This is a genomic window from Clostridium grantii DSM 8605 (genome assembly GCF_900129965.1).
GTDB classification, from domain to species: domain Bacteria; phylum Bacillota; class Clostridia; order Clostridiales; family Clostridiaceae; genus Clostridium_AF; species Clostridium_AF grantii.
In genome coordinates this window covers 19555-77225 of sequence record NZ_FQXM01000013.1, presented here as the reverse complement: position 1 = coordinate 77225, position 57671 = coordinate 19555, and the positions used below count along the sequence as shown (strand labels likewise).

At 29.2% G+C, this 57671-nt stretch carries 51 protein-coding genes, 1 riboswitch and 1 other annotated feature (1 of these 53 running past the window's edge); of the genes, 38 read left to right on the top strand and 13 right to left on the bottom strand.

The window, feature by feature from the left end; genetic code table 11:
- Nucleotides 1-227: the beginning of a cation:proton antiporter gene (locus BUB83_RS12325; RefSeq protein WP_073338775.1), read on the bottom strand. The gene continues 1009 nt to the left of window position 1, outside the view; only the first 227 of its 1236 coding nucleotides appear in the window; the start codon lies at nt 225-227; the stop codon falls past the left edge of the window.
- A gap of 378 nt (nt 228-605) precedes the next feature.
- On the opposite strand from BUB83_RS12325, the gene BUB83_RS12320 reads away from it, so the two are divergent.
- From BUB83_RS12320 to BUB83_RS12275, 10 genes are all read left to right on the top strand, one after another.
- Nucleotides 606-956 (top strand): CGGC domain-containing protein, encoded by a 351-nt coding sequence (locus BUB83_RS12320; protein WP_073338774.1) that lies wholly within the window; start codon nt 606-608, stop codon nt 954-956.
- A gap of 57 nt (nt 957-1013) precedes the next feature.
- Entirely contained in the window at nt 1014-2021 is a 1008-nt protein-coding gene (locus tag BUB83_RS12315; protein WP_073338773.1) for a LacI family DNA-binding transcriptional regulator, read from the top strand.
- Nucleotides 2022-2328: 307 nt separating this feature from the next.
- A complete protein-coding gene (locus tag BUB83_RS12310) occupies nt 2329-3933 on the top strand; it encodes a sodium:solute symporter family transporter (protein ID WP_073338772.1) in 1605 nt (534 codons plus the stop codon).
- Nucleotides 3934-4056: 123 nt separating this feature from the next.
- Entirely contained in the window at nt 4057-5070 is a 1014-nt protein-coding gene (locus BUB83_RS12305) for a polyketide cyclase (protein WP_073338771.1), read from the top strand.
- A gap of 58 nt (nt 5071-5128) precedes the next feature.
- Nucleotides 5129-6226, top strand: a complete 1098-nt coding sequence (locus BUB83_RS12300; RefSeq protein ID WP_073338770.1) for an ester cyclase — start codon at nt 5129-5131, stop codon at nt 6224-6226.
- 53 nt (nt 6227-6279) lie between these two features.
- Complete coding sequence (locus BUB83_RS12295) at nt 6280-6714, top strand: DMT family transporter (protein WP_073338769.1); 435 nt, start codon at nt 6280-6282, stop codon at nt 6712-6714.
- 249 nt (nt 6715-6963) lie between these two features.
- Nucleotides 6964-7821, top strand: coding sequence for an MSCRAMM family protein (locus tag BUB83_RS12290; protein WP_073338768.1), 858 nt, complete (start codon nt 6964-6966; stop codon nt 7819-7821).
- Nucleotides 7822-7838: 17 nt separating this feature from the next.
- Nucleotides 7839-8711, top strand: coding sequence for an MSCRAMM family protein (locus BUB83_RS12285; RefSeq protein ID WP_073338767.1), 873 nt, complete (start codon nt 7839-7841; stop codon nt 8709-8711).
- Nucleotides 8712-8791: 80 nt separating this feature from the next.
- A complete protein-coding gene (locus BUB83_RS12280; RefSeq protein WP_073338766.1) occupies nt 8792-9628 on the top strand; it encodes a carboxypeptidase-like regulatory domain-containing protein in 837 nt (278 codons plus the stop codon).
- A 60-nt stretch (nt 9629-9688) separates the two neighbouring features.
- Entirely contained in the window at nt 9689-10765 is a 1077-nt protein-coding gene (locus BUB83_RS12275) for a DUF3810 domain-containing protein (RefSeq protein ID WP_073338765.1), read from the top strand.
- Between the two features lie 47 nt (nt 10766-10812).
- Here the strand turns inward: BUB83_RS12275 and BUB83_RS12270 are convergent, their stop codons facing one another.
- Nucleotides 10813-11346, bottom strand: coding sequence for a serine/threonine protein kinase (locus BUB83_RS12270; RefSeq protein WP_073338764.1), 534 nt, complete (start codon nt 11344-11346; stop codon nt 10813-10815).
- Nucleotides 11347-11533: 187 nt separating this feature from the next.
- Between BUB83_RS12270 and BUB83_RS12265 the strand changes: the two genes are divergently transcribed.
- The 4 genes from BUB83_RS12265 (at nt 11534) to BUB83_RS12250 (ending at nt 17285) form a co-directional block, all read left to right on the top strand.
- On the top strand, nt 11534-11737 hold the full coding sequence (locus BUB83_RS12265) for a DUF86 domain-containing protein (RefSeq protein ID WP_084133545.1): 204 nt from the start codon (nt 11534-11536) through the stop codon (nt 11735-11737).
- A 67-nt stretch (nt 11738-11804) separates the two neighbouring features.
- Nucleotides 11805-12014 (top strand) — a binding site (T-box leader).
- 55 nt (nt 12015-12069) lie between these two features.
- A complete protein-coding gene (locus BUB83_RS12260) occupies nt 12070-14709 on the top strand; it encodes a valine--tRNA ligase (protein WP_073338763.1) in 2640 nt (879 codons plus the stop codon).
- Between the two features lie 106 nt (nt 14710-14815).
- A complete protein-coding gene (locus tag BUB83_RS12255; protein ID WP_073338762.1) occupies nt 14816-16114 on the top strand; it encodes a bifunctional folylpolyglutamate synthase/dihydrofolate synthase in 1299 nt (432 codons plus the stop codon).
- A 133-nt stretch (nt 16115-16247) separates the two neighbouring features.
- Nucleotides 16248-17285 carry a M42 family metallopeptidase gene (locus BUB83_RS12250; RefSeq protein ID WP_073338761.1) on the top strand — a complete coding sequence of 346 codons (1038 nt, stop codon included), beginning with the start codon at nt 16248-16250 and terminating at the stop codon, nt 17283-17285.
- Between the two features lie 69 nt (nt 17286-17354).
- Here BUB83_RS12250 and BUB83_RS22740 read toward each other — a convergent pair whose 3' ends face one another.
- Nucleotides 17355-17480, bottom strand: coding sequence for a hypothetical protein (locus BUB83_RS22740; RefSeq protein WP_278336934.1), 126 nt, complete (start codon nt 17478-17480; stop codon nt 17355-17357).
- Nucleotides 17481-17588: 108 nt separating this feature from the next.
- Complete coding sequence (locus tag BUB83_RS12245; RefSeq protein ID WP_073338760.1) at nt 17589-17837, bottom strand: TIGR03905 family TSCPD domain-containing protein; 249 nt, start codon at nt 17835-17837, stop codon at nt 17589-17591.
- Between the two features lie 175 nt (nt 17838-18012).
- On the opposite strand from BUB83_RS12245, the gene BUB83_RS12240 reads away from it, so the two are divergent.
- The gene (locus BUB83_RS12240; protein WP_073338759.1) at nt 18013-18912 is read left to right on the top strand and encodes a YncE family protein; all 900 of its coding nucleotides are present in this window, start codon (nt 18013-18015) and stop codon (nt 18910-18912) included.
- Here BUB83_RS12240 and BUB83_RS12235 read toward each other — a convergent pair.
- Nucleotides 18893-19417 (bottom strand): DUF4364 family protein, encoded by a 525-nt coding sequence (locus BUB83_RS12235; protein WP_073338758.1) that lies wholly within the window; start codon nt 19415-19417, stop codon nt 18893-18895. The two genes, BUB83_RS12240 and BUB83_RS12235, sit on opposite strands and share 20 nt — an antisense overlap.
- Before the next feature lie 278 nt (nt 19418-19695).
- Between BUB83_RS12235 and pdaB the strand changes: the two genes are divergently transcribed.
- Together pdaB and BUB83_RS12225 are read left to right on the top strand one after the other, a co-directional pair.
- Nucleotides 19696-20454, top strand: a complete 759-nt coding sequence (gene pdaB / locus BUB83_RS12230) for a polysaccharide deacetylase family sporulation protein PdaB (protein ID WP_073338757.1) — start codon at nt 19696-19698, stop codon at nt 20452-20454.
- 254 nt (nt 20455-20708) lie between these two features.
- Nucleotides 20709-21437, top strand: a complete 729-nt coding sequence (locus BUB83_RS12225; RefSeq protein ID WP_073338756.1) for a single-stranded DNA-binding protein — start codon at nt 20709-20711, stop codon at nt 21435-21437.
- Between the two features lie 63 nt (nt 21438-21500).
- Here the strand turns inward: BUB83_RS12225 and dapD are convergent, their stop codons facing one another.
- Nucleotides 21501-22211, bottom strand: coding sequence for a 2,3,4,5-tetrahydropyridine-2,6-dicarboxylate N-acetyltransferase (gene dapD, locus BUB83_RS12220; RefSeq protein WP_073338755.1), 711 nt, complete (start codon nt 22209-22211; stop codon nt 21501-21503).
- Nucleotides 22212-22393: 182 nt separating this feature from the next.
- Here dapD and BUB83_RS12215 point away from each other — a divergent pair, with 182 nt between their 5' ends.
- Nucleotides 22394-23560, top strand: a complete 1167-nt coding sequence (locus BUB83_RS12215) for a pyridoxal phosphate-dependent aminotransferase (RefSeq protein ID WP_073338754.1) — start codon at nt 22394-22396, stop codon at nt 23558-23560.
- Between the two features lie 51 nt (nt 23561-23611).
- On the opposite strand, the gene BUB83_RS12210 is transcribed toward BUB83_RS12215, so the two are convergent.
- On the bottom strand, nt 23612-25129 hold the full coding sequence (locus BUB83_RS12210; RefSeq protein ID WP_073338753.1) for a sulfatase family protein: 1518 nt from the start codon (nt 25127-25129) through the stop codon (nt 23612-23614).
- A gap of 176 nt (nt 25130-25305) precedes the next feature.
- On the opposite strand from BUB83_RS12210, the gene BUB83_RS12205 reads away from it, so the two are divergent.
- The 11 genes from BUB83_RS12205 (at nt 25306) to BUB83_RS12155 (ending at nt 39288) form a co-directional block, all read left to right on the top strand.
- Nucleotides 25306-26208, top strand: a complete 903-nt coding sequence (locus tag BUB83_RS12205; protein WP_073338752.1) for an AraC family transcriptional regulator — start codon at nt 25306-25308, stop codon at nt 26206-26208.
- 95 nt (nt 26209-26303) lie between these two features.
- A complete protein-coding gene (locus BUB83_RS12200; RefSeq protein WP_073338751.1) occupies nt 26304-27923 on the top strand; it encodes a response regulator in 1620 nt (539 codons plus the stop codon).
- A 23-nt stretch (nt 27924-27946) separates the two neighbouring features.
- Complete coding sequence (locus BUB83_RS12195) at nt 27947-29707, top strand: sensor histidine kinase (protein ID WP_242950674.1); 1761 nt, start codon at nt 27947-27949, stop codon at nt 29705-29707.
- On the top strand, nt 29704-30672 hold the full coding sequence (locus BUB83_RS12190) for a substrate-binding domain-containing protein (protein ID WP_073338750.1): 969 nt from the start codon (nt 29704-29706) through the stop codon (nt 30670-30672). The genes BUB83_RS12195 and BUB83_RS12190 overlap by 4 nt, the downstream gene beginning before the upstream one ends.
- Nucleotides 30673-30913: 241 nt before the next feature.
- On the top strand, nt 30914-31972 hold the full coding sequence (locus BUB83_RS12185) for a galactose ABC transporter substrate-binding protein (RefSeq protein ID WP_073338749.1): 1059 nt from the start codon (nt 30914-30916) through the stop codon (nt 31970-31972).
- Nucleotides 31973-32068: 96 nt separating this feature from the next.
- On the top strand, nt 32069-33586 hold the full coding sequence (locus BUB83_RS12180; RefSeq protein WP_073338748.1) for a sugar ABC transporter ATP-binding protein: 1518 nt from the start codon (nt 32069-32071) through the stop codon (nt 33584-33586).
- Between the two features lie 80 nt (nt 33587-33666).
- Nucleotides 33667-34677: a galactose/methyl galactoside ABC transporter permease MglC gene (gene mglC, locus BUB83_RS12175; protein ID WP_073338747.1), complete on the top strand. Its 1011-nt coding sequence runs from the start codon at nt 33667-33669 to the stop codon at nt 34675-34677.
- 476 nt (nt 34678-35153) lie between these two features.
- A complete protein-coding gene (locus tag BUB83_RS12170) occupies nt 35154-35603 on the top strand; it encodes an Lrp/AsnC family transcriptional regulator (RefSeq protein WP_073338746.1) in 450 nt (149 codons plus the stop codon).
- A gap of 196 nt (nt 35604-35799) precedes the next feature.
- Entirely contained in the window at nt 35800-37227 is a 1428-nt protein-coding gene (locus BUB83_RS12165; protein ID WP_073338745.1) for an aspartate ammonia-lyase, read from the top strand.
- 191 nt (nt 37228-37418) lie between these two features.
- The gene (locus BUB83_RS12160) at nt 37419-38672 is read left to right on the top strand and encodes an aldo/keto reductase (RefSeq protein WP_073338744.1); all 1254 of its coding nucleotides are present in this window, start codon (nt 37419-37421) and stop codon (nt 38670-38672) included.
- Nucleotides 38673-38685: 13 nt separating this feature from the next.
- Nucleotides 38686-39288: a TetR/AcrR family transcriptional regulator gene (locus BUB83_RS12155; protein ID WP_073338743.1), complete on the top strand. Its 603-nt coding sequence runs from the start codon at nt 38686-38688 to the stop codon at nt 39286-39288.
- 96 nt (nt 39289-39384) lie between these two features.
- On the opposite strand, the gene BUB83_RS12150 is transcribed toward BUB83_RS12155, so the two are convergent.
- Both BUB83_RS12150 and BUB83_RS12145 read right to left on the bottom strand, forming a co-directional pair.
- A complete protein-coding gene (locus BUB83_RS12150) occupies nt 39385-40293 on the bottom strand; it encodes an HD-GYP domain-containing protein (protein WP_073338742.1) in 909 nt (302 codons plus the stop codon).
- A 277-nt stretch (nt 40294-40570) separates the two neighbouring features.
- Nucleotides 40571-40990, bottom strand: a complete 420-nt coding sequence (locus BUB83_RS12145; protein ID WP_073338741.1) for a hypothetical protein — start codon at nt 40988-40990, stop codon at nt 40571-40573.
- 477 nt (nt 40991-41467) lie between these two features.
- Nucleotides 41468-41556, bottom strand: a riboswitch (cyclic di-GMP riboswitch).
- 297 nt (nt 41557-41853) lie between these two features.
- Between BUB83_RS12145 and BUB83_RS12140 the strand changes: the two genes are divergently transcribed.
- From BUB83_RS12140 to BUB83_RS12100, 9 genes are all read left to right on the top strand, one after another.
- The gene (locus tag BUB83_RS12140; RefSeq protein WP_073338740.1) at nt 41854-42378 is read left to right on the top strand and encodes a hypothetical protein; all 525 of its coding nucleotides are present in this window, start codon (nt 41854-41856) and stop codon (nt 42376-42378) included.
- 276 nt (nt 42379-42654) lie between these two features.
- On the top strand, nt 42655-43278 hold the full coding sequence (locus tag BUB83_RS12135) for a DUF4867 family protein (protein ID WP_073338739.1): 624 nt from the start codon (nt 42655-42657) through the stop codon (nt 43276-43278).
- Between the two features lie 45 nt (nt 43279-43323).
- Nucleotides 43324-44805: an L-fucose/L-arabinose isomerase family protein gene (locus BUB83_RS12130; protein WP_073338738.1), complete on the top strand. Its 1482-nt coding sequence runs from the start codon at nt 43324-43326 to the stop codon at nt 44803-44805.
- 232 nt (nt 44806-45037) lie between these two features.
- Entirely contained in the window at nt 45038-46933 is a 1896-nt protein-coding gene (locus BUB83_RS12125; RefSeq protein WP_073338737.1) for a PAS domain S-box protein, read from the top strand.
- A 202-nt stretch (nt 46934-47135) separates the two neighbouring features.
- The gene (locus BUB83_RS12120) at nt 47136-48926 is read left to right on the top strand and encodes a DAK2 domain-containing protein (RefSeq protein WP_073338736.1); all 1791 of its coding nucleotides are present in this window, start codon (nt 47136-47138) and stop codon (nt 48924-48926) included.
- 54 nt (nt 48927-48980) lie between these two features.
- Nucleotides 48981-49757, top strand: a complete 777-nt coding sequence (locus BUB83_RS12115; RefSeq protein ID WP_073338735.1) for a DUF1295 domain-containing protein — start codon at nt 48981-48983, stop codon at nt 49755-49757.
- 3 nt (nt 49758-49760) lie between these two features.
- Nucleotides 49761-50156, top strand: a complete 396-nt coding sequence (locus BUB83_RS12110; RefSeq protein ID WP_073338734.1) for a DUF2177 family protein — start codon at nt 49761-49763, stop codon at nt 50154-50156.
- A gap of 103 nt (nt 50157-50259) precedes the next feature.
- Nucleotides 50260-50964 (top strand): ABC transporter ATP-binding protein, encoded by a 705-nt coding sequence (locus tag BUB83_RS12105; RefSeq protein WP_073338733.1) that lies wholly within the window; start codon nt 50260-50262, stop codon nt 50962-50964.
- Between the two features lie 2 nt (nt 50965-50966).
- On the top strand, nt 50967-54140 hold the full coding sequence (locus tag BUB83_RS12100; protein ID WP_073338732.1) for an ABC transporter permease: 3174 nt from the start codon (nt 50967-50969) through the stop codon (nt 54138-54140).
- A 93-nt stretch (nt 54141-54233) separates the two neighbouring features.
- Here the strand turns inward: BUB83_RS12100 and BUB83_RS12095 are convergent, their stop codons facing one another.
- The 4 genes from BUB83_RS12095 to BUB83_RS22735 form a co-directional block, all read right to left on the bottom strand.
- The gene (locus BUB83_RS12095) at nt 54234-54593 is read right to left on the bottom strand and encodes a response regulator (RefSeq protein ID WP_073338731.1); all 360 of its coding nucleotides are present in this window, start codon (nt 54591-54593) and stop codon (nt 54234-54236) included.
- Between the two features lie 20 nt (nt 54594-54613).
- Nucleotides 54614-55525, bottom strand: coding sequence for a chemotaxis protein CheX (locus tag BUB83_RS12090; protein ID WP_073338730.1), 912 nt, complete (start codon nt 55523-55525; stop codon nt 54614-54616).
- A gap of 368 nt (nt 55526-55893) precedes the next feature.
- Nucleotides 55894-56982, bottom strand: coding sequence for a tetratricopeptide repeat-containing glycosyltransferase family 2 protein (locus BUB83_RS12085; RefSeq protein ID WP_073338729.1), 1089 nt, complete (start codon nt 56980-56982; stop codon nt 55894-55896).
- A 49-nt stretch (nt 56983-57031) separates the two neighbouring features.
- Nucleotides 57032-57671 (bottom strand): collagen-like triple helix repeat-containing protein (locus BUB83_RS22735; RefSeq protein WP_143160538.1); only part of this gene is annotated, 640 nt, incomplete at its 5' end.

Here is a 57671-nt window from a genome sequence, read left to right as displayed (position 1 = left end):
ATATATGCAGCTCCAAAAGTAAGGATAAGTTGATTCCCAGTTGGATATGTGTCGATATTCACCAAATTAAGAAGATTTGGCCCTATTATTATTCCTGCAATAATATATAAAACTACGTCAGGTAGTTTTATTAATTTACTTATTTTTGAAAAAATCACCCCAGCTAATAGAATTATTGCAAGAAATTCTAGAATGTTATTTGCGTCTTGTGCTGTAGTAGATACCATTTTATTCACTCCTGTTCATTTTTCATTTTGTAATAGTGTTTAAATTATTATTTTGTTTTAGAAATTGTTTATTTTAAATTCATTAAAAAGATAACCTAAATTTTAATAGTTTGTACAATAAAAAATTATCAAAATAACAGGATGTCTTTATGAGTATTAAAATATATATAAACATTACAATATTTATATATTGCAATATTTATATATTATAGCACCAATTTTATGTTATGAATATAGATTCAATATTAAGTTTATGTTATTTATTTTTATAATTACTTAAATTAAAATTGGAATAATTGTAGTATAAGTGACTATTGTGATTTCTTTTTAATTGAAATACAATAAAGATAAGTACTACAATTAAAAAGGAGTTACATTATGAAGATTGCAATAATTGTTAGAAAAGAAACTATGGATAAATGTTCAGGTAAAGGTTGCTTAAATGCTTTTTTTAAGAAAATAGATGCTTTTGAGAATTATGATGAGAATACAGAATTAGTAGCCTTTACTCATAATGGGGGAGATTTAGAACATAAAATTCAAAAATTGAAAGATAATAATGTACAAGTTATTCATTTATCTTCTTGTATTAGAGGTAAGTGTGAGGATTATGAAGAGCTTATTGAAAAATTATCAAAGGATTTTAAAGTTGTGGGATATACGCATGGAGCGGCGAAGAAGATCAGTAATAAGAATTCATTTTTGTTGCCTATTTATGATAATAAATAAAAAAAGTATAAAAGTATAAAAATGATATAAATGATATAAATGAAATGAGGCTTTTTAATGAAAAATGATAGCACCAAATTTGCTACAATCAGTGATGTAGCTAAGATTGCTAAAGTTTCACCGGTAACAGTTTCTAGAGTATATAATCCTAAATGGAAAGGTAAAATAAAGCAATCCACTATTGATAAAGTTTTAGAGGCGGCAAATCAATTATGCTATACTCCTAATGGGGTAGCAAGAAGTCTTACCTCTCATAAAACTAATATTATAGCTGTAGTAGTAGGTCCTGATTCTGGATATTTTTATGATAGTGTACTTAAAAAATTAATGGATAAAATCCAATTAAGCGGAAGACAACCACTTATATTTGTTACAGCTCCAACTATTAGTATAAAAGAAATAGTGGCTCAAGTTCAAATGTATAGAGTAGATGCTATAATTGTTACTTCTCCTGCAACAAAAGATAATATCGCGGATTATTTTACAGGTATAAAAATACCTTTAATTCTATTTAATCGTACTGTAACCAATTCAAATGCAAGTGCCGTTTGGGGTGATAATGTAAAAGCAGCTGAGGATGTGGCGGATTTATTAGTTAAAAATAAGCATAAAAAAATAGCATATATATCAGCAGCCACAAAAGGAGAAAGAAATGAAGCTTTTGTTAATAGATTAAGTGAATATCATATGAAACCTATTTTAATAGAAGAGGGAGATTATACCTATGAAACAGGCTATGAAATAGCAATGAAAATGCTTAAGTCTACTACTCCTCCAGATGCAATCTTTTGCTCAGGAGATAATATGGCTATGGGAGCATTAGATGCGGCTAGATTATCCATGGGATTAAAAGTACCAAAAGATTTATCCATTGTGGGCTTTGATAATAATCCGGTTGCACAAATGAAAGCTTATGAGTTAACTACAGTAAGCTATCCACTGGATAGTATGATTCAGGCTATTATTGACATTGTAGAAAAATTATTAATAAATCCAGATTCCCAAATATTAAAGGAATTTAAGTTGGAATTGATTATTGGAAAAACAGTTAAAATATATGATTAAGGGGATTCACTATCTTTGTGTATCCCTGAGATAGTAAGTTTAAAAAATAGTAAATAAAACTATAGAACATTTCTTAAAAAACAATAAAATAGGAATTTTGTTGATAAATTAATAAAAAAAATTGAAAAAGATAATAAAAGGTGTTATTATAGTATATAACAGTAACAAAATGATTTTGGGGCCATTATGAAAGAAATCGATGAAAATTTTTTATTAAAAAATGACACCGGTGTCATTGTCTTTATTTAAGCTATCATAAGTTTTTACAAGGTTTATGCATTTATTAAATAAAAAGGGGAGAGCAAAAATGATTTCAACAATTGATGGTATTATAATTTTAGTGTACATTTTAGGAATGTTAGCAGTTGGTTATTTTATGGGGAAAGATAATGAAACTCAAGAAGACTATTTTTTAGCAGGTAGATCAATGCCTTGGTTGCCTATAGCCTTGTCAGTAGCAGCAACTATGATAAGTGCTAATGCATTTATTGGAGGACCGGGGTGGGCTTATGGATCTGGACTAGCACCTTTTATGGTAAATATTACAGTACCTTTAGCAATATTCTTTGCATTCTTTGCTAGTACACCTGTAATTTATCAATTAAAAGTTACTTCTGTATATCAATATATGGAGTATCGTTTAGGACCTATAACTAGAATATTAACAGTATTACAATTCTTTATTAATTCATTAATACAAGTAAGTTCAATGGTATTTATTCCTTCACTTATTTTACAAACAATTACAGGATGGTCATTAACAGTTATTGTACCTTTAATTGTTACTGCAGCTATTATATATACAATAACGGGAGGAATAAAAGCTGTTATTTGGACAGATGTAATTCAAACTGTTATTGTTTGGGGCGGTATGTTTTTAGCAATATTTATAGCATTAAAAAGATTAGATATGGGATTATTCGAAACTCTTGGACAAGCCAAAGCAGCAGGTAAATTCCATACTTTAGATTTTGGATTTAGCTTGACTAATACAAATGCTTTCTGGGCATCATTAATTGGTGGTACTGTTATGTGGGTTAGATATTTCTCTTTTGACCAAGCGCAAATGCAAAGAGTTTTAACAGCTAAATCAATGAAGGGAGTTAAAAAATCCTTTTTATCAAGTGCTTTTATTATGAATATTATGTATTTCTTAATGTTAACAGTTGGTTTAATACTTTGGGTATTCTATGGTGGAAAAGAGTTTGAATCTTCAAACCAAGTTATGATTGGATTTATTTTAGAAGAAATGCCAGTTGGGGTGGTAGGTTTAGTTATAGCAGGTGCTTTTGCAGCAGCTATGTCAAGTGTGGATTCCATACTAAATTCTTTGACAACAGTATTTATTAAAGATATATATGAGAAATACTTTTTCAAAGGAAAAGAAGGGCAAAGTGAAGCTTCACTTAAACTTACAATGACTATCTCAGCGGTATTTGGTGTAATTATTATATTCTTTGTAATTATAGGATTCTCTGGTACAGTTAAATCTGTTCTTGATGTTGTTGGAAAATATATTTCTTATTTCTCAGGACCTGCATGTGGTGCTTTCTTATTAGCAATGTTCACAAATAAAGCTAATGATAAAGGGGTAGCAACTGGATTTATCCTTGGTATGATAGGTACATTTTTCATATCAACTTCTTTAGGAACAAGCTGGTTGTGGAATCCAGCTATAGGAGCGGCTTTATCAGTTGCTATAGGGTATATTGCAAGTATGATATTTCCTGCTACTAAGAAAACAGAAGATATTAAACAATATACTGCTCAAGGTATGAGAGCAAAACTCATCGCAGAAGGAAAAACAGAAGAAGATGGTGTTTCTATACTTCCATTCTCTATGGATAAATATGCAATCATTGCTTTAGTATTCTTTGTTTCACAATATATATTATTAGCTTTAATTCAATAATAAGTTAGTTTAATAATAAATTAGTTCAATAACATTAAGGTTCACAAAACTATAAAAATAGGTTTGTGAACCTAAAGCATTGTCTAAGAAGTATTCATTTCAATATAGGAGGAAATCCACATTATGAGTAAATATCAAGAGTCTAAAAAAATCGTTAGAAGTTATTTTCAGGATTTGGAGAATTCAAAACCAGAAGATATTTTAAAGGTGCTAAAAAAATATACCAGCGAAAATTACTTATGGAGAGGGGTTTATCCTTTCCGTGAACAAAATAGTATTGAAGACGTGGCAGAAAAATTTTGGGTTCCACTTATGACTTCTTTGAAATATATGCAGAGGCGTCAGGATATATTTATTGGTGGAACAAATGAAATTAGCGGAGAACAATGGGTAATGAGTATGGGGCACTTTATGGGTCTTTTCGATGCTGAATGGATGGGAATAAGACCTACTGAGAAAATAATAAATTTAAGATATGCTGAATTTAATTGTATAGAAAATGGGAAAATAACTCAAACGGGTTTATTTATAGATATTATTGGTTTTATGTTACAAGCGGGAATAAATCCTCTTCCTCCTTCAACAGGATCATTCTTTGTTTATCCAGGACCAAGAAATCATGATGGACTTCTTTTTCAAGATGCGCCAGAAAAAGAGGGAATAGATACTTTGAAGCTTGTTAATAAAATGGTGGATGATTTGTCCCAGCTTAATGATAGTGGGGCTATGGGATGTCCTCCAGAAGTATTAGAAAAATCATGGAGTAAGAATATGATTTGGTATGGTCCAGGGGGTATAGGGGCAAGTTATACCATTCCAAGATATCAAAAGCAGCATCAATTACCTTTTAGAAATAATTTAAAGGATAAAAAGTTTAATGGACATATTTGTCGTTTTGCTGAGGGGAATTTTGCTTGTTTCTTTGGATGGCCCAATTTATCTAACACAGCTATAGGTGGTTTTCTAGGATTGCCAGGAGGAAATATTAGTGCTGATATGCAGGTGGTGGATGTTTATTGTCGTGAAGATGATAAGCTTTCAGAAAATTGGGTGCTTATTGATTTGCCTTATTGGTTAAAACAACAGGGATTGGATATTTTTCAGCGTACTCAAGAAATTCTAAACCCTAGCTTATAAATTTCTTATAATTAATAAATAATACAGATTATTAAAGAAGAAAGGAAATGTGAGTTTTATGAATGAAACAAATAAAGTTTTTTATGGGGATAATAGTTTGGTTAATTCAGCTATTTGGAGAGATTACAATGATTATGCTAATTTACCCAGTAAGAATAAACAGGAATTAATAGGCTTTGATCCTAAATATAAGGATTTTGTGGATTATATTTTGAAAATTACTCATGAAATATGGGAGGAAAAAGGCATAGGAGTTATTTATGATACTTACTCAAATGATGTTCAATTACATCTTAGTTCCCAAACTTTAGCGGGAATACAAGGAGTTATAAAAGGAACCTTGGAAACTTTACATGCATTTCCTGATAGAAAGCTTATTGGGCAAAATGTAGTTTGGGCAGAACACTATGGGGGAGCTTTACTTTCTTCTCATAGAATTTTTTCCACTGCAACAAATTTGGGAGATAGTAGTTTTGGACCAGCTACAGGAAAAAATATAAGTTATAGAACAGTAGTTGATTGCGCTGTTTATGAAAATAGAATATTTGAAGAATGGCTTGTAAGAGATAATTTATGGATTGTGGAGCAACTTGGCATTAATGTACATGAATTAGCTAAAAAAATGGCTTTGGCCACTAAAAATAATCCTTTATCATTACAAAAGGATTTTGGAATTCCAGAATCCATGGAAGGACAATTTTTCCCGGACATATACAAAGCTAAAGATTCAGGCGTTGGGGAAATGATTATTGAAATGATTAGTAATGTTTGGGGACGCAAATATATAAATGAAGTGAAAAAATATTATCATGAGAATGCAGTTACACACTTTATATGTAATAAAGAGTTAAATGGACATGATGATATTCAAGGGATGCTAATAAGTTTATTCGCAGCTTTTCCTAATGCCGCAGTTGTGGTGGACAGAGTGTCTTGTAATGAAAGAGAAGAAAAAAATACTTGGGATGTGGCAGCAAGATGGAGAATAAAAGGTATCCATGAGGGTATAGGTTTCTTTGGAAAGCCTTCAGGGCAAAAAGTAGAATTTATGGGCATAAATCATTATACAATTACTGAGGATAAGATAAAAGAAGAATGGATGACTTTTGATGCCTTAGATGTACTTCGTCAAATATATATGGGAATTGAAGATTAAAGTTAACGTTAAAATGTTTTATAGTATATTTGAGTTTTGGAGGTATATTTTGTATGGACAAAAGTCTTGCGATTTTTTTTGCGATTGTTTGTGGTGTTTTTGCGGGACTACAACCCCCGATTAATGCAGGTTTAGGCAAAATTGTAAATTCTAAAAATGCCACACTGGTAAGTATAAGCGTGAGTTTTATAATAATATTGACAATTGTTTTATTTACTGGAAATATAAAAGAGGTTTCAAAAGCCACAAGCATTTCCCCAATATATTGGATTGGCGGGGTTCTTGGTGTATCTATGGTTTTTATTTCAGTAAAAATAATTCCTATTCTTGGAGCCACGGTGACCTACTCTTTTATTGTATCTATTCAATTGATTGTTGGGGCTATTATTAATCAATTTGGTTTGTTTGGAGTTACCAAAACGCCTATAACAATTTCTCAGGTGGCAGGTATGGTTTTATTATTTTTAGGAATGAAATTGATATTATAGGGACGGTTCACAAGTTTTTAAATTTTAACTAAAGGGGACGGTTCTCAAATTTCCATATTTTATGGAAAATTGAGAACTGTCCCCTGACTTTTAGAGCCACTTAACTTTTAGTAACTTAAAAATTTATTTTCCATATTTATATTATAAGGAGTTATATTTAATCTAAAAAATATAGATTAAATATAATAACTTCAATTGGCTTTTATTTTTAAACAATTATTAAAAAGTAACTAAATAGGAGGAATTTAAGTGAGTGATCTATACAAACTAGGACAATCAGTTCCAGGAGATATAAAAAGTGTTGGAGAAGAAATAAAATTAGATGTTCAATTAGAAGAAAATCCTCAGTTAGAAACTGGGACGGTAAAAGGTACAATTAGTGATGCAGAAGGTCCAATAGAGGGTGTTTTGATTAAAATCATGGATAGTGAACACAATCCTTTATACCATGATGTAAGTAAAGCAGATGGAACTTATACTATTTCAGAAATAGCACCAGGATCTTCTTATCATTTTTATGCAATTAAAGATGGATATTTGCTAAAAGAAGAAACAAATTTCACCATTGCAAAAGGCCAAATTATTGTTAAAAACTCTACATTAGAGGTTGACCCCGCGGCGGCTTATTCAACTATTACAGCTCACGTTAAAGATGAGGAAGGAAACCCCATTGAAGATTTAACGGCAACATTGATCAAAATGGAGTCAGCGGTAGAAATACCTAAGGAAACTACATTGACTAATGAATATGGTCAATTTATTTTTACTAATGTGGAGCAAGGGGATTATATAGTAAGAACAGTTAAACAAGGGTATGTGACTACCAATATTGAAGTGAAAATTTCTAAAGATTCTACTATTGTAAATCTTGAAGAAGTAGTACCTACTTCTCCTGTAGAATCTTTGGGTACTGTAAATGGCATAATTACAGATAGTAATGGGGCAACTGTAGCAGGTGCGGGCGTAATATTATATAAAGTTTCTGGTACCGATACAAACCCTATTTATACGCCAATAAAATATACGAAAACTTCAGATAGTGGAGTATATCTTTTTGGAGAAGTGCCAAAAGGAAAATATATAATAAAATCTAATAAAGAAGCTTAAGAAGGGAGCGTGATATCATGGCAGAAGTAAAAGATATTTATAAATTAGGACAATCAATACAAAAGGATATAATAGAAAAAGGCGAAGAAATTAGAATAGATTTAAATTTAGATGATAATATACTATCTAATGTAGGCAAGGTTTATGGGGAAATTAAAGATACTAGTGATGACCCAGTACAAGGAGTTACTGTTAAAATAACTGATGCTAATTATGTGCCTAAATACCATACTGTAACTAATGAACTTGGTCAATATGTTATTGAAAATGTAAAAGCAGATACTCAATACTCTATTTTAGCGGCTAAAGATGGATATGAAATAAAACAAGGTACAACTTTTATTATGCAAACTTCTCAGGAAATAGAAAGGAATTTTGTTATAACAGAAATCACTTCAACTAATAGTTTCTTAGCTGGTGATATTTTAGATAAGGATGATAATAAATTAGAAAAAGCTACAGTTAATTTATATGATAGTAGCGGTTCAACACCAACATTAGTGAAAACAACAACTTCAAATAAATTTGGACAATATGTATTTTTAGATATTCCTATTGGAGAATATACTGTAGAAAGTTCTCTTTTAGGCTATAAATCTACTTCATCAAATTTTAATGTGGATAAAGAAAATGAAGTTTTCCATATTGATTTGGTTATGGCAGATGATCCAGTTAGCAAACTTGGAACAATCAATGGAATAATTAGTGATAAAGATGGTAATCCAGTGGAAAGTGCATTTGTGGTTCTTTTCAAAGTTGAAAAAGATAGTGAAGGAAAAGAGATATTAACAGCTATTAAGAAAACTGTAACTAATGATGAGGGCTTATATTTATTTGAACAAATACCTCAAGGTAGTTATAAAATTAAAGCTAATAAATTGACAGCTTAATAGTGAATAATTGTGGAGAGCTTTCGTTGACACGAAAGCTTTTAACTAATTAAATATAATAGTAAGTGTGGTGAGACATGGTGTACAGATATCAATTAGCTCAATCCAATGAAGGAAGTATAGAAAAGGACTATCAAGACATAAGCTTAAATTTGACTTTAGAAGAGAATGAATATTTTAACAATGCTTTGATATCTGGATTTGTTTTGCAAAGTAATGGAAAACCAGTGGAGAAAGCTTTAGTTTCTTTTATAGATGAAGACAACCATATTTTAGGATGCGTTTATAGCAATGAGAAAGGTTTTTATACTTTTATTGGGGTGAAATTAAACTCAAGGATAATGATTATAGTGGAAAAATCAGAGTATAGAAAATTTATTAGTAGATGGATGAAAGTGGTGTGCGAAAACTATAATATTAATATTTCATTGACTAAAAAATGTAATTGCAATACTTCTATTATTTCTGGTCATATAACTAATAATGGAAGTGAGCCTGTGGGAAATATTTTTGTGTACATGATATTTTTTGATAGCAAAAAAAGAAAACTTTTTATTAATACCACCGCTACTAATCAATGGGGACAATTTGTTTTTTACAAAGTTATCAAAGGAGATAAAATTATATTAATTAATGATGCTAGATTTAATCAATATAATAAATTAATAAATATTGCTGTACAAGAAGAGATATATAATTTGAATATTAAGCTCATGAGAAAAACAAATAACACAATTATTGAAGGATGTATAAAAAATACAAATGGCATAGCAGTGCCTTTTGCTCATGTAGTATTGTTTAGAAAAAACAAAAATGGAAAGTTAAAAGCGGTTGCCTGTACTAGATGTAATAATAATGGGAAATATAAATTTAAGGATTTAAGTAAAGGTAATTATGTGGTTAAAGCTTTAAAATAGTGGTAGAATTTAAATAAGTAAAGAAGGTCAAACTAATCTATTAAAGTGAGTGTGATTTTAATGGGAAAGAAAATTTATATAATTATGATTTTACCATTAAGTGTTTTACTTAATTTTGTTTTTTCTAGAAATACTAGTTTCGTAGAAAAATATTATTCCAATGGCATTAATAAACCAACAAGGCAATTATTGAGTTTAGTAACAGGAATTTTTAGTTTTTCTTTGGGTGAAATTCTTGTTTATTTCTTTGTTATATTAATTCTATTAATGATTGGAAAACTTTTTTATTCAAGTATTAAGGATATAAAAAATTCAATAGAATGTTTGAAAGATTTCTTGGTGAACATGTTATGTATAGTTTCTATTATATATTTTTTATTCTTGTTTTTATGGGGATTTAATTATGATAGAACTACTTTTGGAGAAACCGCATCTTTAAAGGTTAGACCTTCCTCTGTAGATGAATTGTATGAATTATGCCATTCATTAATAATTGATACCAATGATTTAAGAGAAAAAGTTTATGAAAATGAAGCAGGGGTTATGGAATTTCAGGAAGGATATAAAGGTATTTTTCAGCAAGCACCTTTAGCTTATGAAAATCTTTCAAAGGAATATCCAACTTTAAGTGGAAAATATGGAAAACCTAAAAATGTATTGCTTTCAGAAAAAATGTGCTATACAGGCATAACGGGAGTTTATTTTCCTTTTACGGGAGAAGCTAATGTGAATGTGGCTACTACTGATTTTATGCTTCCTGCTACAGTAATTCATGAAATGGCTCATCAAAGAGGAATTGCAAGAGAAGATGAAGCAAATTTTGTGGCTTATTTAGCTTGTACAAGTCACCCAGATGATAGATTTAAATATTCAGGTTCTTTACTAGCCCTTATTAATTCTATGAATGCCTTAAGAAACGCAGATTATGAAAAGTATAAAGAATTGCGACTTGGTTATTCTGAGGGGGTACTTAGAGATTTACAATATTTAAGTGAATTTTGGCAACAATATGAAGGGAAAACAGAAGAAGTTTTTACAAAGGTCAATGATTCCTACTTAAAATCTAATAGGCAAGAAGCAGGGGTTAAAAGCTATGGTAATATGGTGGACTTGCTACTGGCTTTAAAACGTAAATAATTAAGCTGATATATACTTGTACAATACAAAAAATTGTGAGGAATGTATCAGCTTTTTTTCCATTCTTTATATAACTCAGGTCTTTCTTCGTTAAGAATTTTAAAAAACTCTTTTGAAACTTTTAACCTTCTTAACCCACTAATCAAATGAGATGGATAACGTTCTTCCTTCCAACAGCTATTTTTTAAACCTATTAATTTTAGTTGTTTTTCGTTGGTAACAAATATATGGGAAACGCCTGTATCTAGGCGTTTAAATTTAAGCTTGGATAAATCATCATATAAGGATATTAAGGCTAAAGCTAATTCTTTATCAAAGGAATTTTTTTTCAAATATTCAATCAAACATAATCCTTCCACGTAGTCCCTAATAATATAACCGTTTCTATATTCATAGGCATTAGGAAATACATCATATAAGTTACCATATCGTAAAACTAAATATTCTCTTCTACAATCTTTTATATTTTTACAAAGTTTAAGAACTTTATTGTCGGGCATAAGATAAATTTTTTCCTTTTTATTTTTATGAATTAATTTGTACTGATTTAATAAAGTATATGGAAAATAATCATAATCCATAATCAGGCCTCATTTTTCAAAAATTTATTTGATTTTTATTTATATTAAATAACCTTTCACTAAAAAAAATCTTCTACTACATAAATTATTCAAAAACATGGGTTTTTGTGATTAGTAATTTTATTATCTTGGGCCATAATATAATTATTGTGGTTCAATCTCCATTTATTGAAGTGTAAAAAGAAATATTTTTGATAGTTTATATAAGATTAAAATCATAGACAAAGATTTTTTAGTGGATTTGAAGCAGATGGCTAAAATTAGAAATAAGTTGGTTCATGTTTATTGGGAAATAGACCATAAGGTGATATTTGATTTATTACAAACTGAATTATCAGATATAAAGAAATTTATGCAAATTGCTATAGATTATGTTAAAGACAATACTTAAGTTAAAAATTTCTTGACACAAACAGAAATAAGGTTATAATTAAAGGTAGTATATGTTTTGATATTGTATATCAACTTGGATGAAGAGGAGTAAAGATAAAGGAGTATATAGAGAGAAGGATTCGTCGGCTGGAAGATCTTTCATACAAAATATCTTGAAGGTAGCTTCGGAGTTTTTTTGCTGAACTAACAGTAGGCAAAAACGGTGGAAATCGTTAAATTAATTGAGAGCTGGATTTTCCAGAACTAAGGTGGTAACGCGCGCTGTCGTCCTTTTCAGGATGATAGCGCTTTTTTGCGTGCAAGAAAAACACAAATTTAGGAGGTAACGTAATGGCAGAAATAAATATTGCAAAAAATTATGATCCAAAAGAATTTGAAAAAAGAATTTATAAAAATTGGGAAGAAAAAGGTTATTTTACTCCAGAAGTGGACCCTGATAAAAAGCCTTATACTATATTAATGCCACCACCAAATATAACAGGACAATTACACTTAGGGCATGCATTAGATGGTACATTACAGGATTATTTAATAAGAGTAAAAAGAATGCAAGGGTTTTCTTCTTTATGGTTACCAGGTGAAGACCATGCAAGTATTGCCACAGAGGTTAAGGTGGAGCAAGAATTATTAAAGAATGGTATAAAGAAAAAAGAATTAGGTAGAGAAGGTTTCTTAGATAAAGTTTGGGAATGGTCAGATACTTATAGAGAAAGAATAAAAACTCAATATAAAAGCTTAGGAATTTCTGCGGATTATACAAGAGAAAAATTCACTATGGATGAAAGTATGAATAAAGCAGTTAAAGAAGTTTTCGTTAAATTATATAATGATGATTTAATATACAAAGGAAATAGAATTGTTAACTGGTGTCCAAATTGTCAAACGGCTATTTCAGATGCAGAAATTGAATATGAAGAGCAAGAAGGACATTTCTGGCATATTAATTATCCATTAGAAGATGGGTCAGGGTATATTGAAATCGCTACAACTAGACCAGAAACTCTACTAGGAGATACAGCTGTTGCAGTAAATCCTGAAGATCCTAGATATGAACATTTGATTGGTAAAAATCTTATACTTCCTTTAGTAGGTAGAAAAATTCCAATAGTTGCGGACGATTATGTAGGTATAGATTTTGGAACAGGGGCAGTAAAAATCACTCCAGCTCATGATCCTAATGATTATCAAGTAGGAAAAAGACATAATTTAGAAGAAATTAATATTATGAATAAAAACGCTTCTATTGTTGATGGTTATGGACGATATTCAGGAATGAATAGATATGAAGCAAGAAAAGCTATGATAGAAGATTTAGATAAACAAGGATTGTTAGTAAAAATAAAAGACCACGCTCATAATGTAGGAACACATGATAGATGTGGAGAAACTATTGAGCCTATAACTTCACCACAATGGTATGTAAAAATGAAACCTTTAGCAGAACCAGCTCTTGAAGTTGTAAGAAGTGGAGAAGTAAAATTTGTGCCAGAAAGATTCTCTAAAACTTATTATAATTGGATGGAAAACATTCAAGATTGGTGTATTTCAAGACAACTTTGGTGGGGACACAGAGTTCCAGTTTGGTATTGCGAGGAATGTGGAGAAATAATGGTTTCTGTAGATGATGTACATGAATGTACAAAATGCCATAGCACAAATATAAAACAAGATGAAGATGTTTTAGATACATGGTTTAGTTCAGCTTTATGGCCTTTCTCCACACTTGGTTGGCCAGAAGAAACTCCAGATTTAAAATATTTTTATCCAACAGATGTTTTAGTAACAGGATATGATATTATTTTCTTCTGGGTTGCTCGTATGATTTTCTCTTCTCTTTATTGCATGAATAAAATTCCTTTCCATACAGTATTTATTCATGGTATTGTTAGAGATGGAGAAGGCAAAAAAATGTCTAAATCTTTAGGAAATGGAGTAGATCCATTAGAAGTTATTGATAAATATGGAGCAGATGCTCTTAGATTTATGCTTTTAACTGGAAATGCACCAGGAAACGATATTAGATACTTCGAAGAAAAAGTAGAGTCAGGAAGAAACTTTGCAAATAAAATTTGGAATGCTTCCAGATTTGTTATGATGAATTTAGATGAAGAATTAATGGAGAAATACAAAGACTGTAAAGAGTATACTTTAGCAGATAAATGGATATTATCTAGAATGAATACTGTTGTTAAAGAAGTTACTGAAAATATCGAGAAATACGAATTGGGTATTGCATCACAAAAGGTTTATGACTTTATGTGGACAGAATTCTGCGATTGGTATATTGAACTTGCAAAGCCGGTATTGTATGGAGAAGATGAAAAAGCTAAAGGTATAGCTTTAAATGTTTTAAATACTGTTCTAAAAACAGGATTACAATTACTTCACCCTGCTATGCCATATATCACTGAAGAAATTTATTGCAATCTTCCAGGTGTTGTGGAGAGTATAACAATCTCAAGCTGGCCTGAATTCAGTGAAGAACTAGAAAGTTTAGAGTCAGAAGATCACATGAATTACGTAATAGAGGCTATAAAAGCTTTAAGAAATGTTAGAGCAGAAATGAATGTTCCGCCTTCAAGAAAAGCAAAAGTTATAATTCACACTACTGAAGGAAGAGAAGCTTTTGAAAAAGGAAGAACTTACTTTGAAAAACTAGCTTCAGCATCAGAGGTAGAGTTTATAGAAACTAAGGAAGAAGCTACTGATAATATGGTTTCAACCATAACAAAAGGTGCAGAATTATTTATGCCTTTGTTAGACTTAGTTGATATTGAAAAAGAACTTGAAAGATTGAATAAAGAAAAAGAAAAATTAGAAAAAGAAATAGATAGAGTAGAGAAAAAATTATCTAATGAAAGATTTATAAGCAAAGCGCCAGAATCAGTTGTAAATGAAGAAAAAGAAAAAGGCGAAAAATACAAAGAAATGTTTAATTCTGTAGTGGAAAGAATTAATGCACTAAAATAGAAAAAGCCCTTAGCGGGCTTTGTTCTATTGAGACACAACAAAATGTAGGGGGAGGTTTCCACGCCGCCCCGGTACCCTATTAAAAATATTACCTAGGAGAAAAAATATGAATTATGAAGAAAGTTTAAAATATATAAACGAGTGTTCTAGGTTTAGCATAAATTTAGGCCTTGAGAGAACTGAAAAAATGCTAGAATTATTAGGTAATCCAGAGAAAAAGATTAAATATATTCATATTGCAGGAACTAATGGCAAAGGGTCTACTTCGGCAATGATAAGCCAGATTCTTATGGAGGAAGGGTATAAAACAGGATTATATACTTCTCCTTTTGTGCAACAATTTGGAGAAAGAATTCAGATAAATAGAGAAAATATAACAGAAAAAGAAGTTGCGGAATTGATAACTAGAGTTTCAAAAGTAGTGGAACAATTAATAGTATTAGGATATGAGCCACCCACACAATTTGAAATTGTAACTGTGGCAGCATTTTTATATTTTTATGAGAAAAATGTAGATTTTGTGGTTTTAGAAGTAGGTTTAGGAGGAAGACTAGATGCTACAAATGTAATTATTCCAATCCTAACTATTATTACTTCTATTAGTTTTGATCATATGGATATACTTGGTGACACTCTTGAAAAAATAGCTTATGAAAAAGCAGGAATAATAAAAGATAATGTACCTGTGGTAATTTATCCTCAAGATAGATCAGTTTATAGAGTTATAGAAAAAATAGCAACAGATAAAAAATGTGATGTAACTTATGCAGATAGAGGAGAAGTTAGTTTTTCTAAAGTTTTTATTGAGGATGATTTTATTGGGCAAGAAATAGAAGTAAATACTCGTACCAAAGAATACACAGTAAAACTTTCTCTTCTAGGTAAACACCAATTAATGAATTGTTTAACTGCTGTAACTGGCATCGAAGCTTTAATAAAAACAGGAGTTGCCATATCAGAAAAATCAATAATAGATGGATTAAGTAAGGTTAAGTGGATGGCAAGACTTGAAGTTTTAAATAAAAATCCCTTAGTAGTAATTGATGGTGCTCATAATAATGATGGAATAGCTATGTTAGTTAAATCCATAAAAGAGTATTTTGAATATGATAAACTTATTTTGATTCTTGGAATCTTGGCAGATAAAGAAGTTGAAAAAATGGCTGGGTTAATTTCAAAAAAAGCAGATAAAGTAATTTGTATAACTCCTCATAGTGAAAGAGCAGAACTAGCTGAGGATTTAAAAGAACTTGTGGAAAAATACAACAAAAACTGCTTAAGCATTGATGATTATTCTGAAGCTTATGAAGAAGCATTAAATAGTTGTGGAGAAAATGATTTGCTCTTGATAAGTGGGTCATTTTATATGGTAGGAGATATGAGAAGGATAGTTATGGGAGAATAGTTCAGTATTGAGAAAAAGGATGAACTAACAGGTAGGGGGCGGTTTCCACGCCGCCCCTACAAATAGTTTCTTCGCTTTTTACAATTAGTGTGAATTTGAAAAATTTTGTACAAATCAAAAGGGAGATAAAAAAATGAATTATAATATTAACAAACAATATGTACTTAATATTTTAGAAGATATACTAAAAACCCCAAGTCCTAGTGGGTTTTGCCATGAGGTTATGAGTAAAATTGAAAGTTACGTAAAGGATTTGGGCTTTAAATTTGATAAAACCAACAAAGGCTGCGGAATTATAACTATTGATGGTGAGTGTGATAACTATGTTATAGGTTTATCAGCTCATTTAGATACTTTAGGAGCTATGGTTAGGTCTATAAAACCGGATGGTAAAATTAGATTAACTTCTATTGGTGGATATATGATGAGTACGGTGGAAGGTGAGTATTGTACAATTCATACTAGAAATGGTAAAAAATATTCAGGTACGGTTTTAACTACTCAACCTTCAGTTCATGTTTTTAAAGAAGCTAGAACTCAAGAAAGAAATGAAGAAAACATGGAAATAAGAATTGATGAATTGGTGAATTCTAAAGAGGATGTAGTAGCTCTAGGAATTGAAGTTGGAGATTTTATTTCATATTGCTCAAGAACTGAAATTCTTTCTAATGGATTTATTAAATCTAGACATTTAGATGATAAAGCAGGAGTAGCGGCTTTGTTTGGATTTATGGAGTATATTAAAAGAGAAAATATAAAATTAAAGAATACAATTAAAATAGTGATTTCAGTTTTTGAAGAAGTGGGTCATGGATCATCATTTATACCTAAAGATATTAGTGAATTTATTGCTATTGATATGGGTGCTATGGGAGAAGATTTAAATTGTACAGAGCAGCAAGTTTCAATTTGTGCAAAGGATTCTTCAGGTCCTTATGATTATAATATGGTTTCAAAATTAATTGATTCAGCTAAAGAAAAAAATCTTGAATATGCTGTAGATGTATATCCTTTTTACGGGTCAGATGTATCAGCAGCTTTAAGAGGTGGCAACGATATAAAAGGAGCTTTAATAGGCCCAGGAGTACATGCTTCCCATGGTATGGAAAGAACTCATATTGATGGAATTTTGAATACCATAGCTTTATTGATAGCTTATATGGAAAAATAATATGGAAACAACTTTACGTTTTGAAGGTAAAAAAACCCTGTGGACATACTCCACAGGGTTCTCTTTATATTAACAGCAACAGCCACAAAGACCTAGTCCTAAACCGCCACATCCACAACAGCAAATTAATATAATAATTAAAACAAAAAATAATATTTCATCACAATCATTATGACCTCTTCTGCATTGACTCATGAAATAGCCCCCCTTTCAAAAGTACCTGGACATTTTGCTGTCCATATATAATATTATATGCTTAGCTTTTAAAAGGGTTCATGTTTGTCAGTAGACAGTTGAAAGTGATTAAGCGGTTGTTTTATATTTTAACAAAGCTTTTGTTAGCTGATCAGGGCAAGAAGTGTTTTTTCTACCACAAGATATTCCTTGTAATCTTTCAATTACATCATCTATATCCATATTTAAGCATAGTTGAGACAATCCTTTTAGGTTTCCATCACAACCACCCACGAAATCCATATCAACAATTTTATTATTTTCTATTTTAAATTGTATTTCTTTTGCGCATACGCCACTAGTTTTGAAAACTTCCATTTAAAATTCCTCCTTAGATTACAAATACAGTACATACATGATTATACTCAAATATTTATTTTTGGTCAATGAGGTATTACAGTTCAAGTATAAATTAAGGTTTACAATAGAATATTTATATAATAATAGCATTTTAAATTAAGGCTACATACTATAATTAATAGGTGGTGGTAAAGTGGAGAGCTTATGCGTATGTAATACAAATTCTGATTCTATTTCTTGTATAGAGCTAGAACAAGTTTCAGTTAAAAAAACAATTATATTAAATTCTAAGGATAAAGAAAAAATTGGACCACATGGAATAGTTCAATACAAAAATTCAATTTTAGTTGCCAATAATTATAGTAATAATTTAAAAGTTGTGGAGCTATTAAAGAAAAATTCAGTTAAAGAATATTTTGTAGGAATGCATTGCAATGATTTAGTGGAATATGAAGATAAAGCCTATATTACTTGTGGAGAATCAAATAGTGTGGTTGTGATAGATTTGATATCCATGAAGGTTATAGAAGAAATTCCTTGCGAGAATGAGCCACATAGTATTGAAATTAATAAGGAAAAAAAAACTTTAGTTGTAACAAATTTCAATAGTGATAGTATTACAATAATTGATTTGATGGATATGAACAGAGTTTTAAACATAAGAGTAGGAGAATATCCTACAAAAGCTATATTTTCTCCAGAGAAAAATGAAATTCTTGTATGCGAAAGTTATATTGGTAGTGATAAAAATGGATGTGTATCTATGTTATCTTTAGAAAGTTTTAAAGTAGAGAAAAAAATTGAAGTGAATAGAATACCTGTGGATTTATGTTGCAATAATGAAAATTTTTATGTATCTAATTTTGGGGATGGGTATATTCATGAAGTTAACTTGAAAGAGAGAATAATAAAAAGAACTTTTTCTATAGGCGGAATGCCAAGAGGAATGGTTTTGTATAAAAACTTTATTTTTATTGGAGATAATTATAATAATAAAGTAGTTGAGATGGACTTGATAACAGAAGATAAAAAGGCCATCCCAGTAGGAAGTGAGCCTACAGGAATGGCAATGATTACTCTTGAATCAAAATAGAAATAATATTTGTATAAATATCAGAGGAACTATTTTTCCATTTAGTGCATAATTCATTAGCTTGTTTAATTGATGCTACATTAACTTTTAAATCCATTAAAATTATATTATTTTCTGTAGCCTTTAAATTAACAATATAATTATCACCTTCTATGGTGTAATCAGCAGAAATGGTCATTTCTTTTTTAATATTATCAATATTTTTTTGGATGAAGTCGTTAATAAGCTCTTTTTTTGAAGGTGATATTCTATTATTAAAAAGATTAAGAACATTAGAGCCATTTGGGGTTATTTGTAATCTTTGCTTTCCGTCATATTCAACTGATTCAATAAATTTTGAGGTAGACAATTCTGTAATAAATTGCTGAAGGGTGAAGTAGTCCATCAAATTGTTCTTTAATATTATCTCAGTGATTTGATTATTTGATATTGGAAGATCAATTTTATTAAACAGATATAATAAAAGTAATTTATTCTCGGCTAATTCTGTTGTATTGCTATACATTTTTTCCACTCCTGACTTAAATAATGCTTTTAAAAATGTTTTTTTGGACAAGGAAATAATTTTATAATCTTTTCCGATTATTAATATATCATTATACTATACAAAAGTAAATAATAGTTATTATACCATAAAAGCAGTGAAATTTTTCAGTGCTTTTTTAATATGTAAAAGAAAATTTTCATTATTAGGTAATAAAAATAGAATTGAACATATATATTTTAGTAAATAGCTATGATTAGATTAAATATAGCTTATAAGAAATTTAAAGGTGGAGGAGAATGTTGAAAGCTTTCGTTAAATCTAGAAGTACAATTTACATTGCATTGTCGGTTATTTTAATTTTACTATTGTCAATAAGTTTAAATTTAAAAACAAAAGGCGTATTTTTTAATACAAATAAAAAATTGCCAATTTATTGTGTAGACACAGAAGAAAAAAAAGTTGCAATTTCTTTTGATGCAAGTTGGGGCGCTAATAATACGGTTAAGATATTGGATATACTTGATAAATATGATGTAAAAGCAACCTTCTTTCTATTAGGAAGATGGGTAGACCAGTTTCCAGAGGAAACAAAGGAAATTTATAATAGAGGGCATGAGATAGGAAATCACTCAGATACTCATCCAGATATGGTTGGAGTGCCAAAAACTAATATTGTAAAAGAAATAAATATTACTGACTCTAAAATTGAGAATTTAACAGGTGAAAAGACTAGTTTATTTAGATGTCCAAGCGGTTCTTATAATAATAGTGTTGTAGAGGCAGTGGAAAGTACAAATCATTATTGTATTCAATGGGATGTAGATAGTATAGATTGGAAAGAGCAAGGAGCAGATTTAGAGTTTAATAGAGTAATGAAAAAAGTAAAACCAGGCTCTATTGTTCTATTTCATAATGCAGCTATATACACCCCAGAAAATTTACCTAGAATAATTGAGGAGTTAAAAGCACAAGGGTATGAATTTGTAACTATTTCAGATTTAATTTATAAAGAAGAATACTATATTGACTATTCTGGAAAACAAATCAAAAAATAATTTTATAAATTTGGAATATTTTATGATTTTACTATTGAAATATTAGGTAATTAGTATTATAATAGTATGTAAATTAATGGAAAGATTATTGGGGATTTATCGAATTATTATCGAATTATTATTGAAGAATTAAATGTTACATAAAATTGTTAAAGAGTTAATAAATTTCAAAAAATGTAATAATTAAATTATTTGGTGAATAAATTAACTTTGTAAGATAAAATTAAAAAAAACTAAGGGAGAGATGGGGTAGTATGGATAATTTAATGCAAAATAATAAGATTTATCTTGAAGGTACTTGTATTGGCGAATTAGAATTTAGTCACAAGATGTTTGGGGAAGGCTTTTATACTTTTAGAATGGAAGTTCCAAGACTTAGTGATTCAAGAGATATTTTACCAATAACCATATCAGAAAGACTACTTATGGATGTTGACATTAGAAAAGGTAAGCAAATTATTGTTGAAGGGCAGTTAAGGTCTTATAATAAGTATGTTTCAGGATCAAATAGACTTATATTAACTGTTTTTGCAAGAGATATTCAACCTTTGGAAGAAAGAAGTAAAAATCCTAACCAAATTTTCTTAAACGGGTATGTATGCAAAAGACCAGTTTATAGGACAACTCCTTTTGGCAGAGAAATTTCAGATATTTTATTAGCTGTGAATAGAGCTTATAATAAATCTGACTATATTCCTACTATATCATGGGGTAGAAACTCTAGATTTTGCAAATCACTTAATGTAGGTGATAATATAAAAATTTGGGGAAGACTTCAAAGTAGAGAGTATCAAAAAAAGGTTGAAGAAGATGATTCTATAACAAAAGTAGCTTATGAAGTTTCTATCTCAAAGTTAGAAAGAGCAAATGAATCAGATAATGAAGATGAAATGAATTTTGGAAGAGATTATAAAGATGACTATGACGATTCAGAGGAATTTGATGAATTTTCTTCTCAGCAACATGAAAAAATAGCTGAATAAAAATAAAAGAATCGGGGGATATCCTCGATTCTTTTATTTTTATAAATATTATTTTCTTAAATATTATTTTCTTAAATCATCTAAAAGTTTTGTTTTATCTTTAGTTTTTGCATCAACTGTTTTGATTATTTTTGCTGGTGTTCCTGCAACTACAACATTTTCAGGAACATCTTCTACTACGACAGCTCCAGCAGCTACTACAGAGTTAGCTCCAACCTTAACACCTTCTAAAATAACTGCATTAGCACCTATAAGTACATTATCTCCTATTTCACATGGAGAAGCACTTGGTGGCTCTAATACGCCAGCTACAACTGCACCAGCTCCTAAATGAACATGTTTTCCAAGTTTTGCTCTAGCACCTAGAACGGCATTCATATCTACCATTGTTTCTTCACCGATTTCACATCCAATATTAATAACAGCACCCATCATAATAACGGCTCTCTTACCAATAGATACTCTATCTCTGATAGTAACACCTGGCTCAATTCTAGCATCAATATGTCTTGTGTCTAACATAGGAATAGCTGAATTTCTTCTATCACTTTCCATTCTAAACTTTTTGATTTTATCTTTGTTATCGTCTAGAAATTTTTCTACCTCTTCATTTTCCCCAAATAAAACATAAAAACTATTTTCACCGAAAACATCAATGTTTCCAGATTGACAGTTTGCTAAATCACCATCTACATATACTTTCACAGGGGTAGTTTTTGTAGTTTCTTTTATAAATCTTGCAATCTCATAGGGATTGGTTAAATCATAATCCATTTCATAATCCTCCTCATTTAGTTGGTTAGTCTTTATTATAATAAATATTGTTAACAATTTAAAGACAAATTATGAAAAAAAACAAATTTATCTAATATTTATGCAAAAAACCTATATAAATATAGACAATATTTATTGGAATGGTGTAAAATTAATAAAAAAAACAATCTGGAGGTAATAAAATGAGTGATTTTTCATCTAAAAATGTTAATAATATAGAAATATCAGGAATACGAAAGTTTTATAATAAAGTTTGTCAGGTGCCAGGAGCAATTTCACTTACTTTAGGACAACCGGATTTTCCAGTTCCTTTAACAATTAAGGAAGCCATTATTAAAGCCATAAATGAAGATAAAACGACTTACACTTCTAATGCAGGTCTTTTGGAGTTAAGAGAAGAAATTTCGACTTATTTAAAAAATGAGTTTAGTATAAATTATGAAGCAGATGAGATTTGTACAACAATTGGTGGGAGTGAGGCTTTATTATCCACTTTTACTGCTTTGATAAATAGTGGGGATAAGGTTTTAATCCCTACTCCAGCTTATCCTGCTTATGAGAGTTCAGTTAAATTGTTAGGTGGAGAAGTAATTAATTATGAGTTAAAAGAGGACTTCACATTAAATTTGGAAGAACTAAAAATTTTAATTAAAGAAGAAAAACCTAAAATATTAGTGTTGTCTTTTCCTACTAACCCAACAGGAGCTCTTTTATCAAAAGAGAATAAAGATAATTTAGTGCAATTGATTAAAGAAGAAGAAATAATAGTTATTAGTGACGAAATTTATAGTGCTTTATGCTATAGTGATGAATATTATTCTGTGGCTCAAAGTGAAGAAATAAAAAATAAAGTTATCTTAGTTAGCGGATTTTCTAAAATGTTTTCTATGACAGGCTTGAGATTAGGGTATGTGTGCGCAACTGAGAGTATTATGAAGCATATAATAAAAGTTCATCAATACAATGTTTCTTGTGCTCCTTCTATAGTTCAATATGGAGCATATGAAGGTTTAAAGAATGCTATGGAAGATGTTTGTTTTATGAAAAAGGAATTTCAAAAAAGAAGAGATTATGTTTATGGTAGATTAATTGAAATGGGTATTGATGTGGTGGAACCATTGGGAGCTTTTTATATTTTCCCATCTATAAAGAAATTTAATTTAAGTTCAGATGAGTTTTGTCATAGGCTTTTATTTGAAAAGAAACTTGCCATTGTTCCAGGAAGTGCTTTTGGAGTTGGAGGAGAAGGGTATATTAGAATTTCTTATTGTTATTCTATGAAGCAACTTGTTTTGGCATTGGATAAGTTGGAGGAGTTTTTGAAAGAATTAGTTATATTGAAACATTAAACCAAAAAACTACTGTCAAATAATAGGACAGTAGTTTTCTTTTAAAATAATTTATGCACCATATACCCTAGGCATCCACATAGGTTCTTTTCCTAGTTCAGCAGAAATATATTTCAACATCAATTCCATTTTTAAATCTTTAAATTCAGGGTTATCCCAAAGGTTATTTATTTCTTTTGGATCTTCTTGAAGATCAAACAACTCACCATAGATATGATTATAATAAACTGTTAATTTATAACGTTCATCTACATATGTTCTTAAATTAATGGTAGTAGGTTCGTGATGATGTTCGCAGATGATATGATTACGAGCCTTATCTTTATTACCTAACCAAACTTCCTTTTGATCTTTACCAGTCATACAGTTAGGAATTTTTTGGCCAATAAAGCTTAAGAAAGTTGGAGCTAAATCAACTAAAGATTGTAGGGAGTCTGAAGTTTTGCCAGCAGCTACTTTATCTGGATAACGAACTAAATAGGGTACTTTAATCATATCTTCATATAAGAAAGGTCCTTTCGCTTTTAAGCCATGATGACCTATTAAATGACCATGGTCAGTGGAGAATACAACAATAGTATTATCTGCTATTCCTAAATCATCTAGTTTGTCTAAAATTTTTCCAATATATTTATCCATCATAGTTACCATACCGTAATATATGGATAAATGTTTTCTTAACACTTTTTCCTCAGATAAATGTGTATGCATTCCGTGGATTGCATGTCCAGTTTCGTTATAACAAGAAAAATCAGGATTATCTTGTTGTGTTAGAGCAAAGTGAGGAGGATTTTTATCATGCTCACCTTCAGTTATTGTAGGTAAAGTTAATTTATCAGGGTCATACATTGAATAATAAGGTTCTGGAACAACATAATCTGGATGAGGATCAAAAAAACTAGACCACATAAAAAATGGTTTGTCTGATTCTACATATTCTTCCATTAATGAATTGGTTCTTTCTGAAATCCAAGCATCATAATGGAATTCTTCGGGTATTTCCCATTTTCTTGATGGTAGGTGTTCAAGTGTTCCAGTAGGTTTTCTATAATAATCTTTCCAATTATCACAGCCTTTTTCTTCTAACCAAAGGGCATAATGTTGACCTACATGTGCTTCATCAGTGTGATTTCTAGTTAACTCACAGTGTTGAAAACCATACCATGTTTCAGTTTTATCATTAAAAGTTTTCCAAAATTCTAAGTCTTGAAGAATAGGGTAGGCTTCTAATGAAGGATATTCATCAGTGGAAGCTAAAGGCTGAAAATGGGCTTTTCCCACAAGAGCTGTCTTGTATCCAGCATTAATAAAGTCTTCTCCAACAGTATGAATATCTTCAGGTACTTTTGTTCCTAGTGTCCAACCACCATGTTGACTTGGATACATTCCTGTAATAATTGAACCTCGTGTAGGAGTACAAGTAGGGTTTGGACAATAGGCTCTACTGAAGGTTGTTCCTTCTTTTACTAATCGGTCTAGATTTGGAGTTTTAATTTCAGAGTTAAAAGCTCCAATAGTATTCCAGTGTTGTTGATCACTTGTGATTAATAGAATATTTGGTTTTTTCATTTTTTTATTCCTCCTAAAATATAAGGTTATATTTATAAATTCATTAATTATAATTATGAAGGATTTATAGAAAAATACAATGGAAAAAGAAGATGAGGATTTGTAAAAAAAAGATATTTAGAATATAATAAAACTAAATATACGTTTAAATAAACAGTTAAGAGGGAATAAGGAATATGAAAAAAACAGATACTATCATGATTGATGAATTAAACCCTTATGTAAGAAAAGTTGGCGTTCAAGGTATTGCTGAGTGGGGAAATACTTATAGGAAAATATATGATCATGAGTGGATGTATTGTATTAAGGGAAAAGCTTATTACAGTGCAAATGGAGTGGAACATGAACTTACTAAAGGAAGTTTGCTATTAATAAAACCCAATATTCCCCATGGATTTTGGAAAGACAAAGAAAATCCAGCAGAAATAATATGGGTGCATTTTGATTTTAAATATAGAAGAGATGTGCATGATTTGGAAAATTTAATAAAAGATAATCAGAATATTTATTTTAATGAGGAATTGCCAGAAAAAAATTATTTAAGGCAAGATTATAAGATTGAAAATAGATTTTTTATACCTGAGATATTTAAAATAAATAAAACTAGTTACGTAGAAGATAGATTTAAGGATATATTGAAGGCTTTTGATCAGCATCATATAACTTGGCAATTAGGGGCAAAAGCAAATCTTTTATTAATAATTAAAGAGGTAATATATCAAATGACTGAGGAGAATAATTTAAATTCAAAATATAATAATGAGAATTTAATCGATTACATAAAGAGTTATATCAATCAATATTATTTTAGAAAAATCACAAGAAAAGAAATATCAAAATATTTAGGATATAATGAAGATTACATAGGTAAATTTTTCAAAAATAAGGAAGGGATTTCAATATCCCAATATTTAAATGATATAAGAATAGAAAAAGCAAAAGAATTATTAGATAAAACTGATTTTTCAGTAACCAATATAGCAGAATTAATAGGTTTTTTAGATATATATTATTTTAGTAAAACAATGAAAAATATTACGGGATACTCCCCAAATGAGTGGAGATGTAGAAATGTTTAAATTAATTGATTTTATATAAATTGATTTGACATAAATTAGTGTGATATTATAAATACAGGGCATTATAGATGAAATTTATTTTATGGAGGATGTTAATGTATACTTTGATGTTAGTAGATGATGAAGAAATTGTTAGAAAATCCATACTAAAAAATATTCAATGGGAAGAACAAGGCTTTGAAGTTATAGGAGAAGCGGAAAATGGCAAAGAGGCCCTAGATTTAGTAGAAAGAAATATTCCAGACCTACTTATTACAGATATTAAAATGCCTTTTTTGGATGGTATTGGACTAGCTACAGAGTTAAGAAAAAAATATCCCACAATAAAAATCGTTTTTTTAACGGGTCATGATGAATTCCAGTATGCCAAGGAAGCTATTAGCTTAGATATTTTTGAATACATTTTAAAACCTACCTCAGCTTCAGATTTAATAGAAATTTTGAGTAAAATCAAAACTAAGTTAGATAAAGAAACTTCTGAAAAAGAGGATATTGAATTATTGAGAGAGCATTACACTAAAAGTTTACCAGTATTAAAAGAAAATTTTTTGAACTCCTTGATTTTTAATAACTTAAGCAAGGAAGAAATTGTTCAAAGGTCAGAATATTATAATATAGATATAATGGGTAATGGGTATTGTATCTCATTAATAGACCTTGAAAAAAAAGAAAATACATATAGTTCAAATTTATCCTTTGAACAATGGGAGCACATTGAGCTTACAAGATTTGCTCAAATGAGTACTATCGAGGGAATAATAAAAAAATATAATATAGGTTTAGTTTTAACTAATAACAATAAGATTATTGTTATTACAATTGCTAAAGAATCAAAAAAGGAAAGTTCTTTAATAAAAACATTTAATTGTTTAGAAGAAATCAGGATTTATATAGAAAAATTCAGTAAATATAAAGCTACCATAGGAGTAGGTACTTTTGTCACAGATATTAGTTCATTAAATCTTTCTTATAATAGTGCTATGTCCGCATTAAATTATAGAATTCTATTAGGAGACAATAGAATTATTTTTATTGAAGACATTGAAGCTAAGAAAGATGAAGAAATAGTACAGGATGATACCAAAGTAAAGGATTTAGTGACAGCCATAAAATTTGAAACGGAAAAGGAAATCAATAATCACATTGAAAGCATATTTGATAAATTTATTAATTCTAATGTAACTATCAAAGACTATGAAATATTTTTTTTGGATATTGTAACTTCTATTTTAAAAACAGCAAAGGAATCAAATGTAGACATTGACACTATATTCGGAAAAAATAGTAATTTGTTTATTCAATTACAAAACCTTAAAAATGTTAATCAAATAAAAGCTTGGCTAAAGGATATATGTTTTAAAATTAAAGATAGCATTGTAAAAGAAAGAGAAGAGGGGTATAAACTTTTAGTAATTAAATCATTAGATTATATCGATAACAACTATCATAATAAAGATGTTTCTATAAATAAAGTATGTCAATACCTTCATATTAGCTCAGCTTATTTTAGTTATATTTTTAAAAAAGAAACTAATTTAACTTTTGTAAATTATCTTACAAATAAAAGAATGGAAAAAGCTAAGGAACTTTTAAAATCAACAGATTTAAAAAGTTATGAAATTGCTGAAAAAGTAGGATATGCAGAATCAAATTATTTTAGCTATTCATTTAAAAAACTTTACGGGAAATCGCCTACAGGTTATAGAAATGGCTAGGATTGTTCTTAAGGAGAAAAAAAGTGAAATTTATAAAAAAAATATTAAATTCTATACAATTTAAAAGTTTGCAATTTGTAATTTCTATGTCATATAGCATATTAATAATTAGTGCTATGTTGTTTATAGGAATAACATTATCGAAGAATTATTCGGATAATGCCATAGAAAAAGTAACTTTAAACAATGATCAGTTTATAGAACAGGTTAATCTAAATTTAAATTTTTATATAAAAACCATGATGGAAACTTCAAATACTATCCAAAATAGTATTATAACAAACGATAATATATTTGATGAAAAATTAACGGAACAAATAAATGTGATTTTAAGTACTAGAACGGACATAGTTTCAATAAATATTTTTTCTAGCGAAGGAGAATTGTTATTATCCACTCCTTCTTATAAAACTAAAGAGGATTTAGATGTAAAAAATCAAGAATGGTTTTTAGCCTCTATAAAAAAACAAAATAATTATATTTTTTCTTCTCCCCATGTTCAAAATATTTATGAAGGTAAATATGATTGGGTATTGTCATTAAGCAAATCTATATCTCCTTTAAATAGCCATAAGACAAGTGAATCCATTGTTATATTGGTAGATATGAATTTTAAATCAATTAATGATTTATGTACATCTATAAATTTAGGGGAAAAGGGGTATATATTCATAACAGACCGCTCAGGAAATATTGTATTTCATTCACAACAACCTTTGATATATAATGGACTCAAAATTGAAAACACAAAGGAAATATTAGATAATGCTTATGGAAGCTTTATTCAAGACCAACAAAATGTTAAAAGATTGATAACAAGAAAACCTATAAAGAATACCAATTGGGATTTGGTGGGGGTTTACTTTATTGATGAAATTAACGAAACTATAAACAGCACTAATGAATTTTTGGTGTATATAATTATTGTGGTGGTAATTGTTTCAATTTTGATTTCAGCTTTTATATCTTCAAAAATTTCTAAGCCTATAAAGGAATTAGAAATTTCAATGAAAAAAGTTGAAGAAGGTAAATTTGATACTTTTATTGATATAAAAGGGGAAACTGAAGTAGAAAAGCTTTCAGAATCTTTTAATGTTATGGTAAAAAAAATAAAAGAATTAATGGATCAGATTGTTGTTGAACAAGAATTAAAAAGAAAAAGTGAGTTGAATACCCTTCAAGCTCAAATAAATCCTCATTTTCTATATAACACATTAGATTCTATAGTGTGGATGGCTGAAAATGAAAAAACAGATGATGTAATAATAATGGTTACAGCTTTAGCTAAATTATTTAGAATAAGTTTAAGTAAAGGAAAAAATATTATTACAGTAAAAGAAGAATTAGAGCATGTTAAAAATTATTTAATTATCCAAAAAAGAAGGTATGTGGATAAGTTTGAATTTAGTTTTGAAATAGATGAAAGTACTTTAAATTATAAAACCTTAAAACTCATTCTTCAACCTATAATAGAAAACTCAATTTACCACGGTATAAAATATATGGTGGATGAAGGAAATATAAAGATATCAGTTTTTATAAAAGATAATAAATTAGTTTACTTAGTGGAAGATAATGGAGTTGGTATGGATAAGGAAACTTTAGAAAAATTACAATCAACAGATTTAAAAGAAAATAAGATGGGTGTTGGGGTGAAAAATGTTAATCAAAGATTAAAGTTGCTTTATGGTGATGAGTATGGAATTGAGATTAAAAGTGAACTTGAAGAAGGAACTATTGTACAATTGTTGTTACCTATAATTGAAGAGGAGAGAAAAAATTGATTAAAATTAATAAATTAATAGTTATAATACTTCCCTTAATAATAGCAACCTCTTGTAGTTATAAGCAGAAAATTAATGCCAGTAGTGAAGTTAAACAAGTTGCTTTAATTGTTAAATCAAGAGAGGATTATTATTGGGAGACTGTAAAAATGGGAGCAGATATTGCGGCAAAAGAGTTCGGTGTGGAAATTAATTATATGGCTCCTATAGATGAAAGTGATATAGATGCACAAATTAAAATGGTAAGTGAGGCAGTAAATAAAGGGGTTGATGCAATTATTTTGGCCCCTTCTGATAGCAAAGCTTTAGTGGATATAGCTAATAAAGCAAGAAATCATAAAATACCTGTTATTATAATTGATTCTAATTTAGAAACCGATGCCATCAATTCTTTTATAGCAACGGACAATTTTGAGGCAGGAAAAAAAGCAGGAGAAGAATTGATTAATCTTGTGGGAGAAAAAGCAAATGTTGCTTTAATGGGCTATGTTAAGGGAAACCTTACAGGAGACCAAAGGGAAAGTGGTTTTCTAGATACACTTAGTAAATATCCTAATATTAAAGTTGTAGCAAAAAAATACTGTTCAGAAGATTCTAGTTTAGCAACCACTTTAACTAAAAATGTTTTGAGTGAGTATCCAAACTTAGATGCCATTGTTGCATTAAATTCAGTGTCCACCATTGGAGTCGCTGATGCAATTTATGAAATGAATTTGATGAATGGGATAAAGATTGTAGGCTTTGATTCTACACCAAAAGAAATTCAGTATATTGAGAAAAATGTAATACAAGCAACTATAATACAAAATCCTTTTAATATGGGATATTTAAGTGTGAAAAATGCTAGTAGTTCTATAAATTCAGAGAAGATTGAAGAATATATAGACACAGGTTCTAAAGTTATAAATAAAGAAAATATGTTTTTACCAGAGAATGAAAAATTCATATTTCCTTTTGTGAATTGACTTTAGTAGTATATTTTATCCAGTATATTTATAGAGAAAAATGATAATAATTATAGTGAACTATAATTATTATCATTTTTCATGTAAACAATGCCATAGGATTTTTATATAACTACCATAGGATTTTATATTCTTACAAGTTTGAAAAGATGATAATATATATTTAAAGGTTTACAAAAACTCTTTCAAAATTTTTAAATTTAATGGAAATGAAAAAAAAAATTAACAGGGGGTAACTTTTATGAAAAAAGCAATATCAATTTTACTAGCATCTTTAATGCTAACTTCTTTGGCAGCATGTGGTAATTCTAAAAACAATAGCAATACTGGAAACACAGCAAGTACTGGAGATACAAAGACTGAAGACAAAATGCCAACTATCGGTTGTGCAATTTACAAGTTTGATGATACTTTTATGACTGGAGTTAGAAACGCTATTGATGAAGCAGCAAAAGGAAATGCTGAAATGGATATAGTTGATAGTCAAAATGCTCAAACAACTCAAAATGATAAAATAGATTTATTTATTACAAAGCAAGTTGATAGTTTAGCTATTAACCCAGTTGATAGAACTGCTGCAAGTGTAATTATTGATAAAGCTAAAGCAGCTGAAACACCAGTAGTATTCTTTAACCGTGAACCATTACCAGAAGATATGCAAAAATGGGATCAAGTTTATTATGTAGGTGCAAAAGCTGAACAATCAGGAACTATGCAAGGTCAATTAATTATTGATTATTGGAAAGCACATCCAGAAGCTGATTTGAATGGTGATGGAGTTCTTCAATATGTAATGTTGAAAGGTGAACCAGGACATCAAGATGCTGAGTTAAGAACTAAGTATTCAATAGAAGCAATAGAAGCTGCTGGAATCAAAGTAGAAAAAATCGCTGAAGATACTGGTATGTGGGATAGAGTTAAAGGGCAAGAAAAAATGGCAGCATTCTTATCATCATCTGGTGATAAAATAGAAGCTGTACTTGCAAACAATGATGATATGGCTCTTGGTGCTATAGAAGCATTAAAAGCATCAGGATATTTCACAGGGGATAAATACATTCCCGTAGTTGGTGTTGATGCAACTGCACCTGGATTACAAGCTATTAAAGATGGAACTATGCTTGGAACAGTTTTGAACGATGCTAAAAACCAAGGTGTTGCTACTTATAAAGTTTCATTTGTTCTTGCAAATGGAGAAACTCCTTCAAAAGATAATACTGGTTATGAAATAACTGATGGAAAATATATCTGGATCGATTACAAACCTATAACAAAAGACAATATTAGTGACGCTCAGTAATAAAAGATAGTTTTGATTTAGAAAACAAGAGTAAAAACTAAAGCTTTGCTCTTGTTTTCTATTTTGTAATTACTCATATCCACAGGAGGCAATTATATGGATGATAGAAAATATATTTTAGAAATGAATAATATAACTAAAGAATTTCCGGGGGTTAAAGCATTAGATAATGTTACTCTTAAGGTTGAAAAAGGAACTGTACATGCTCTCATGGGAGAGAATGGAGCAGGGAAATCTACATTGATGAAATGTTTATTTGGAATATATCATCAAGATCAAGGTGAAATATTATTAGAAGGTAAAAAAGTAGATACAAATAACTCTAAAGAAGCTTTAGAGTTAGGAATATCAATGATACATCAAGAATTACATCCGGTTAAATATAGAAATGTAATGGAAAATATTTGGTTAGGAAGATTTCCAGAAGTAAAATTTGGACCACTAAAATTTATTGATAGTAAAAAAATGTATAATGATACAACGGAATTATTTAAAAGTCTTGAGATAGAAATTGATCCTAAAATAAAAGCAGGAGATATGTCCGTTTCTAAATTACAATCTATGGAAATTGCAAAAGCGGTTTCTTTTAATTCTAAAATTGTAATTATGGATGAGCCCACTTCATCTTTAACGGAAAATGAAGTTGAACATTTATTTAAGATTATTAATAGTTTGAGAGATCGGGGCGTTGCCATTATATATATATCCCACAAAATGGAGGAGATTCTTAGAATATCTGATGATGTAACCATAATGAGGGATGGTACTCTTGTAGGTACATGGCGAGCAAAGGATTTAACAACAGATTTAATAATATCAAGAATGGTTGGACGTGAATTAACTAATAGATTTCCACCAAAAGATAATAAACCTAGTGAAACAATAATGAAGATTGAAGATTTTACTTCTCCATCTCCTAAGTCTTTCAAAGATATTTCTTTTGAATTAAAAAAAGGTGAAATTTTAGGCGTAGGTGGTTTGGTTGGAGCACAAAGAACTGAATTATTTGAAGCTATATTTGGATTAAGAGAAGTTGAAAAAGGAAGTATGTTTATCCATGATAAGCAAGTCAAAATAAAATCCTCAACAGAGGCTATAGCTCATAAAATGGCTTTATTAACAGAAGAAAGACGTGCAACAGGTATTTTCCCAGCATTATCTATTGTTGAAAATACAGTTATAGCTAGTTTATCTAATTATTTAAATAAATTTGGATTATTAAACGAGAAGAAAAGGCAAAAAGATACACAAGAGTATATTGATAAGTTTAGAACCAAGACACCTTCAATAAAAACGGCAATAAAAAATCTTTCAGGTGGTAATCAACAAAAGGTACTTTTGTCCAGATGGCTTTTAACTAATCCAGAGATTTTAATATTGGATGAACCAACTAGAGGAATTGATGTTGGAGCTAAATATGAAATTTACTCAATAATAATAGAGCTTGCAAAACAAGGTAAAAGTGTTATTATGATATCTTCAGAAATGTCTGAATTGCTAGGTATATCCGATAGAATAATGGTTATGTGCGAAGGTAAATTATCGGGTATCATTGATAGAGAAAAAGCAAATCAAGAAGAAATCATGAAATTAGCAACTAAGTATATGGTTTAAAGATAAATCACTTTAACTATAAATTTGTATTAGTGAAATTAAGTTTAGTAATGTTTAGCTATAAATAAGGAGGAGTAATTATGTTTAATTTAAATATAAACAAAAAAAATACTGGGGAATTTTTAAGACAATACGCTATATATATTGTTTTAGTTATATTAATTGTAGCCATTGCTATAAAAGATCCAAGATTTATATCTGTAAGATCCATGAGAGATGTATTGATTCAAAGTTCCACAAGGGTAATTATAGCTTTAGGTGCGGCTTTCATTATTTTAACTGGAGGAGCTGATTTATCTTCAGGCCGTGTAGTTGGTTTTTCAGCTGTAGTTTCAGCTTCCATGCTTCAATCAGCTGATTATTCTAATAAGTTTTATCCTAATTTGCCAGCAATGAATCTTATTATACCTGTTATACTTGCAATACTTATTGGTGTTTTGGTGGGTGCTATTAACGGATTTATTGTATCAAGATTTAAAGTTCCGGCTTTTATAGCAACTTTAGGAACAATGGTTATAGTTTATGGTGCAAACTCAATTTATTTTAATCTTCCTCCTAACAATTCACAACCAATAGGTGGATTAAGAGGAGATTTTTCTAAGCTAGGAACAGGGTCATTTTTAGGGATTCCTTATGTTATATTAATAGCTATAGCAGTAATAATTATAATATACGTAATTTTAAATAAAACTACATTGGGTAAGAATCTTTATGCAATTGGTGGTAACCAAGAAGCAGCTATTGTATCAGGAATTAATGTTAAAAAGAATATTATGGCTCTTTATATAATTGCAGGTACATTATATGGTATAGCTGGGGTTTTGGAAGCCGCAAGAACAGGTGGAGCAACAAATAACTATGGAGCAGGATATGAGCTTGATGCTATTGCAGCTTGTGTTGTAGGTGGATGGTCGGTTTCAGGTGGAGTTGGTACAGTTCCAGGAGTTGTAGTTGGGGTATTAATATTTAGTGTAATTAATTACGGATTAACTTTTGTAGGAGTAAATCCATACTGGCAACAAATAATTAAAGGTGCCATAATTATAACAGCAGTTGCATTTGATATTAGAAAGTATCTTGCTAAAAAGTAAAATATTAAAAAATAGCTTTCTTTAAGCTATTTTTTTTATAAATCTAGAAATTTCCTCTTGATATTTTAAAAAAACATTGCTATATTATATTTAGAGAGAAACAAAAAATTAAATAGTTAATATTTCTGAATTATACGTGTGCTCTTGTATTGAACCTACAGTTTAAGCAAGGGAGTTCAAAATATTGATGATGATATGGGCTTATTGTGAGACCCTTAGATGGCTTTTAAGAGATAGATTTATCATTGAGAACACCCACCTATCGGAGGATAGGTGTCAATTATAGGGTAGCGGTATTTTGGATATATTATATGTAGTTTAGAGAGAAGGATTAGTCCTTCTCTTTTTTCACGTTTTTATGATTTCTATGAAATATATGATTTATCTTAACTTTAACCCATACTTATGATTAATGAATATAAATAAATTTCATGGTATAATTATTAAAGTTAATATAAATTAAGGGGTGTAACCTAATGGATAGTATAGATATTAATATTTTAAAAATACTACAAGAGAATGCAAGAATATCAAATTCTGAAATAAGTAGTAAAATAAATCTTTCTTTGTCAGCTACAGGAGAAAGAATAAAGAAACTAGAGAATTCGGGAGTTATAAAACAATACACAGCTATTCTTGATAATGAGAGTTTGGGAGAAGATTTGATGGCTGTAATGAATGTAAGCTTAGAAAGACCACAATTTACTGAAAAGTTTATGAATTTTATAGAAAAGGAAGACGAGATATTAGAATGCTTATACACTGCTGGAGGATATGATTATATAATAAAAATCGTGACAAAAAATACTTATACTTTAGAAAAACTTCTTACGAGAATTAAAAGCGTAGAGGGAGTTTTAAAGACCAATACCAATGTGGTTTTGTCTATGCCTAAGTATCATTATTCTGTTAATCCTGATAGGTAGTGGAAAATTGATATTTTAGGGGGAATAAAATTCGGTAATAAAGATTTAAAGACAAAGAAAACAGTATATTTTTTCTTGGAAAAGCATAAAACAGAAATAATTACGTGGTTTAGCAATTAGTATTGAATAATTTTCTGCTAAATGATAGTATTTACCTATAATATTTTTAGATAATTACAGACGGGGGTAATTTATTATGGAGTTTAGAATGGAAAGTGATTCAATAGGTTCAAAACTTGTTCCAAGTGAGGCTTATTATGGGGTGCATACACTGAGGGCGGCTGAAAATTTTACTATATCGGGACTGAAAATGAATAGAGATTTTGTGTGTTCATTGGCAGAAATAAAGAAAGCAGCAGCTATAGCAAATGGGGAAGCTAAGCTTTTTGATAAAGAGATTGAAAAAGCAATTGTTTTAGCTTGTGATGAAATAATAAATGGCGAGTTATTTGAAAGTTTCATTATAGATCCTATTCAAGGAGGTGCTGGCACTTCCGCCAATATGAATGCAAATGAAGTTATAGCAAATCGAGCAATAGAGATTTTAGGGGGCAATAAAGGAGAGTATTCCATTGTCCACCCAAATGATCATGTAAATATGGGTCAATCTACAAATGATGTAATTCCAACAGCAGGAAAGATAACAACTTTAAGACTTTTAGATAAAGCAATAAATGAGTTGAGAAGATTAAGTGAAGCACTTGAATTAAAAGAAAAAGAATTTGAAGATGTTATTAAAATGGGAAGAACTCAAATGCAAGATGCAGTACCAATTACACTAGGGCAAGAGTTTAAGGCTTATACCTCAGCAATAAATAGAGATATAAAAAGATTAGAAAGATCAAAGGAAGAATTAAAATGCATAAATCTAGGGGGAACAGCTATTGGTACTGGATTAAATGCTAATTATGAATATTTTAATAAGATAGTTCCAACTCTTAGATTAATTACAGGATTAGATCTTACAAGAGCAGAAGATTTAATTGATTGTACTCAAAATGTAGATTGTTTTGTTGCAGTATCTTCAGCAATAAAGACTTGTGCAGTAACTTTATCTAAGATTTCTAATGATTTAAGACTTATGTCTTCAGGTCCGAGAACTGGTTTTGGAGAAATAAATTTACCTGCTAAGCAAAATGGATCTTCTATAATGCCAGGAAAAATAAATCCTGTTATCCCAGAGGTTATGACACAAGTTGCTTATAATATCATAGGTAACGATATTACCATTACCATGGCAGCAGAAGCAGGTCAATTGGAGTTAAATGCATTTGAACCAATTATATTCTATAATTTATTTGGATCTGTAGAAATGCTTACAAATGGAGTGAACACTTTTATTAAAAATTGTATAGTAGGCATAACTGCAAATAAAGAAGTTTGTTCAAACTTAGTAGATAGCAGTGTAGGAATAATTACAGCAATTTGTCCTTATATAGGATATGAAAAAGCGGCTACAATAGCTAAAAGAGCTTTAAAGACTGGAGAAACAGTAAAAGATATTATTATTAATGAAGGAATACTTGAAAAATCAGAATTAGAAGAGATATTAAATCCTAAAAATATGACACAAGTTAAAAAATTAAGTAAGCCAAAATTGTCATCTAGATTAGCAGTGGTTTAGTAAGTTTCTTCAAAGAAGACTAGCTATATATTTCTATAAAAAATATATAGCTAGTCTTCTTTTTTAAAGTTAAAATTGACCGCAGTGGTCATTTGTGATAGTATTAAGATGACCACAGTGGTCATTGAGATAGTTAAGTGGTTTTGTAATCAGAAAAAATAATATAATCAAATAGTTTGGGAGGAAAAAATATGCAATATAGGACTATGCCAAATTCTACTGAAAAATTATCTGTTTTAGGATATGGGTGTATGAGATTACCAACTCATGTTGGTGGAGAAGCTTCAAGTTTAATTGACAAAGATAAAGCTTTGAAACAGATTCGAGATGCTATTGATAATGGAGTGAATTATTTAGATACTGCTTATCCTTATCATTTAGGAGCTTCAGAAAGTTTTTTGGGGGAATATGTACTTAAAGATGGATATAGAGAAAAAGTGAAAATTGCAACAAAACTACCTTGTTACATTATTAATAAAAGAGAAACTATGGAAGAAATCTTTCAAAAACAATTGGGAAAACTTCAAGTTGAATACATAGATTATTATTTACTTCATGCTTTAGATGGCAAGTCTTGGGACAAGATGCTATCTCTAGGAATTATAGATTTTATGGACAAGATTCGTAAAGAGGGCAAGGTTAAGCATATGGGATTTTCTTTTCATGGAAAGAAAGAAGATTTTATGCGAATTGTTGATGGCTATGATTGGGAGTTTACTCAAGTTCAATTCAATATTTTAGATGAACATTTCCAGGCAGGCATAGAAGGTATTGAATATGCTTATAGTAAAGGTATGGGTGTTATTGTAATGGAACCTTTAAGAGGAGGATCACTGGTAGGTAAAATCCCAAAAGAGGTGCAAAAACTTTATGATAGCGCAGAGATTAAGAAAAGTCCAGCAGATTGGGCTCTTAGATGGGTATGGAATCACCCTGCAGTAACTATGATTTTGTCTGGTATGAATAGAGAAGATCACATAAAAGAAAATATGAAAATTGCCTCAGAAGCTCTTCCGAACAGTATGACGGAGACTGAAATTAATATTGTGGAGAAGGTAAGAAAAACTTATAATAAATTAATGCAAGTAGGGTGTACAGGCTGTGCTTATTGCATGCCTTGTCCTGCAGGAATTGATATTCCAGCTGCTTTCAAAAATTTAAATAACTATCATATGTTTTCAAAGATGGGGGCCAAAATATCTCATATGACTTATCTAGGAATTCAAAGTGCAGATGGAAAGGCTCATTGGACAAGTAGCTGTATTGACTGTGGCAAGTGTGAAAAAAGATGTCCACAGCATATACCAGTTCGAAAAGTTTTTAAACAAGTCCAGCAGAACTTAGAAAAACCAAGTATAAAAGCTTTAGCAAGTGTAGCTAGAGTAGTTGTTAATAAAAAAGGAAAAGCTACTAAAGAAAGTTCAAAACCTTTGGATATAAATTAAGGAGTTACAAAGGATGAAAATTGATGAATTAAATAAAGAAAAAAAAGATAATATTATAAATTATGCTATGGAAGAATTTGCAACATCAGGATATGATAAAGCTTCCACCAATACAATTGTTCAAAAGGCAGGTATTTCTAAAGGGTCTATATTTCAATATTTTGGAAATAAGAAAATGATGTTTTTCTATCTTTATGATTATGCAGAAAATATTATTGAAGTATATTTGACAAATTACGTTGATTTTAAACATCCAGATTTATTTTATCGTATTGAAGAGCTTATGAACCAGCTAGCTATGCTTTTAATAAAGCATCCTAATGTGATGAATTTCGTAGATGCAGCTAAAAGTGAAGAAAATTTAGAAATTCTAAATGAAGTAAAGAAAAGAAAAAGAGCTTCTACGGATATTTTAGTTAAAAGAGTTTTTAACAATGTTGATTTAACATTGTTTAAAGAGAATGTAGATTATGAAAAAACTTGTTTTATAGTTTCTTCCACTTTAAAAAATCTTATAGATAAAGAAATGGAATCAGGAAAAAAATGTTCTGAAGCTTTGATTATAGAAAGTTTAAAGGAATATATTGATTATTTTCGTATAGTATTTTATAAATAAAATTAAATTAAGAAAAACATTAATGATTAATTTTGAAAAATTTTCAAAACTAAAGAGCCAAAAAAAGGTGTGCACAATTTTGAGCACACCTTTTTATTATATTTCGCCTTCTTCTTTCAGAATATTAATAAAGGTAGAAACTATATCTTCATCATAATGAGTTCTACTTAATTTTCTTAATTCATCTATTGCTATTTGTGGGGATAATGCTTTCCTATATTGCCTATTAGTTGTCATTGCATCATAAGTGTCAGATATAGCAATAATTCTAGCTTCAACCACTATATCATCACCTTGAATTCCGTTAGGATATCCTGAGCCATTGAGTCTTTCATGATGTTGTATTATTATCTTTTTTATATTTTTAAAATAAGTTTTCTCAACTAAATTTGCTCCATCTAAAGGATGTTTTTTTATATAATCAAATTCTTCATCAGTTAAGCCACCTGGTTTATTCAATATTTCATCAGGCACATTTATCTTGCCTAAATCATGGAAAAGGGATGCAAATAAAATATTTTCTATGACCTCTTTTGAAAGATTTAGTTTATTTGCAATTTTAACTGAATAATCTTTTACTCTTTTATTATGACCATGAGTATACTTATCCTTTGTCTCTACTTTTTTTGATAATTCGCTTAACTCTTTTATGGCATTGCTAAGATAATGAAATAATGGTTGTGTTGAAAAATATAGTAATTCTACATCATCTAAGGTACAAAATTGAACAGTTTCATTTAAATGATGTACATAAAAAAAATCTCCTTTTTTTAACATGGATTTACAATTGTTTTTATATAATTCTAACTCACCATTCAATATATAAAAAAATTCCATTGTTTCACTTAAAGCACTTGGTTCTATGAAAACTGTTTCATTACCCTTGATTTTCTGAATCATTACTTCGGTTCCATCACCTTTGGCTAATAACCTTAGTTCCGCAGAATCTTGAACTGTTTTTTCTATATATTCATCATGAGTGCATATATGTACTCCGGTATTCATTTAAGTCCTCCTTAGTAATTTAATACCTACCTAAATAATTAATTTTTCATTGAAAATAATTTGCCAAGATTTACAGGTATTATTCCTTAAAACTAAGCTCTTAAGGGTTTATCTTATGATTATATCATAAAATATGTTTAAATATCCATGTTCATTTATATGTAAATTCACAATGTTTTCATAAATTTATAATAATAATAAAAGTTAAGATTTTTTTTAAAATTAAATAGACAAAAAAAGGGTGTAATTACACCCTTTCCTATTAAAAAATATTTAATTAATATGCGCCAACTATTAATGGATCTATCCAAACAATTTGTCCGCCAATATGTACTTCAACAAGTTCACAGGTTACTTCGATTCCTTTTTCAGCTGCTTTTTCTTTGGTATTAGCAGCTATTTTATTGGTGTCTTTTATTAAATCGAATATTATTTTGTTAACTTTATAATTATAGTCTTCTTCTAATTCTTTGATTTTATCTTCTTTGCCATTTGATTTTTCTAAATCATTTGTGTATTTTATAGTTTCTTTATTAACTTTTTCTATTGCATTGTTTATCATTTTATCGATTTTTTCATTTGTTTTGTTTACACTTTCTATAACAGTTTGTACATCGTTTTCTGATGCATAAACTGCTGGTGAAAATAAGGATAACATTAATACTGCTGTTAAAAAAATAGTAAATAACTTTTTCATTTTAAAGCCGTTGCCGATAACCTATAAAAATCTATAAGTATTGTTTAATTCCCTGTTCACCGTGTCCGATTTTGCTATAAAGCTACTTTCGTTTGATGTAACACTCCTAGGGCTTAAATTCCCATACAACGCATGGTACATATACAAGTTTGCTTTTATTTGCAATATCTTGTATTTACTTATTTTGCTTGATTTTCGCTAACTACTTACGCAAATATTTTTATTAACACTAACACCATCAAGGTTCTATCCTATGACTATATCACTTTCGCAATATATTGGATTCACAATAGCTAGTTAATATTATAACTCAAAATAAGTTAAAATATACCCACTAATTTATATGAGATTTTATTATATCTTTATAGAATTATTGCAACAGTTCACCTCCCCTTTTTTTAAAAAAAATTATATTAATAATTTTTTTTGTGTACATAAAAAAAGCAATAGAGCATTGCCTATTACGCTTAAAATTCGTTAGGCAACCCAGCCGTCATATATAGAATACTATAGTTAGACCTGTGGTTTTGCGTCTTTATCTTTCGACAAATTTGCTTTTCACTTTTCAGTTTTTACATTTATGCTAGTAAATATTAACATTATTTTACTACTTATTCCTATAGTTGTCAATGAAAATTTTTACAATTTTTTAGCTTTTAATGTAAAAATGACAAAAATATTATTATATTACTAAAAAATAATATTCATTAAAAATATAACTCTACTTTTGTAAAATTCTCCAATATACAGTTGTAAAATTCGTTATTGTATCAAGTAACATGTTTATAATTAATATGATATAATTATTATTGAAAACCTTATCATGAATATTTGATTAATTACATAAATGGAGATGAGACAAAATGTTTGAGAAGTTCTTTAGTAAGCAACGAGATAAAAAAGAAAATATTTTACCACATAATATTAGAGGTAGAAATATTCATAGTAATGTTATTCCTACAGTTTGCAATTTGAGAAATATGTTAGAAAAATTGGTTAAAGTCAAAGGTGATTGTTCTAAACTAAAACAATGGGAACAAAGAAGTTATAAAGCCTATAGGATAGAAGATATAAATAGTAAGATAGTTTGTTCACCTAAAAGCCACTGGAAATCAATTATAAGAAATCATATTCTAGATAGAAAGTTATCAGATTTTGGGGCAAGCTGTATCGATATATATTTAGTGGGATATGTATCGGAAACCTATGGAGTGGGTAAAAGTAAATTCCTTGATTATGTAAAGGAAAATAAAATATCAGATAAAGATAACTCGGGAAAAGCAATATGGCAGGTAGGAAAAGCAGACGGAGTTTATTTAGGAATACTTAACGAGGATGGAACTATCAAAGATTGGGATTTCATCAAAGAATGGGTACAAATAAATTGAAGTGTTAAATATTTAGAAAGTTAAACCTAGCAAATAAAATTTGTTAGGTTTTTTATTGTGTAAATTAATGGAATTAAAAAGGGAAATTATAGTGAAATAAAAAAATATGAAAAAGTTTACGAAAAACTATTGAAGAAAAAGCAAAATAGAAGTACAATAGACTTATTAAAAAGAGTTTAAAAAGTCACTTTATAAAGTCAACTTACAAAGCGACTTAAATAAAAATGTAGGTATGCCAGTGGGATTCCTATAGAATTAGATGAAAGGTAGGTAGCTATGTTAATTAAAAAAGTGTCAGATAAAGAATTTAAAAAATATGGTCAAATTTTAAAAAATTATGATTGTACTGAAATAATGAAAAAAATGGAAACTACTCCATTGCCAAGTGATGTGATTTATGAGCCATCAATCAAAGAATTAGAGGATTTAAAAATTGGTGAGGAATTAAGAACAAGAGAATTTGGTGAATTACCTATTCAAATAGGTTTTTGTAACGGAAATAATTACATGTTAAATGCAGTAGAATATCACCGTTCATCTGAAATAAATATTGCTGTAACCGATCTTATTCTTCTTATAGGTTCTCAGCAAGATATTGAAGAAGATTATACTTATGCTACATCAAATATAGAAGCTTTTCTTGTTCCAGCAGGAACTATTATAGAAGTTTATGCGACTACACTTCATTATGCTCCTTGTAATGCAAATGAAAATGGATTTAAGTGTGTTGTAGTACTCCCTAAAGATACTAATTTAGCTTTAGAAAACAAAATAGAAAAAATTGGTGAAGATGCATTACTATTTGCTAGAAATAAGTGGCTAATTGGTCATGAAGATACAGATTTAAGTGAAAAAGGTGCATTTATCGGTTTAAAAGGAAAAAACATTTCAATAAAATAAAATCAGAAAAATAAAATCAGAAAATATAATGGAGGAATTAAAATTATGAAAAATATGCCAGAAATAAAATTAGGAATTGTTGCGGTAAGCAGAGATTGTTTTCCGATGGAATTATCAGTTAAACGTAGAGAAGCAGTAGTACAAGCCTATAAAAAAGAACATGGTGATATATTTGAATGTTTAACAACTGTTGAAAATGAAAAACATATGAGAGAAGCATTAAAAGAAGTAAATGAAGCTGGAGTTAACGCTTTAGTAGTTTATCTTGGAAACTTTGGTCCTGAAACTGCAGAAACTTTACTTGCAAAAGAATTTAATGGACCAGTTATGTTTGTGGCTGCTGCAGAAGAAAGCGGAGACAACTTGATTAATGGTCGTGGAGATGCTTATTGTGGAATGTTAAACGCAAGCTATAATTTAGCACTACGTAACATAAAAGCTTATATTCCTGAGTATCCTGTTGGAACAGCTACAGAGGTTGCAGATATGATTGCAGAATTCAGACCAATTGCTACAGCATTAGTTGGAATAAAGAATTTAAAAATAATTTCATTTGGTCCTCGTCCACAAGATTTCTTAGCTTGTAATGCTCCAATCAAGCAATTATACAACCTAGGTGTTGAAATTGAAGAAAATTCAGAACTTGATTTGTATGCAGCTTTTAATGCACATGCAAATGATTCAAGAATTCCAGAAGTTATAGCTAGTATGGAAAAAGAATTAGGAGAAGGTAACAAAATGCCTGGAATTCTTCCAAAACTTGCTCAATATGAAATAACATTATTAGATTGGATGGAAGATCATAAAGGATCAAGAGAATTTATTGTTTTCGCTAATAAATGCTGGCCTTCATTCCAAACACAATTTGGATTTGTACCTTGTTATGTAAATAGTCGTTTGACTGCTATGGGTATTGCAGTGTCATGTGAAGTTGATATTTATGGTGCATTAAGTGAATATATAGGAACTTGCATAAGCGAAGATGTTGTAACATTACTTGATATAAATAATTCAGTACCAGCTGATATGTATGAATCAGAAATTAAAGGTAAGTTTGATTATACATTAAAAGATACTTTTATGGCCTTCCACTGTGGTAACACAGCAGCTTGCAAATTAACATGTGGAACTATGAAAAATCAAATGATAATGGCAAGAGCTTTAGAGCCAAATCAAGAACCAAATATAACAAGAGGAACTCTTGAAGGAGATATTATACCTGGAGAAATTACTTTCTTCCGTCTACAAAGTAATGCAGATGCAGAACTTACAGCTTATGTTGCAGAAGGTGAAGTATTACCAGTGGCAACTCGTTCATTCGGAGCTATCGGTGTTTTTGCAATTCCTGAAATGGGAAGATTTTATCGTCATGTATTAATTGAAAAAAGATACCCACATCATGGAGCAGTTGCTTTTGGACACTTTGGAAAAGCTATTTATGGTTTATTTGAATATTTAGGTGTTAAAGAAGTAGGTTTTAATCAACCAAAAGGAATGATTTATAATACAGAAAACCCTTTTAAATAAAACTGTTTAATCATAGATTAATTGCAAATAAAAATTGAGATATAGTGAAAAGGCCCTTTAGGATAATGACTAAGACTAAAGGGCCTTTTTATTTATATGATTAAATTAGAAGTATTTTGTTAAAATCTATTTATTTATAAGTAATTATGGTGTTTAATTATATATATATATAATTAAGATTTTAAGAAAATAAATAACTAATGAAGTAAAATCTAGAGGGCAGGTGATTAATATGCAAGAAGATTTTGATAAATCTATTGTTGATCAATACTCATTTATTTTAGAAGATTTACCTAATTTAAAATGTGAAATGATCGAAGAAGCTTTAAGGAAAAGTGAAAAAAAATATAGACTTCTTTTTGAAAATGCAGTTGAGGGAATTATTGTTATTCAAGGTATGAAAATACAAATATGTAACCCTATGATAGAAGAAATAACTGGATTCTCAAAAGAAGAATTGATGTCAATTGATTTTCTTGATTTTGTTTATGATGATGATAAAGAGAATGTTAAGATTATTCATGAAGAACGTTTAAAGGGTGAAAAATATAAAACTTGGCAACCATCTAGGATAGTTAGAAAAGATAAAGAAGTTAGATGGATAGAAACAAATGGAATACAAATAAATTGGGATGGAAAAAAAGCAATACTAAATTTTATAATAGATGTAACAGAGCGTAAAAGAATAGAAGATGAGCTTAGAATAAGTGAAGAAAAATACAGACTTTTAACAGAGTATGCCTCTGATGTTATATGGGTATTAAATACCAATAGAAATAAATTTACTTATATTAGTCCTTCTATATTTTATTTAAGAGGATATACCCCAGAAGAAGCTATGGAAGAAAATTTGGAACAAGCTTTGACCAAGGAATCCTATGATGTTATGACAAATGTTATAGAAAGAGGTATTAATTGTTTTATTAAAGAACCGGATAAATATTACTCTTATACTAATGAAATTCAACAACCTTGTAAAAATGGTGATATTATTTGGGTTGAAGTATCTTCAAAATACAGATACAATCATATGGGCGAAATAGAGGTTGTTGGGGTAAGCCGTAATATTGAAGAAAGAAAAAAATCAGAGAATCAAGTTATTTATTTAAGTTATCATGATCAATTGACGGGGCTTTTTAATCGTAGATTTTATGAAGAAGAGCTAAAACTATTAGACAATAAAAGAAATCTACCTATAACATTAGTTATGGCAGATGTAAATGGTTTAAAGCTAACAAATGATGCTTTTGGGCACTTAATTGGGGATGAGGTTTTAATAAGATTTGGTAAAATTCTTGCTAACGAAACTAGAGGAAATGATATTGTAGCTAGAACAGGTGGAGATGAATTTGTTTTATTGCTGCCAAATACAAACTCTGATGAAGCGAAAATAATAATTAAAAGGATTAAAGCAGCTATTGACAAAGAAAAAATAGAAAAAACTATTTTATCAGTTTCTTTTGGATGGGAAACAAAAAATTCAATTGATGAGGATTTTGAAAAAATTTATACTAAAGCAGAAGATAATATGTATCGAAAAAAACTTTTGGAAAGCAGAAGTATGAAAAATGAAACTATTAAGCTTATTACTAGAAGTTTATATGAAAAAAATTCAAAAGAGCAAGAACATTGTGAAAGAGTAAGTGAACTATGTAAAGCAATTGGGGAAGCCATTGGTTTAAGCTCTGAATTAATTGATGAATTAGGGCTTATGGGATTATTACATGATATAGGCAAAGTAGCTATAAATGCAGAAGTACTAAATAAACCAGAAAAACTTAATAAAATTGAACGAGCTGAGATTAAAAGACATCCTGAAATTGGATATCAAATATTAAGGTCAGTAAGTGAATTAGCACATATAGCAGATTATGTTTTATCACATCACGAAAAACCTGATGGTAATGGATATCCTAGAAAATTAATAGATAAACAAATTCCACTTCAAGCTAAAATATTAAGTATAGCGGAAGCTTATGATACAATGATTAATGAATACCCGTATAAAGCGGGCTTAAGTATTGAAGATGCAGTAAAAGAGATAAAACTAAATTCAAATAAGCAGTTTGATTCTTATATAGCTAAAGTATTTGTTGAAAAAGTTTTAAATGAAAAATGGGAAGAATAAAAAAGGGCCAAGTATCTATGTGTAAAAACATAATGATACTTGGCTACTTTTTTTATTATTGAGTATAAAAATAACTTATTTATTTAAAAAGAAAAGTAATAAATTGTCGAAATACATTGAAAATTTAAACATACATGGTATTATATAATTACAAGAACTAACAAACAATAGTTATTCATTATAAATTAAAAGAGGTGACAAGATGAATACAGAAATTAATAACAAGAAACTTTATTATGCTTATTTATCAGGGGCTAAAGAGGTTATGATAAATAAAAACAATTTAAACAAAATAAATGTGTTCCCAGTTGCTGATGGAGATACAGGAAGTAATCTTTATTCAACAATGAATTCAATAATAAATGAATCTAAGTTAGGACAAACTATAAAACATACAGTAGAATCAATTGCTAATGCTGCTTTGGGTGGGGCTAGGGGTAATTCAGGAATTATTTTTGCTCAATATCTTCAAGGAATTAGCGATGAAATAGAAAATGAGAAACATTTAACAATAGATAATTTTATAAAAGCTAATAAGAATGCAGTGAGTTATGCTTATGCTGCGATTTCTAACCCGGTTGAAGGAACAATGATTACAGTTATAAAAGATTGGTCCCAAGGTTTAAATAAATTTAAGGAAACTAATAGTGATTTTATTGAAATTTTGAATCATGCTTATGTACAATTAGAGGAAGCGGTAAAAAATACTCCTAATCAGTTAAGTGTTTTAAAAAAGGCATCTGTAGTAGATTCAGGAGCAAAAGGATTTACTTATTTTATCAAAGGATTCATAGATTTTTTGAAAAGTAATCATGAAGAAATTCAACTTGATAATATTAGGGATGATAAGATTATTTTCCAGGAAATAAAGCATAACCATGAAAATATTACATTTAGATATTGCACGGAAGCTTTACTAGAAGGGGAAAATTTGGATAGTAATGTAATAAAAGAATTACTAAGAAAAGCAGGAGATTCTTTGGTTGTAGCAGGAAATAAAAAGAAAGTTAGAGTTCATATTCATACAAATCATCCTTTTAAAGTTTTTGAAGTTTTGAGTGAACTAGGAAAAATTATCTATCAAAAAGCAGATGATATGAAAAAACAACAGGATGTAGTTGAAAATAGAAAAAGTGATATAGCTATTTTAACAGATTCTATTGCAGATTTGCCACAAGAATTTATAGATGAAAATCAGGTTCACATAATAAATTTAAATATATTAGTAGAAGATACCAATTATTTTGATAAGCTTACCATAACAAATAAAAAAATTCTTGAATTTGCGGATAAAGATAAGAATTTACCAACAAGTTCTCAACCAGATTTTAAGACAATTGAAAATATATTTCAATATTTATCAACTTATTATAAATCAATAATTGTTTTAACTGTTTCCAAGGAATTAAGCGGAACCTACAATATTATAACTAAAGTTTCAGAAAAATTTAATGAAGGAAAGAAAGATAAGATAATTAATGTAATTGATTCAAAACAAAATTCTGGTGCTCAAGGTCTTTTAGTAATGGAATTAGTTAATGAAATTAAAGCTGGTAAAAAACAAGAGGAAATTGTACAAGCTATTGAAAAAACCATAAAAAGAACTAAGATATTAGTTAATGTTAAGAAAATAGATAATATGATTAAATCTGGTAGATTAAGTTTAACGGCTGGAAGAATTGCAAAAATGGTTAATATGAAACCTATAGTTACCTTGGATGAACAAGGAAAAGGGGGATTACAAGGAGTTGCTTTTAGTAATAAAGCAAGTTTAAACAAAACAATTAAATTGGTAGAAAAAATAGTGAAAAACAAGGGGATTAAAGAATATTCTATTGTGCATGTAAATAATGAAGGTGAAGCTAAAAATTGGGCGGAAATTTTTGAAAAAGTTATAGGTAAAAAACCTAAGTATATAGATGAAACATCTTCAATTATAGCAATAGGAGCGGGAGATGGGGCAGTAGCAATTTCATATATTGCTAACCTATAGGGATCCCTATGAAAACCAATTATAAAAATTTAAATAATGAAGGAGTGTAACATTATGATTTATTTGCAAACAGCTTTAGTGCTATTAATATATTTTACTTTAGTATTTTTTATAGGACAAATTTTAAATAATAATTCTATAGTAGATATTGCTTGGGGATTAGGATTTGTTGTAGTAGCGATTTTTACTTTCTTTAGCGGAGGATATTATACTTTAAGAGCATCAATAACGCTTATATTAGTATCACTTTGGGGTATAAGATTAGCATATCATGTAGCTGCAAGAAATCTGGGCAAGCCAGAGGATTATAGATATGTGGATATGAGAAAAAGATGGGGTAAAAAATTTGTAAGAATTAAAGCATTTTTTAATGTTTATTTTCTTCAAATGGTGTTTATGTACATTATTTCATTAACCATCATTACTATTAATAAATCAAATAATGAAAGTTTTAATATTTTAGACTTTGTAGGAATTTTGGTATGGATAGTGGGATATATCTTTGAGGTTTTGGGAGACTATCAATTAAAGATGTTTATAAAGAATCCTTCTAACAAAGGGAAATTAATGAAATATGGACTTTGGAAATATACAAGGCACCCTAATTATTTTGGAGAAGCTACCATGTGGTGGGGAATATTTTTAATGGCACTATCTGTTAACGGGGGAGTTTATACAATAGTTAGTCCTATATTAATTACCTATTTGATAGTTTTTATATCAGGAGTTACTATGCTTGAAAAAAAATATAAAAAAAGAGAAGATTTTAGGAAATATATGAAAGAAACAAATGCATTTTTTCCTTGGTTTCCTAAGAAAAGGAGTGAGTAAAGTATGAATATTATAAAAACTTATTTAATAACATTTATTGTTTTTATGGGTGTTGACTTAATTTGGTTAGGAGTTGTAGCTAAAAAACTATATTCAAGAGAACTGGGATATATAATGAGTCCAAAACCTAATTGGGTGGCGGCTATAGTCTTCTATCTATTGTTTGTAGGCGGAATAGTATTCTTCGTTTTAAATCCAGCATTAAGTAAAAATAGTTGGACTTATGCTTTATTTGTAGGTATGTTTTTTGGGCTGATAACTTATTCTACCTATGATTTAACTAATCTTGCTACCTTAAAAGATTGGCCTATACTTATTACTGTGATTGATTTAATATGGGGAACTACTTTAGGGGGACTAACAGCAGTTGTTAGTTATTTTATTCTAGATAAAATTTAAAAGTGGTATATAATAGAAAGAGTAGATAATACTACTCTTTTTATGTTGATTGTAAAACTTAAATTGAAAAAACATTGTGAAAATATAGAATGGGAGACAAAGGATGAATAATTTTATTGAACTAAAAAATGTAAAGAAAACATACTCTATGGGGGAAGTAGAAGTAAAAGCAGTGGATGATGTTTCTTTTTCCATAGATAAAGGTGAATTTGTGGTGGTAATTGGGGCTAGTGGTGCTGGAAAAACTACTATAATTAATCTATTAGGCGGAATGGATCAAGTTACTAGTGGAAATATTTTTGTGGATGGAAATGACATAAGTGGCTACAACAAAAAAATGCTTACAAAGTATAGAAGAGATGAGATAGGGTTTGTATTTCAATTTTATAATTTAGTACAAAATTTAAATGCTATTGAAAATGTAGAACTTGCAGTTGAAATATGTAAAAATCCATTAAAACCAGAAGAAGTCCTTAAAAATGTGGGCCTTGAAAATAGAATGCAAAATTTTCCATCACAGCTTTCAGGAGGAGAACAGCAAAGGGTTTCCATAGCAAGAGCTCTTGCAAAAAATCCTAAATTACTTCTTTGTGATGAACCTACTGGGGCACTGGATTATAATACAGGTAAATCAATATTGAAACTATTGTCGGATACCTCTAAGGTGCAAGGTATGACTGTGATAGTTATTACTCATAATTCTGCTATAACTCCTATTGCTGATAAAATAATAACTGTGAAAAGTGGGAAAATTGAAAGTGTAAAAACCAATGATAATCCAATTTCTATAGAAAGCCTGGAGTGGTAGATATGAAAAAAACATTTTATAAAAATTTATATAGAGATATAAAAAAAACTTTCTCAAGATTTTTATCAATAGTAATGATAATTGCCATGGGAGTAGCCTTTTATTCTGGGGTTAGAGCTACAAGTCCTGATATGAAAAAATCAGCAGATGCTTATTTGAAGGAATCAAATTTTATGGATTTTAAATTAGTTTCTACCATGGGACTTACAATGGATGATTTAGCTGAAATTAAAAAAGATGACTCGGTGGAAAAGGCTGAGGGAGCTTTCTCTATAGATGCTATATTTGAAAATAAAGACAAGGCAATGGTGGTGAATGTGAACTCTCTACCTAGTGAAACAGGAATAAATAAAATTAAGGTAGTTGAAGGAAGAGAACCGGAAAATAATAATGAAGCAGTGGTAGAAAACCTATTTTTAAAGGATAATAATTTAAAAATAGGTGATGAAATAGAACTTAAATCAGGAAAAGAAACAGAAATAAGTGAGGATTTAAATAATAACAAATTTACAATAGTGGGTTCAGCTCAATCCCCTTTATATATATCTGCTCAAAGACAACTAAGTTCAGTTGGGAATGGCTCTGTTAGAGGATTTGTTTATATACTTGCAGATGTGTTTGAAAGTGAAGTTTATACAGAGATATATGTGAAAATCAATGGTGAAGAGTCGAAGGACAGCCTTTTAAATAATGATAAATATGATGAGATTGTGTCAAAGATAGAAGAGAATTTAAAAAAACTTGGAGTTATAAGAAGTGATGTTAGATATGAGGAAGTATTTCAAGAGGGAGAAAGTAAAATAAATGAGGAAGAAGAAAAACTTCTGAAATCTGAAAAAGAAGCACAGGATAAATTTGCAGATGGATATAAGCAATTAAATGATGCAAAGCTGAAAATTGAGCAAGGTAAAAAACTTCTTCAGGAAAATCAAATAGCTTTTGATAAAAAAGCAACAGAAGGAGAAAAACAAATTTCTCTTGGTAAAAAGCAACTAGATGATAGTGAAAAAAATCTTAATTTATCAAAAGAGCAAGCAGCTACTAATATTTCATCTTCAATTGCTTTAATGGTAGAAGATGCAAAAAAACAACTGAATTTCAATCCCACAAATTTAACATATAGTAATCAATACAATAATTTAAGTTATTTATATGAAGAAAATATAAAAGGAAAAGATTTTGATTCCATGTATAATTCATTAAAAACCAATGAAAGTTTAGAATCTATTAAACCCTATTTTGACATAGAAAGCTTGAAAAGTAATTTTGATAATGGTAAAGCAGAAATTGATAAGGGCAGAAAAGAATTAGCACAGCAAGAAAAATTGCTTTCTGAGGGAAAAATTAAACTAGAAGAAGAAGCTAAAAAGCTTAATGAAGCGGAAAGTGAAGTTTTAAAAAATATAGAAGAATTAAAAATAGAAGAAGAAAAAGTGAATACTAAAATAAAAGATGGAGAGTTAGAGATTCAGAAGAACAGAGATAAACTTGAGGATATTAAAGTTCCGGAGTGGTATGTGCTTGGAAGAAAGACTAATGTGGGATATGAAACTTATAGACAGGATAGCGAAAGAATAGATAATATAGGAAAAGCTTTCCCATTAATATTCTTTTTGGTAGCAGCTTTGGTTAGTTTGACCACTATTACAAGAATGGTACAAGAAAATAGAATTGAAATAGGAACTTTTAAAGCTTTGGGATATTCAAGAAACACCATAGTTTTACATTATTTAATATATGCATTAGCTGCAAGTATAATAGGAAGTTTGCTAGGGATATCCTTTGGATTTAGACTTTTTCCTCCTCTTATAATGAATGCATATAGTACGCTTTATGCAATTCCAAATTCATTAACACCTTTTGACTATAAATTGGCATTTCTATCTTCAATAATAGCTATATTATTTACTACTGTTGCAGCAGTTTTGGCTACACTTGAAGAATTAAGAGAAGAACCAGCTTATTTAATAAGACCAAAACAACCTAAGTCCGGGAAAGCTATATTATTAGAAAAAGCTACTTTTATATGGAAAAGATTAAGTTTTACAAGAAAAGTTACAGCAAGAAATATTTTTAGATACAAGCAAAGATTTTTTATGACGGTAATAGGAATTGCCACATGTACTGGTTTAATGATAACTGGTTTTGGAATTAAATCGGGAGTAGTAGGGGCTACAGAAAGTCAATTTAATAATATATACAGATATGATATGAAGTCCACTCTTAGTAAAGATATAGATAGTAGTGAAAAAGAAACTATGAAGATTAAAATAATGGAAGACTCAAATGTGGAATCAGTTTTATTTGCTTACACCAAAAATGCTACAATAGATACTATTAAATCTGGCATAGTGGATTCTTATATTGTGGTTACAGAGGATGAAACTGAACTTAATAAATATATTAACCTTACTATGAAGAATGAAGAACTTAATCTAAACAATGAAGGGGTAATCATTACTGAAAAGTTAGGAAAACTAATGAATAAAAAAGTAGGAGATACATTTGAGGTAAATATAAATAGCAAATCAGTAGAAGTTAAAATAGAAGCTATAACAGAACATTATATACAGCACTATATTTATATGAGTAATGATTATTATAAAAAAATAATGAAAGAAGACATTGAGTTTAATGGATTTTATGGAAACTTAAAGGATACTTCGGACAGTTCTCAAGATAATACTTCAAAAATAATTGGTGTTATTGAAGGGATTGGATCTGTAAGCTATAGGAATAATACTTATTTTGATTTTAATAAAACAATTAAAAGTATAAATTCTGTTGTTTTTGTATTGATAGCATCGGCAGGAGTGTTAGCCTTCATTGTAATATTTAATCTAACGAATATAAATATAAATGAAAGGAAAAGAGAACTATCTACAATAAAGCTTCTAGGTTTTTATAATAGTGAACTTGCGTCATATATTTATCGTGAGAATATTATACTAACTTTAATTGGTAGCTTAACAGGTATAGGGGTGGGACTATTACTAAACACTTTTGTCATTACTACCGCAGAAACTAATGTAATGATGTTTTTAAGAAAAATCCAACCTAGTTATTTTCTATATTCAGTGTTACTTACAATTTCGTTTTCAATTATTGTAAATTTAGCAATGTACAAAGAATTTGACAAGATAGATATGATAGAGTCACTAAAAAGTGCGGAATAAAGAATAATATAGGAACGCTCAATATTGAGCGCTCCTATATTGCATAAATTTTGTAAATAAGAATTAGGGAAAATTTAAAGCTTATATGTAGTATCAATTCAAAGCATCATTGATTGCTTCCAAAACTTTGATTTCATTGAAAGGTTTATTAATATAATTAACAGCACCGCTATTTAAAGCTTCAAGAATTCTATTGCCTTGTCCTAAAACGGTTAACATAATTATTTTTGCATTTTCATCATATTCTTTTATTAGTTTTAAAGCACCTATTCCGTCTAAAAATGGCATGATGATATCCATAGTAACTATATCAGGACTTAATTCTCTATATAATTTAAAGGCCTCATAGCCATCTTCGGCTTCACCTATAATTTCATGACCAGCATTTATGATAATATGTTTTAGCTTAGCTCTAGCTACAATAGAATCATCAACAATTAGTATTTTTGCCATTAGATTACCTCCCCTTCTTATTATTTTGAGTTTAATGATTTAATTAAAGGATACTCTGTACATATTAATAAATATATTGATCCAAAATTTAAGTTACATTGAAATTTATACATTTTATTAGGAGTATTTAAATTGGCTTGGCGTTGAAATGAGGGTATGGATAATTCTAAGTCAATACCACTATTGGATAAGCCGGACAAAAACAACCCATTAATACCATTTAAGAATTCTTTTACTGAGTCCTCAATGATTTCTGGAGAATCCACACATAAATCTTCAGCATAAATAGAAGCTATATTTTTCATCACTTCATTAGAACCAGCAAAACCAGAAAAAATAGAATAATCTCCTTCTATCTTTTGGTAAACCAAATCTTCAAAATCATAAAAATCAATTATTTCAGGTTTTTCTATAAATATTTCATGGTCTATAAATCGAATAAATTGTTTTATGAAAAGTTCTGTATATTTAGAAATAATTTCTTTATTTTTATAGTCTTCGGATTTCAAAAGTACAGACACGATTTTTTCAATATCATTATCTCGTATTGAATCAAGTTCTTCAGAAGTAAAACCAGAATCTTGTTTATATTGTGAAAGTAAATCTTGATACATATTTATGGAAATATACCCTTTGTCTATTAATGATTGGCCTAGTAATACAAGAGATTCTTTTTGTTTAGTAAGTAATTCATTTAATTTTTCTACGGTCAAATAACCTTCGTTAAGTGCAATTTCTCCGAATTTTTCATCACGTATAGTTTGCAAACTATGAACATGAGATACCTCAGCAGCATTCATATACCCGCTATTAATAGCCAAAACCCCAAGTTTAACTTTTACTGATTTTTGAGATTCTAACACTTCTTTAAGCTGATTTGAGTTTATAACTTTTTTTTCAAGTAAGTAATTACCAAAATATTGATTAAACATAAATTTCTCCCCTTATTAATGATTAAGCATATCTTAAATATAAAAGTCAAATACTATTTTACCATAAAAATACCTAATGTGAATGAAATTTAAATTTAAAAGTAATTAAATTATAAAAAAAATTAAAGAATTAGCATTTATAAGATAAAATTATTGAATTTTATTATGAGAATAATAGAATTCCTATTAGAATTATGATAGAATGATAATTATGTTTGCAAGGTCTTAAATTAGTTAAAATTTAGTTAAATTCTAAAATATAAACAAGTTATTTATATTTTTAATTTAAAAAGATTTTGGAAAATACTAATGAAGATAAAGTTATTAATAAATTATAAGAAAAAATATTTTGTAAGAAAAGCTGAATACTATTCAGCTTTTTTTGTGTTGTACCCTAAGTTTTTAAAAAAAATTGTATTATATAATATAGATTCCTCATTAGGGTTAAAGTTTCTAGCAAGTTCATTATGAGTGTAAGCTAAGTCGATTTCACCTAAATTATAGTAGCAAACACATAATTGTATATGTGGAATCCACGTCCAATAAGAAGGGTTTACAAAACCCCAGTTATCATTAGATTTTTGTGATTTGATAGCTAATTCATACCAAAATATAGCTTGTTTAAAGCTACTTTTTTCTTTGAAATAATCTCCAAGTCTGCAACAATGATCTGCATTAGGAGAATCATATTCAAAAGATTTAAAACAATATTTCATTGCATTTACATTATCACCAATGAAGTGATAGTAGTCTGCAATTTTTCCACAAGCGTATATTTTATTTTCAGACCATCCGTCCGGCATATTCAAAAATTTATCATAATTATTTAAAGCTTCATCAAATAATTTATGGTCATATAGTTCATTGGCAAAATAGAAGGTATCTCTTGAAGAAAACTTATCCCCTCTTGCTATCCTATTTCTATAGATATTTAGGTTTCTATCAGTTTGATGTCTTATTTTATGATGAGTAATAGAAATATCTGTGTTTATGATTTTTCCATTTACAGCTAAATAATTGTGACAAGGTCCATACCATTTAAAATTATTGGCTCTTTTTACTAATCTATTTCTTCTGTAACTTAAAGTTACATTCCCATTTTCATCGAAGCCTACATTATATTTCATTGTTACAGAATCTACTGAAGGGTCCAAAGATTCTTTTAATTTTTTGAAATTTTCTCTATCTTCTTGGAGAATAATATCATCTGCATCAAGATAGAATATATAGTCTTTTGAAGCTTTACTGAAGGAAAAATTCCTAGCCGCTGCAAAATCATCAATCCATGGAAAATCATATATATCTTTTGTATATTCTTTTGCAATTTCTTTTGTTTTATCTTTAGAGCCGGTATCTATGATTATAATTTCATCCACCAAATCCTTTGCAGTATCTAAACATCTTGCTAAAGTATTTTCTTCGTCACGAACTATCATACATAAACTAATATTTATCAAATAATATTCCTCCAATATTCTCTTGTTTTATGAAATTTTTTAAATTAAATTACTCTATGGTTAGTATCTTGCAAATAGATACATAGGAGCGTTTAACTGAACCAGTCCCTGTACCAGTACCATCTAAACGAAGAATTCCTTCACCCACATCTGAAATTATTTTATCTCCAATATCTACATTTTGTCCATTACCTACCCTAATATCTACAGTTTCTCCTTCTATTGATTTAAGATATTCTCTAATAGGACGTTCGCAACAACCACATTCGCCAGTTTTTGTATCAGGATCTGGGAAAGGTTCTAAAGTTATATCTAAATCTGTGGTTAATTCTATTGCTGCGATTTTGCATATTGAAGTAAATATTGGGTCATCTGTTATACTATTTTTACCTAATTGAACGATACAGTCATTGGCTGTAACATTAATAATTTGTATATATGCATGAGTTTCATTTATATAAGGACCAATAAAAGTTCTTTTAATTGAGCCATTTGCACTTTCTTGTATTTTTTCTATTACTTTTTTCATAGGATTATAACAACAATCACAGAGATTATCAGCTGATGGGCCAGTAGGGCCAACAGCACCAGTTACGCCAACAGGGCCAGTAGGTCCAACAGCACCGGTTGCGCCAACAGGACCCATAGGACCGTCAGCACCAGTTGAGCCAACAGGACCCATAGGGCCA

Excerpts from the sequence above, each read along its gene's own strand:
- BUB83_RS12250 (WP_073338761.1), top strand. The coding sequence starts at position 16,248 with ATGAATTATAATATTAACAAACAATATGTACTTAATATTTTAGAAGAT.
- BUB83_RS22740 (WP_278336934.1), bottom strand. The coding sequence starts at position 17,480 with ATGAGTCAATGCAGAAGAGGTCATAATGATTGTGATGAAATATTATTT.
- BUB83_RS12275 (WP_073338765.1), top strand. The coding sequence starts at position 9,689 with ATGGGAAAGAAAATTTATATAATTATGATTTTACCATTAAGTGTTTTA.
- BUB83_RS12305 (WP_073338771.1), top strand. The coding sequence starts at position 4,057 with ATGAGTAAATATCAAGAGTCTAAAAAAATCGTTAGAAGTTATTTTCAG.
- BUB83_RS12140 (WP_073338740.1), top strand. The coding sequence starts at position 41,854 with ATGTTTGAGAAGTTCTTTAGTAAGCAACGAGATAAAAAAGAAAATATT.
- BUB83_RS12245 (WP_073338760.1), bottom strand. The coding sequence starts at position 17,837 with ATGGAAGTTTTCAAAACTAGTGGCGTATGCGCAAAAGAAATACAATTT.
- BUB83_RS12210 (WP_073338753.1), bottom strand. The coding sequence starts at position 25,129 with ATGAAAAAACCAAATATTCTATTAATCACAAGTGATCAACAACACTGG.
- BUB83_RS12125 (WP_073338737.1), top strand. The coding sequence starts at position 45,038 with ATGCAAGAAGATTTTGATAAATCTATTGTTGATCAATACTCATTTATT.
- BUB83_RS12320 (WP_073338774.1), top strand. The coding sequence starts at position 606 with ATGAAGATTGCAATAATTGTTAGAAAAGAAACTATGGATAAATGTTCA.
- BUB83_RS12205 (WP_073338752.1), top strand. The coding sequence starts at position 25,306 with ATGAAAAAAACAGATACTATCATGATTGATGAATTAAACCCTTATGTA.
- BUB83_RS12100 (WP_073338732.1), top strand. The coding sequence starts at position 50,967 with ATGAAAAAAACATTTTATAAAAATTTATATAGAGATATAAAAAAAACT.
- BUB83_RS12165 (WP_073338745.1), top strand. The coding sequence starts at position 35,800 with ATGGAGTTTAGAATGGAAAGTGATTCAATAGGTTCAAAACTTGTTCCA.
- BUB83_RS12200 (WP_073338751.1), top strand. The coding sequence starts at position 26,304 with ATGTATACTTTGATGTTAGTAGATGATGAAGAAATTGTTAGAAAATCC.
- BUB83_RS12185 (WP_073338749.1), top strand. The coding sequence starts at position 30,914 with ATGAAAAAAGCAATATCAATTTTACTAGCATCTTTAATGCTAACTTCT.
- BUB83_RS12105 (WP_073338733.1), top strand. The coding sequence starts at position 50,260 with ATGAATAATTTTATTGAACTAAAAAATGTAAAGAAAACATACTCTATG.
- pdaB (WP_073338757.1), top strand. The coding sequence starts at position 19,696 with ATGTTGAAAGCTTTCGTTAAATCTAGAAGTACAATTTACATTGCATTG.
- BUB83_RS12130 (WP_073338738.1), top strand. The coding sequence starts at position 43,324 with ATGAAAAATATGCCAGAAATAAAATTAGGAATTGTTGCGGTAAGCAGA.
- BUB83_RS12090 (WP_073338730.1), bottom strand. The coding sequence starts at position 55,525 with ATGTTTAATCAATATTTTGGTAATTACTTACTTGAAAAAAAAGTTATA.
- BUB83_RS12135 (WP_073338739.1), top strand. The coding sequence starts at position 42,655 with ATGTTAATTAAAAAAGTGTCAGATAAAGAATTTAAAAAATATGGTCAA.
- BUB83_RS12270 (WP_073338764.1), bottom strand. The coding sequence starts at position 11,346 with ATGGATTATGATTATTTTCCATATACTTTATTAAATCAGTACAAATTA.
- BUB83_RS12300 (WP_073338770.1), top strand. The coding sequence starts at position 5,129 with ATGAATGAAACAAATAAAGTTTTTTATGGGGATAATAGTTTGGTTAAT.
- BUB83_RS12095 (WP_073338731.1), bottom strand. The coding sequence starts at position 54,593 with ATGGCAAAAATACTAATTGTTGATGATTCTATTGTAGCTAGAGCTAAG.
- BUB83_RS12285 (WP_073338767.1), top strand. The coding sequence starts at position 7,839 with ATGGCAGAAGTAAAAGATATTTATAAATTAGGACAATCAATACAAAAG.
- BUB83_RS12225 (WP_073338756.1), top strand. The coding sequence starts at position 20,709 with ATGGATAATTTAATGCAAAATAATAAGATTTATCTTGAAGGTACTTGT.
- BUB83_RS12180 (WP_073338748.1), top strand. The coding sequence starts at position 32,069 with ATGGATGATAGAAAATATATTTTAGAAATGAATAATATAACTAAAGAA.
- BUB83_RS12155 (WP_073338743.1), top strand. The coding sequence starts at position 38,686 with ATGAAAATTGATGAATTAAATAAAGAAAAAAAAGATAATATTATAAAT.
- BUB83_RS12160 (WP_073338744.1), top strand. The coding sequence starts at position 37,419 with ATGCAATATAGGACTATGCCAAATTCTACTGAAAAATTATCTGTTTTA.
- BUB83_RS12150 (WP_073338742.1), bottom strand. The coding sequence starts at position 40,293 with ATGAATACCGGAGTACATATATGCACTCATGATGAATATATAGAAAAA.
- BUB83_RS12255 (WP_073338762.1), top strand. The coding sequence starts at position 14,816 with ATGAATTATGAAGAAAGTTTAAAATATATAAACGAGTGTTCTAGGTTT.
- BUB83_RS12145 (WP_073338741.1), bottom strand. The coding sequence starts at position 40,990 with ATGAAAAAGTTATTTACTATTTTTTTAACAGCAGTATTAATGTTATCC.
- BUB83_RS12310 (WP_073338772.1), top strand. The coding sequence starts at position 2,329 with ATGATTTCAACAATTGATGGTATTATAATTTTAGTGTACATTTTAGGA.
- BUB83_RS12170 (WP_073338746.1), top strand. The coding sequence starts at position 35,154 with ATGGATAGTATAGATATTAATATTTTAAAAATACTACAAGAGAATGCA.
- BUB83_RS12120 (WP_073338736.1), top strand. The coding sequence starts at position 47,136 with ATGAATACAGAAATTAATAACAAGAAACTTTATTATGCTTATTTATCA.
- dapD (WP_073338755.1), bottom strand. The coding sequence starts at position 22,211 with ATGGATTATGATTTAACCAATCCCTATGAGATTGCAAGATTTATAAAA.
- BUB83_RS12215 (WP_073338754.1), top strand. The coding sequence starts at position 22,394 with ATGAGTGATTTTTCATCTAAAAATGTTAATAATATAGAAATATCAGGA.
- BUB83_RS12110 (WP_073338734.1), top strand. The coding sequence starts at position 49,761 with ATGAATATTATAAAAACTTATTTAATAACATTTATTGTTTTTATGGGT.
- BUB83_RS12260 (WP_073338763.1), top strand. The coding sequence starts at position 12,070 with ATGGCAGAAATAAATATTGCAAAAAATTATGATCCAAAAGAATTTGAA.
- mglC (WP_073338747.1), top strand. The coding sequence starts at position 33,667 with ATGTTTAATTTAAATATAAACAAAAAAAATACTGGGGAATTTTTAAGA.
- BUB83_RS12315 (WP_073338773.1), top strand. The coding sequence starts at position 1,014 with ATGAAAAATGATAGCACCAAATTTGCTACAATCAGTGATGTAGCTAAG.
- BUB83_RS12235 (WP_073338758.1), bottom strand. The coding sequence starts at position 19,417 with ATGTATAGCAATACAACAGAATTAGCCGAGAATAAATTACTTTTATTA.
- BUB83_RS12295 (WP_073338769.1), top strand. The coding sequence starts at position 6,280 with ATGGACAAAAGTCTTGCGATTTTTTTTGCGATTGTTTGTGGTGTTTTT.
- BUB83_RS12115 (WP_073338735.1), top strand. The coding sequence starts at position 48,981 with ATGATTTATTTGCAAACAGCTTTAGTGCTATTAATATATTTTACTTTA.